This window comes from Vibrio agarilyticus (assembly GCF_012641465.1).
In the GTDB taxonomy this organism is placed as follows: domain Bacteria; phylum Pseudomonadota; class Gammaproteobacteria; order Enterobacterales; family Vibrionaceae; genus Vibrio; species Vibrio agarilyticus.
Genome location: NZ_JABAIK010000002.1, coordinates 115,344 through 173,014, shown reverse-complemented (window position 1 = coordinate 173,014; position 57,671 = coordinate 115,344). Strand labels below are relative to the sequence as shown.

Genomic DNA, 57,671 nt, shown 5'->3' with positions numbered 1-57,671 from the left:
GACCAATCATCGAAGATCTTGATGCTGGTCGTCTTGTCACTTTATTATCAGGTAAAGCTCAAGGTACATATTCAGGCAGAGTGGCGATTCCATTTCAATACGAATACTATCGAAATAGTGTCAGAATACGGCAGCAATTGATAACGTATCTTGACATCAATCTTGAATATGCACCCGCTGTTATCTTTGATGTGGTTATCACATCTGGTCATGATGGAAAATTAACGCCACATTATCATGGTCACCCTGATTTGGTTGTAAGTGGTGTAGGCCATTATGGTGTGAGGGTTACTGGTGACTTTGCTACAGGATTGAAAGCGGTATTAGACACAACGGCCACACCTTACACGTTAAAAAATCCTGTGGATGAAACCTCGGAAATCCCATACTCAGTATCTTGTACGGTGGGTTGTTTGGCAGGAAACGTTAATTTTATTGACAAAGGTGATGGGCTAGCAGACTCGGTACAGCTAGATAACTCGAATACGAGTGAGGCAAACATCGTGCTTGAAGTCGGTTTCAGAGAAAAATTGTATTCAGAGTTGGTTCCCGGAACCTATAGTGGTCATTTTAGAATTTTATTTGAAGCTGAAATATAGCAGTTGATTAAAGCATGCAAAATGAAGAGTTTGAAAATATCCTATCCGCATTGATAAGACTTAATCTTACTCAAAGGAACATTCTTTTGAAATCTCTGACGGATATAAAAAATGCGTCTAAGACACTTTTAACCGATGAAGAACATTTGTTTATTAGTGAATTGATAAAACGTAAATAACGGGTGTTTATATAATCATGCAGCTTCGGTAAGCTTTAATCTCGAAGCTGCGTGTAGCTTAATATTGGTATATAAATTAAATCTTACACTCAACTAGATATGTTTAAGTGTGACTAAATTTATTTTGTTAAAGGTGTTTATTTTCAATACCGGTGACCAAGACATCTGTTTTTCTTTAGTGAAATTTTGAATGTCAAGATTATGAAGATAAGCATGTGTTTGGTGCTTTGGTACTGTGCCTTTCCAGTGGACTTTAGCTGATTGGTCATTACAGATTGCCGTAGTTGGTAAGAGTAATAGGACGGCTAGTAAATACTCTTTACGAATAGAAATAGTCATGACTTCCCCTTAGTTATCGCTACGTTATGAAATGACTGTAACACTGGACAGACCAGGGAGTGCGCAAAAAAAGGCGGAAATTGTGCATGGCATGGTTAAAGTGTGACCATCGCACTACTTTGAGTACATAACTTGATCGACTCAATTTCTGATTTTATAAAATAATCATGCACAGTGGTAATATAACATTCATTTTTAAAATGATTGAGCATTAAATATTAGAACAACTAGTTATTTCAAGCCAACGTGAATGGTGTTTTCACTGCATTGAACAGCGTTAAATTTATCTCATTAATTATGATGAATTTACTATAACAAAAATTTGTTACGTAACGACAATACGAATAACGACTATTTTTATCGTGCTAAATTATACAAATAAAAAGGTTAATAATGAAAATTAAAAAGACAGCGATCGCTCTATCATTTGCTTTATTATCAATTAATGCAATGGCAGATAGCTATATTGGAGCAAAATTAGGATATAGCCACTTAAACGACGCATGCGCACTTGATTACTCGTGTGACACAGAGAGTGCAGCTGGTGGATTATATATGGGATATCAATTCACAGATAACCTAGCACTAGAATACAATGTTGACTATCTTGGTGATTTTGAAACGCGCTTCAAAAACAACTCGGCAGTTGAGAGTCAACTTATTGCTCTTTCGTTAGCACCAAAAATTAATCTCGATTTAACACCGAATTGGTCTGTTTTTGTTAAAGCCGGCGCTGCTTATATGGCCGCTGGTGATGAACGCGATTTCGTACCTACAGGCTCTCTGGGACTAGAAAGAGAGTTTAGCGATAACTTAACGATTCGAGCTGAGTATCAGCGTTTTGAAAATATGAACGACAATCGTATCGATGATATGGATGTTAATTTCTTTGGAATTGGCCTGACTTATCATTTTGGGCGTAATGAATCAGTCGTTGTTGAAGAACCTATCTATATTGAGCCTGCGCCAAAACCAGCTCCTCAACCACGTATTGTCACTCACGTGCATCCGGCACAAGTAGAGCGGGTCACGTTCGGTTTTGGTGAAACCGCGGCTACAGCAAATATTGATAAGACCGTATCTGTATTAAAAGCGCACCCCAATGCTACAGTGGAAGTGAATGGTCATACAGATTCAATGGGAAGTGCCAATTTCAACCAAGAGTTGTCGGAAAAGCGCGCAACATCTATTGCAGAGGTGCTTTTAAGTCGCGGTGTAGAGAGCGAACGCATTACCACTCAAGGTATGGGAGAAACAACTCCGATTGATTCAAATGATACCGCTTCGGGTCGTGAAAAAAATCGCCGCGTTGAACTGGTGATCCCTGCGTTTGAGTATCAATCTAAAGTTTCTAACTAATTAACTAGTTAATTAATCTCATAAAAATATTATTTTTGGCGGGGATTAATCAAGCAGTTATTGTTGATAATTGGCTTTTTTAATTCCGCATTTTTATTACTCTTTACATTTGATGTTGTGGAGTTTCTTAGGTGTATAAATGTTAAAAATTAAATATCAAGTGGTGTTAAATGTCTGAAGCAATTTTATTAGATAGCGTTATAGTAAATGAGTTGTCTAACGTTATGATAAGCAAGGAAAATGATAACATTGTTGATTTTCTAATATCGAGCAGTATCAATAATGGTAGTTTTATCAATTATTATCAGCCAATTACCTCTTTTGTGGCAAATGAAATAATTGGTTATGAAGTTTTGTCTAGGCTTAGAATGCCTAGCGATGAAATTGTTTATCCGCAAGATTTTTTACCAGTTGTTATTAAAAATAATCTTACGATTAAATTATTTGAGCGTTGTTTGGAAAGAGCAATAATCGATGTTTCTTCTATAAGTGATGATTCGATTATTTTTATTAATGTATTCAAGTCTGATTTTGACTTTGATCTTTTAGGTATTATTCAATCTTTTTGCGAACGCTACAAATTTACACCTAATAGATTAATTCTGGAGATTAATGAATCGGGTTGCTTCTCTAGTGATGTCTCTATTGATAATATTTTGAAAATAAAAAATATCGGCGTAAAAATAGCACTCGATGATTTTGGTAGTGGTTGCAGTGATTTTGATTTGATTTTTAAACTAGGGATAGACAAGATTAAAATTGATCGCGAATATGTTAAAGATATCATTTCTAATTATGAGCACTATAATTTCATAAAAACCTGCATCAATTTTGCACATTCTTTAGGTGTCAGCTGCGTCGTAGAAGGCGTTGAAGATGAGCGAACCTATACTAAATTAGAAAGGCTAGGCGTTGATTTCTGTCAAGGGTACCATATATCAGAACCATTACCGCTAGAGAAGATAAAGTCATTTATCAAAAAAAATGTCAGTAAATCATTGCTTAAATCTGATTATACATATAATTGTAAAGCTATCGTATATGATAATGACATAGATCGGTCAAATGCATTAATATTGCGACTTTTGGCTCGGAACTTGTTCTTTTCTGTTGAAGAATGTAGTAAGTTAAAGTTCGAACCAAGGCAATTGGATGAGTTACATATAATAGAGATAAATTTTTACTATAGTAATAGAGTTTTCCTTGAATCTAAATTTAAGAGCAATTCAAAAAAATTAATTTTAGTAGCTTATGATTTAATGCCATTTGAAATAGACTTATTAAATACGGATGGCCATTATGTTATCCGTTCCTCTATGGGGCTAAATGATACAGTTCATGAGATTTCTAATGTTTATAAAATAATGGATACAATAAGACGACGTACTATAAATTTATTTACCCCTAGAGAGCGTGCAGTGATTTCTGCTTTTTCTATGTTTAATAAAAATGTTGATGTTGCTGATCATCTTGGGGTTAGTCAAGGAACGATAGCCGCATATAAATCGAAAATTCTAAAAAAAGCGAATGTTGATAAAATTTATGACGTGATATTAAAAGAAAAAGTAATTCGTGTAGAACAAGAATGATAAGATATTTTAAAATAACATTTGGCATTATATCTGTATTATATGTTAGCCTTATTATTTTTATTGGGATTGAATGCTATAGCAGTCCCATGCCTAACTATGATTTTACATTGATATTAATCGCTTCAAATTTTATTTATTTATTTGTGAGCTCGATTTTTATATTTAGTGTAATTATTGAGGATGATATTAATTATGGTGATAATGAAAAAATTATCGATAACGATGATTCTCGTTTTTCATTAGAATACAATTCAGATGTTATCACTAAAATTAAATCTATGAATACTATTAATGATGAAGTTAAGAATGGTATTATTGATGTTAGTTTTTATTTAAATGAATTGAAGTTTCATGCTAATGAGCAGTCTCAGTTAAACTCTATCATCCATTTTAACGAAGGGATTAAACAAGACATCATCAACATTGGTAACGAGTTGGATTATATAAAATTCAGGTTGTTAAATGAAGAAGATATGAGTAAAGATTTTGATATGATGACATCTCATATATCAAAGACGTGTAGCAGTATTATGTTTATTTCTACACTCATTGAGCGTGTATTAGATGATATTGACGACCATCAAGATAAGGTATTTTTCTTGAATCAGAATCGACCCTAGTGTAAAGATAAAGTTTGTTTTACTACCACTAAATTTTGCTGTGCTTATACTCTTACTATTTGAAGTTGCGCCGTTGCTGGTTAGCTCTGACAAACCTCATCACATAGCTTCGTTAAAAGGCTTTGCTCTTTGGTCTGCTACTCGCATTTTCGTGTATTTTAGGTATATCTGTTAAAAGAAAAAGAAATTTTAACGCAATAGGGCTAAGGAAAGGCTCTTGATTCAACGAAGGGTTTATCACGCCACAAAACGTGTGACGTGATAGCCACTTCGACAAACAGTGAGGCCGACTCCCCCCCGAAACTCGGCCTCGTTCCAGACGCGCAAGCGAGGCGTTCTGTCAACGCCACTGTAACGAATTGTCACTGCTTTTGTAAAGATGATTTCTCTGTTCTCACTAAAAATTTACCACCATTGAGCCTGCATCACTTGTCATACCAGATTTTTACACTTTAACCGCAGGATTTTCATGTAAATGTCACGTGGTTTGGTTTTGGGGTTTGAGTTGGGACGCATTTTGCCGCGTTGGGTTTGGTAAAGTGAGCCTCCTTGACTATACCCAGTTAAACAGAGCGTAGTAACCGTACTTTATGGGGGTAAAGTGCAAGAAACCTTATGTTATCAAATTGAAATTTCGGCAACGCCACAGTGTATTTGGCGTATGTTGACGGAAGTGGATTGTTATGAAAAATGGGCGCAGGTCATATCACCACATTCGACATTTAAAGGTCAATGGCGGGTTGGTGGTGAGTTGGTTTTTTCGGATGCTGAACTTGGCGGCTCAAAAGTCATTATTGATGAGTATATTCCTAATCAGAGCGTTGAATTTCACCATGTTGAAATGATCATGCCACTCTCCATGTCGAACGGTGATGCCATCGTCAATCGCACTATCGTTGAGCAATGGATCGGGTCGCGAGAGCGCTATCAGTTGGTGGTGCTAGAAAACAGTGTCCTTTTGACCATTACAGTTACGACACACAATGCGTTTTCTGCTTTGTTTGACTCGGGTTGGCAGCAAGCTTTGCCCCTGATTAAACAGCTTTGTGAGAGTCAGGAATGAAAGATGCGCGGCAAAAGGTAATCTGTTAGTCTGATGACTTGATTTATTTCGCGCGCAAGGAGTGCAAATGCGGTATGTCACCCTTTTTCTCAGTTTGAGTATGGTGCTAGGTTCAGTGGCGATGGCTGGCGACTTTGACTTAAAACAGAATATGAAATCACTCAAGTGGGAGTTTCGTCAGGCCGCTCAGGCGCAAACAGCCGAGGAAATGACACAAGCGATCACCGCGTTTCGTGCATTGGTGGAAGAAGCCAAGCGTGGTGAGTATCCTGCTGAAAAAAACGCGATGTATCAAGAGGGATTTGAGCGCTTGTCGCACACGCTAACCATAATTGATGCCGAGCTTGCGGCGGGAAATTTCAAGCAAGCTCAAGCGCGTCTGCGTGATATTGATGACTTGAGAGAGACCTATCACGAAAAGCGTAACCCCAGCATTTGGAGCACGTTATTCAATTAAGGTTTTCAATTGATTTTAGAGTCTTTTGGGAGGCTTCACAGGTTGTGCTGCTCCAATTTCGGTATCACTTGTTCTTCAATAAAATCAATAAACGCGCGTAATCGTGCAGGCATATAAGTCATGCGTGGATATTGCATAGCAATAACGCCATGATAGTTACTTTTCAGCGTCCAATCGGGCAATACCTCTATCACATCACCATCGTTTAGCGCTTGCTGAATGACAAAATCGTGAAAAATACCAATTCCCAATCCAGCTTTGACGCCATTGAGTCTAAGCTGGGATTGGTTCACCGAATAACGCCCTTTCACTGCGACAGTGCAGAAGGCATCTTCACGAAAAAAAGACCAGAGATTATCTTTGTCGTTTTCGGCCAAATACAAACAATCATGTTCGCTGAGCTGTTGTGGGTGCTGTGGCATGCTTCGCGCAGCCACATAACTCGGTGATGCACACAGAACTAAGTTGGTTGGGCGGATCTCTTTCAGCACTAAATTTTCATCGGGCTTATCGGTGAGCATAAAAGCAACATCAATGCCTTGATGGAACAGATCAATCGCGCCGTCTGCGGCGCGCAATTTTAATTCAATGTTGGGGTATTGGGCTAAAAATGGCAGCACAAAAGGTTGCAGCACACTGTTTAAAAACGCTTCTGGCGCGGCAACGGTGAGTGAGCCTTGAGGCTCTGCGTGATCTTGCGCTGAAATTTCAATAGCCTGCTGCGCTGCCGTCACCATCGCAAGGCTTTGGTCATAAATGCGTGAGCCAACTTGAGTGATCACCAGTTGGCGGGTGGTTCGCTCAAACAGTTTCACTTCGAGCGCCTTTTCCAAGCGCGTGATGAGCTTACTCAGAGCCGATGGGGTCACACCAAGACGTTTGGCGGCTGCGGTAAAGCTGCCCTCATTGACGATTAAGATGAAAGTGGCTAAGTCCGGCAAGAGCGCCAGCAACTTGGGGTTGACCATGAGAGAGATTCCGTCACAACACGATTTTAAAGTCTGAACTTGCGTCCAGTGAGAAACGTATTGTCGCTCAGTTGTTTTCAAGGCACAAATCCCGCATTTCACGAGGCGGAGAAAAGCACGCAATATTTGTGAGAAAATTGTGAGAGTTTGCGGAGCGCTTTGTCATTTTTGCTTGGCATGCTTATTAGCAAGTCAAACCAATATGCCCAATCATATCCGTTCTACTTGAAGGTGCAGCGCGTTTCTTTAAGAAATTAAGGCACTGGCACTCACAAACCTCATCACATAGCGCCGCTGTGCTTAGAGGCTGTGTTCGCTTGTCGCCTAACTGCATCGCTAAGTTGTTTGGGGATATATTAGCAAACAAGAGGAAGCAACCTAATGAATACACGACTCACTCTCGGACTGCTTGCCAGTTCTTTGACCCTTGGTGCAACCGCGCAGGCCGCAGAGCTTGATATCACGTTCAATAATGTTACTAAGGGCATCTACTTTACCCCCTTACTGTTTGCCGCTCACGATGGAGATGCGTACCTGTTCCGCACAGGCAAAGAGGCTTCCGCCGCATTAGAACTGATGGCGGAAGGGGGCGATATCTCTGAACTTTCGACCATTGTTGGCAATATCGGTGGGGCGGTATACGAAAATCCCGCCAATGGGCCATTAAACCCGTCCACTTCTATCGCATTCAGCTTTGACACTGGTGATAATCAATACCTTACCGTGACAGCAATGTTATTGCCGACCAACGATGGTTTTGTTGGCTTGGATAGCTGGAAAATTCCAACGACCGCAGGCACGTATAAAGTGAATTTGTACGGTTACGATGCAGGTACCGAAGCCAATGATGAATTACAAGCCAGTATTCCCAACCCACCTTTCTTGACCTTTGATACCGGCGGTACTGGCGTTGAAACCTCGATTACCAACCCAATGGTGCATATTCACCCGGGTAATCTCGGTGACGCTGATCCTACTGGCGGGTTGAGTGATTTACGCAACACGCAGCATCGCTGGCTGAACCCAGTGGCAACTATGACTGTGACGGTGAAATAGGAGGCGAATATGAATTATCGAGTCATTGCGGCTCTGAGTGTCGCAGGAATACTGACCGCGTGTCATGATGGAGATGATCATGACAACACAGCGCGCTATATGGTGAGTATCGAAAATGTAACGTCAAGTCAGCCACTATCACCGATGACGATCTTAACCCACAATGATCAATTTCAGTTGTTTACGGTGGGCCAGCCAGCGTCCGTGCCGCTTGAGCAATTAGCGGAAGCGGGGGATAACGCGGATCTGCTCGCGCTAAGTCGTACCGATCCAAACGTCTATCAAACCGCATCCGGTAGCGGTGTGATTGCCCCAGGCACCACACAAACGGTGACCTTGACAGTGGAGTATTACGCCAATCAGACTGCCGCAGTTGCCGCTATGTTAGTCAATACCAATGATGCCTTCGTTGGTGAAAATGCGCTGCCACTTTCCTCACTTGCCGTCGGTGAGAGTTTTGAAATGAACATGGTGGTATGGGATGCAGGTACCGAAGCAAATGATGAATCTGCCGATACGATTCCTGGGCCTGCGGCTGCAAACTTAGGCGATGCAGAAGGGTTTAATCCTGAGCGAGATGATACTGATGTCGTGAGTACGCATCCTGGTGTGGTGAGCGCGGCAGATGGGTTACCAAGCTCTGTGCTTGGGCCACAACATCGGTTTGTGAATCCGGCGGCGGTCGTCACAATTACGAGACTGGATTAAGTTTGTTGATCCTCTCATATCATTAAAGCGATTTGCATCTTTAGTGAAACCAATGAGATACCCAAGTAACTTCCACATGCCGAGGTTACTTGGGGACACAAGGGTGAAAGTTTTTTGTCTTGGGTTAGGTCTTGTGGGCATCAGGAGCGAGCAAAAGGCGACATTAATGGACACTCTGCCCACAGGTAAAACGATTTTATTGGTTGAAGATGATAATGACTTGGCTGCGCTGATTGAATTGCACCTTAAGATTTTAAACCATCATGTTGTGCGTGGCCAAAGCTGCGCTGACGCGACGACGTTAGCGGCTCAGCATAAGATTGACCTCTGGGTGCTTGATCGCGGTCTACCCGATGGTGACGGTCTGTCGCTGTGCCAAATGCTGCGAAAAAACGATGATTGGACACCCGTGCTCATGCTAACCGCACGAGATAGTGAACTAGAGCGAGTGGACGGTCTCGAAGCTGGGGTTGATGATTACATCACTAAGCCTTTTAGCGTGCTTGAGTTTCAAGCGCGAGTGCGTAACGTGCTTCGTCGTCACCAGCATCGCGAAGGCCCCTCAAACAACGAGCTCAATGGCGCACTTGAGACGCCGTTGCAATTTGGTGCTTTAACCATATCACCTCAGCAGCACGATGTGGCCATTGATCGCGAGTCGATCTCACTGACCGCGACGGAATTTTCACTGTTGCACTTTCTCGCTCAGCGACCTGGGCGAGTCTACAGCAAAACCGAGCTGCTTGAGCATGTGTGGCAAACCCCTTACGAAGGGTATCAACACACCGTGTGCAGTACGATAAATCGATTACGCAGCAAATTGCGTCAACGTGGTCAAAACTGTATTCAAACTGTTTGGGGAGTGGGGTATAAATTTGACCCGCTGACCACACGCCATTGAGTGGCTCGATTGAGCAGTAACGGAGCTAGGAAGGGATGCATGAGTTTTAAGTTGCGTTTAACACTGTTCACCGCTTTGTGGTTCCTTGCTACCACCGCGGTTGTCGTGTTTTGTTATCATCAACAAAGTCAGATCATAGAGCAGCGCACGACACAAAGTCTTCATCGCGATCTTGCTCAGCATATGCGTGATGATAACCCACTGATGTTAGGGACAGACTACAACCCAGTCGCATTGAAATCGATTTTTCATACGCTGATGTTGATGGGGCCCGATTTCGAAATTTATTTTCTCGACCGCAGTGGAAAAATCACCACCCATGCCGCGCCGCCTGATGCTGTTATGGCGACCCACGTCGATCTGACACCGATAGAACGTTATCTGCAAGGCGAGCCATTTCCTATTTTAGGGCAAGATCCACGGGGCGACGGCGGTAAAGTCTTTTCTGTGGCAGCAATTGAAGAGAATGGCGAGCCAATGGGCTATCTCTATGTCGTAATTGGCAGCCGTAAGCATCAAGCGATTGCACAAACTGAGGTCGAAAGTCCTTATCTCATCAGCGCGCTGGTGGTACTGCTTTCCGTGCTCGGTTTTGCCTTAGGGGTCTATTGGTTGGTCCGTCATTCTCTTTTAATCCCCATTGAGCGGGTCACTTCCGATCTGCAGCAGCAAGCTGAAAATGATTTTCGCTTGGTTCCCGAGCAAACGTTGCGCGCACCAGAACTGGCACCCATCGCGGCGCAGTACCAGTTAATGGCCACCCACATTCAACAACAATTTTTGCATTTACAATATCAATCAGAGCAGCAGCGAGCCAATTTGCTCGCCCTCAGTCATGATCTAAAAACCCCACTCTCTAGCGTGTTGGGGTATCTGGAAACCTGGTTAATTCAACATCCGCAAGGCGATCCCTTAATTGATGTGGCTTATCGTAATTGTCAAAAAATCTCGACGCACCTTCATGAGCTACTCAATAGCGCTAAACAGCAAACCGGAATGCCATCATTTGTGTGGCAGAAAGTGGACTTCGCCGCGCTTATTGAAGAGGTGGTCGAAGGGCAAAGACATACGTTAGCCAAACGCCATCTGCAGTGTTCTCTTGAGTGGCGTGATGCTCAAAATTCGGCACTACCGATGTTGCAAGCACTGGTTTGGGGCGATCCTCAGCTTCTTGAACGTTTGATAGCAAACTTACTTGAAAATGCGATGCGCCACGCCCCTGAAGGCAGCACGATTGACATTTCTTTGGCGCAGCAGCCAACGCAGCGCTGGCGTTTTATCATCGAAAATGGCGTTACCGATGCCGCGCCTCACGGCGACCTTGGGATTGGTTTGCGCGTGGTGCAGTCGATTCTATTACTGCATCACAGTCAACTTGAAACGCAGAATCAGAGCGGGCGTTATCGTCAGCAATTTCTATTGCCAGGTTATACCCTTTCCACTTGAAGCTGCAGGATTGTTTGGGTATATCACAATTAAAAACGATTTGTGCCTTCGGTTCACAAATGATTTTCCATACCAAGGACTAATGGTTTTGGGTGCCTTAGATTAGACTAAAAAGAGATCCTCAGTTGACGTTGAATTCCATGCAGACGCGCTTTGAAGCTCTGCGATGATTTCAAGTGACAAGAGGTAAGCCAGCAAGGCGTGGCAGATTAATTTAAGGAAGTCGTATGTCGTCAGCGTTTTATACCCAAATTCAGCAGCAAATTGATGAAGTGAAAGCCGAAGGCTTATACAAATCAGAGCGCATTATCACCTCTCAACAGCAAGCCGCCGTCTCGATTTCGACCGGTCAAGAGGTGCTTAATTTTTGTGCCAACAACTACCTTGGTTTGGCAAACCATCCCGCGTTGATCGAAGCGGCGCAAGTGGGCCTTGAAGAGCACGGCTTTGGTATGGCGTCAGTACGTTTTATTTGCGGCACTCAAGATATTCATAAGCAGCTCGAACAAAAACTTTCAACGTTTTTGGGCATGGAAGACACCATTCTTTATACGTCATGTTTTGATGCGAATACGGGGCTCTTTGAGACGATTCTTGGCGCGGAAGACGCGATCATTTCCGATGCGCTAAACCATGCATCAATCATTGATGGTGTGCGTCTTTGTAAAGCAATGCGTTATCGCTATGCCAACAATAACATGCAAGAGTTAGAACAGCAGTTGATCGCGGCAACTGAAGCTGGCGCAAGACATAAACTGATTGTCACCGATGGCGTTTTCTCTATGGATGGCGTCGTGGCCAATTTACCGGCCATTTGTGACTTAGCCGATAAATACGATGCGCTTGTGATGGTCGATGATTCTCACGCAGTGGGTTTTATGGGGCCAACAGGTGCGGGCACGCACGAATATCACAATGTTGTCGACCGTATTGACATCATTACAGGTACGTTAGGCAAAGCGATGGGTGGCGCTTCGGGCGGTTACACATCGGGCAAAAAAGAAGTTATCGAATGGCTGCGTCAGCGTTCGCGCCCCTACCTATTCTCAAACTCGGTTGCTCCCGCAATCGTGACGGCATCATTGCGTGTATTGGACTTGCTTGCCGAGAGTGGCTCGCTGCGTGACCAATTGTGGCAAAATGCGGCGCATTTCCGTGCGCGTATGGAAGGCGCGGGTTTCACTATGGGTGGCGCAGATCACGCGATCATTCCAATCATGCTGGGTGATGCAAAAGTGGCGGCTGAATTTGCTGAACGCTCGCTCGACAAAGGCATTTACGTCGTCGGTTTCTCTTTCCCTGTAGTACCAAAAGGCCAAGCACGTATTCGTACGCAAATGTCGGCGGCGCACAGCCGTGAACAGCTTGATAAAGCCATTGATGCCTTTATCGAGGTCGGCCAAGAAATGGGCATTATTTAAGGCGGTTTTTCCGCGACTTATACCCGCGTTCGAGTTGAGCGCGGCTGCGTTAATAGGGTTTGCGCTGTAGAGGGATGTTATGGCGGTTTTTTCATTGATCAAATAGAGATAAAAGGATGACAGCGAGTGTCGTTGTCATTAGTGGTAAATCTTATGAAAATCAAAGCACTTTCTAAGCTAAAACCGGAAGAAGGCATCTGGATGACTCAGGTTGATATGCCTGAGATGGGCCCAAACGACCTGCTGATTAAAATTAAGAAAACAGCGATTTGTGGCACCGATGTTCACATTTATAACTGGGATGAGTGGTCACAAAAAACCATTCCAGTTCCTATGGTTGTGGGTCACGAATACGTCGGTGAAGTGGTTGGTATTGGCCAAGAAGTTCGTGGGTATGAAATTGGTGACCGCGTGTCTGGTGAGGGACATATCACTTGCGGATATTGCCGAAACTGCCGTGGTGGACGCACACATTTATGCCGCAATACCATAGGTGTTGGTGTGAATCGTACCGGTTCCTTTTCGGAATATTTGGTCATCCCTGCATTTAACGCCTTTAAGATCCCTGCGGACATTTCCGATGATCTTGCAGCGATTTTCGACCCGTTTGGTAACGCTGTGCATACTGCACTGTCGTTTGATTTAGTGGGAGAAGATGTGCTGATCACAGGCGCAGGCCCGATAGGCATTATGGCGGCAGCGGTAGCAAAGCATGTTGGCGCGCGTCATGTTGTGATCACGGATGTCAATGAATACCGTCTTGATTTGGCTCGTAAAATGGGTGTAACGCGAGCGGTGAACGTCGCTAATGAAACGCTTGAAACCGTGATGGAAGAGCTTGGCATGAAAGAAGGCTTTGATGTCGGTTTAGAAATGTCAGGAAACCCAGCGGCGTTTAACTCAATGCTTCAAACCATGAACCATGGCGGTCGTATTGCACTGCTTGGCATTCCGCCATCTGATATGGCGATTGACTGGAACCAAGTGATTTTTAAAGGCTTGGTGATCAAAGGGATTTATGGCCGAGAAATGTTCGAAACCTGGTATAAGATGGCCTCATTGATCCAGTCAGGCCTAGATATTTCACCGGTTATTACACACCACTACAAGATTGATGATTTCCAAGAAGGCTTTGATGTGATGCGTGGTGGCGCGTCTGGCAAAGTTATTCTTGATTGGGAGTAGACCAAAAGAGATGAGTGAACCGGAGCGGCTTGTAAGTTCGGTTCACTCTGTTTCGGGTCAATTCTCTATTGCTTGAGCATAGAACTCTTGGCGTAACGCATTACGTTAGCTGGTGGGCGACGATGCCTTAATTCGTTCACCATAAATTGCATATAAGGTGCGACGTGTTTGAAATAGTGTTTATATCCATCGCATAGAAAATTATGAGGCACGCTTTCAGGTGTGTTGACAATGCGATGTTTTGTGCAACCACCGTTACATGCGAAAAGAAATTCACATTTTTTGCATGCATCAGATAAATTTGATTTTAATTTTCCAAATTCAGTTTGTTGCTTGGTTATAGCCAATTTTGATAGTGATTGGTCATTAATATTGCCTAATTTAAATTCTGGATACACAAAGTGATCGCACGAATAGATGTCACCATTTTTTTCTATCACCATCGCTTGGCCGCACTCTTTCGCAAAAAGACATACGCTTGCAGGATAACCTGCAAAACTCGCGAGTGTGGTATCAAACAGTTGCACGAAAGTTTTTCCAACGTCATTACGTACCCACTCATCAAAAATAGCGGTCATAAACTTGCCATATTGCTCGCCTGTGACTGTCCAGGGAAAAATATTGTCACCTGCGGGCGTAAATTGGGAAATCAGGTTCGGATTTGAAAACACATTCACTCGTGATTCGACAATCGGAATGAACTGGAGATAGGTTGAACCGAGATCTTTCAGCGTATTATAAACCTCAAGTGGGTGCTCAGCATTTAGGCTATTGACGACCGTTAATGTGTTGAATTCAACCCCATATTTTTTGAAACTTTCGATAGCGTTTACGATGCGATGGAAAGTCCCTTTGCCACTTTTTGTGACGCGATATCTGTCATGCAGCTCTTTTGTACCATCAACGGAAAGTCCAATTAAAAAGTTGTGTTTGGCTAAGAACTCAGACCATTTATCATTGATAAGCACGCCATTTGTCTGGAAGGCGTTAGTGATTAGGCGTCCATCGCTATATTGCTTCTGGTATGCAACCACTTTTTCAAAGAAAGCAATACCCGCTAATGTTGGTTCACCTCCTTGCCATGCAAAATCAACTGTCTCTGTCGGTTGAGATTGAATGTATTGTTTGATAAATCGTCTCAACACGTCATCGGTCATTGCCAAATTGCTTCGTTGCGTTGGGGGGCCGTAAATCCCTTCCTTTTCAAGATAGAAACAATAATCACAATGTAAGTTACAAACATAACTTGTTGGTTTCGCCATAATGTGAAAAGGAAGTGGTGCAAATTTGTCCATAAATATCTCGCTAAAATAGCAATTCGACGGTCTCGTATTTTTATGTGTTAAACAGTGATACCCACCCCACTTGACGTTGTTGCCTGCCCCTCGCAAACCTCATCTATGCTCAAGGGCTTCTCGTTTGTCGTCAAATTGCATCGTCAGGTTGTTTGGGGCTAATCTGGTGGTAGCTTTCGGGTGAGTTGTATTTTATGCAATAGCTACAATCACTTGTTTGGATATAGATCAATACTTCATACAATATAGAAAGCAGTTATATCAAAAAACGGTGATTAAATAGGATTAATAGTTTTTGGAATACTGCACATCAAGCATCATGCCATGGGTTAAAAATGTGAGTATATACTCTAAATTATATTGTTCGAGTGGATAATTTAATTAATATTGAATTTAATCAAAAATACTATCTCTTCAAGTGTAGGGTTTATAAGGCATCTGGCCGTGGTATGACTTTTACTCGGTTTGAAATGGCATATCCAAGTATCATTTATTATAGTAACGACTCTCCTCGTGATTTACTTAGATTATTGCCCGCTCTCAAGCGATACTTAGCTTTTGCCTGAGAGATTTCTACAGGGGAGTCGAGTTATATTAATCAGTTGAACGTTCTAAGTGAAAATTTAACCACATTATTTTTATGTTGATTTAAGGCATTGAATAATAGTCATTTAATTTAACTTCATGGTTTTATGTCACTTAAATGACAATCGATTGAAAGGCACGCTTTGCATTCATGTCATTTTTACACCCATATCACATTTAATGATTTTTGACTTATGCATTTTTAGAAATTGACTATGCTCTATTATACGCATTAATTGCATGGTTGTTATTTTTTCTAATATTGATAATTTAAAAAAAGAACGATTAAATTTGAAGGGCGCATAAATAACGTTTTGAATAAATCTCTATTGAGTTGTCACACTATCGTAAATTTGTCAGATGTTTGTTACCTCAATCACGGAGTTAATTCAAAGTGCAGAACTTGCGTAAGGAAGCATCAAGTTAAAGTTTAGAGATAGGGAAGATGAAGGTTTTTTTTGAAGTACATCTACGGTTAGTGATCACGATTTGGGTGATACTTATCGCTGTGCTCGGTCTTCTATATCTAATGAATTACATCAAATTTGATAGCCTCTCCTCCAATGTGGTGTCGTCAAAGCTTGATGTGATTAGCGAATCGCTTAGCACATCGATGAAACGGGTTGAACGATTAGGTATTCCATATCAATCTGCTGAAAATTTAGAGGCTCAGTTCGATCGAGCCAAAAGTCGTCAGGCCCACGTCATTACCATTTCTTATATTGATATCGCCGGAAATACGATTATTCAGGTGTCAGATATCAGCAACCCCGTTATTCCAACCGAGGTTGTGCGCCGAGCGTTTTCCACTCAAGAGCCTAAATGGCTTTTGAATAGCGACAACCGATTGTTTCGCGGGCTAAAGATAGTCAGTGATTTTGGTCAAGTTACCGGTAGCCTTGTGATTGAATACGATAAGAGCGCATTACATGGTGTTTACGCTCAAGTGCGCTTGCATCTGTTAGAAGTCACAATACTTCTCTTTCTATTGGCCGCGCTTGTCGTTTTTCTTGTGGTAAGAATGGGTTTTAGTGATGTTGCCAATGTGCTCCGGTTGATTCAAGGCCATGCACTTCGCTCTGGGGCGTCTGCGTCAACATTCTCCGTGAAACGTGCATCAGGCACCATCAGCCAAAATTTTGCAGAGCAATTGGTACAAAGTGAGCAAATGAAAGCGCGAGTTGTCGCAGAGCTTGATTCGTTACACCAGCTTGCTTCTTCTGATTCTAATGTCAAACCCGCAAACAGGGGTGGGAACCCTCGGGAGGCTCAATGAATCAATTTCATACATTAGCAAGTCTAATCAATAAGCGGCTACTCTACATCACGGTGATCAGTGCCTTTTTAGCATCACTGCTTAGTGCAGCATACACTTTAGTTGAATTTAATCATGCGATTAAACCTGAGTTGTTGAAGAAAGCAAATGCAATTGGCCAGTTGATCCATGACGATGTCGAACTGGCAATAGACGCAGGTGTACCGTTTCGACAGGTCCGCGGTATGGATACCTATTTGAATGACATTTTAAATCAATATCCAGAACTGACTTTTATTGCGTTAACAAATCAGGGTGACATTATTCACCACGCAGGTCTTATCGCCGATTTTGACCCAACAAGTCCCCCGCTTTCTCGCCAGAGTGCAACAGACTATTTAGCGTCTTCGTTGTTGGAACGTTTGTCTGTCATGCTGGTTGAGCTGCCTCAAATGGTCTCTTTGTTGTTTTCTCAAGAGTCGCCGCCAAGCGATCTATTTCAATTGCCAATTCACCTTACTGATGATGAGCGCGCTTTTGTCGTTGTGGCTTTAAATGCCTCTTACGTTCAATCACAGTTGACCGATATCTTTTTCGATATCGCGATCGTATTGATTGCCGTGCTTCTGGTGTGTTTTGAGGTGGTGATGGTTGTTGTGATGTTCTATGTTTCCGGGCCGCTTGAGGAGTCAGAGTCGATTTTAAAACGACAAGTCAAAGGGGACTTTTCGGTCAATGAAAATGTGACGCGGCAGGGAGTGATAGGTCGTTTTTCACAACGACTCAATCAAGACTCAAAAGATTTGCAATCGCGATTTAAATCGCTTTTCGCTCAGCTTATCTCGTCACCTTCACGCTCGAAAGACGCCAGTGAAGTCGATCTTAAAGCGCAAGTTGAGTCACTTTCGAATCGCTTTCAATTGCAGCGCCGGTTTGGCTCAGATCAGGGCAGCATTGTAGATGCAAGAATTCCGCTCTTTGTTTTTTCCTTTGCTGAAGAGCTTTCCAAATCATTTATGCCCTTATTTGTTAATGAGCTTTACCACCCCAGTTTTGGTATTGATAGAGATGTCATGCTTGGATTACCGATTTCGGTATTTATGCTAGTGATTGCGATATCGACGCCATTTGCCGCTCGCTGGGTGGACCGTTGGGGTCAAAAAAAGCTGTTTCTCATTGGACTCGCCCCAGCAATCGTTGGCTATTTAGGCTGCGCTTTTGCATCGACCAGTCTCGAGGTCGTAATAGCAAGAGGTGTGACGGCATTGGGCTACGCGGTCATTACCATTAGCTGTCAAAGTTATATCGCGGCAGTTGTTACCTCTCAAAATCGTGCTAAAGGAATGGCGGTTTTTGTTGGCGTACTAATGACAGCGACCATGTGTGGCACCGCATTAGGCGCGATCATCGCCGACCGAATTGGCTATCAACCGGTGTTTTTACTCTCGGCGCTTTTGGCCGTCTTTGCAGGGGTTTTAGCTTGGCGCATGTTTTTGTCTCAGCCCAAAAAGACAGTCGCCTCGGTTCATGGCGAGCACAAATCGAACGTATTTTTGTTGCTCAAAAATGTTCGTTTCATGGCAATTGTTTTGCTTTGCGCGATTCCCGCCAAGATTGTACTGACCGGTTTTCTGTATTTCTTAGTTCCGCTTTATTTGGTTTCATTGGATGCGAGTCAATCGGAAGTTGGGCGCATCATGATGGTCTATTCTTTGGTGATTATTCCGCTTAGTCCGCTGGCATCAGGTATTGCAGATCGCACACAAAAAACCAATCAATTGATCGTGCTGGGTACCTTGCTTTCTGGTGCGATTTTAATTTCGCTCTATGGTGAAGCGTCACTCTATAAGGTGCTATTAGCCGTCGCATTAATGGGAGTTGCACACGCGATATTAAAAGCGCCGCTGATTGCTTGCGCTCTGGAGGCCGCAGAGCATTCTCCTGAGGTCGGTCGCACAGAAGTGCTCGGTTTTTTGCGTACGGCAGAGCGAATTGGTAGCGTGGTTGGTCCATTGTTAGTTGCCGCTTTGATTGCCAAATATTCTTTCGGCCTTGCAATGAGCGTGGTCGGTGTCGGTATATTCATTTGTGGTTTGTTGATTTGTGTCATATTAAACCAAGTCAAAACACTGACACCAGAAGAGGGCACATTATGAAAGCTCTCAGTCTGGTTTGGCTTTTTCTCGCATCAAGTGCATTGGGTTTTTCATTCGAAAATCCGCATCAAATTAAGGAGACCTCAGCATCGACTCTGGATGCGAACAAGCTAATTTATATGGTGGTTTGGCGGGGCTGCGAGCAAGCATGCCAAGGTTTTCTCGCTCACATTGAAGCGAAACAGTGGCCGGTCGATGTAATTGTTCGAGATGCTGAACGTGATAAATCTAAGTTGGACATGTTTCTTAACGAGGCACGACAACTGCAACCCGATTTGGTTGTGACTTGGGGAACCAGCGTCAGTAAAGCTCTGATTGGCGGTATACCGCAGATGGGCAGTACCTCCAAACTAGGTGATATTCCAGCGCTCTTTATGATTGTGGCTGACCCAGTGGGCGCTGGGATCACATCCAGTGGCGAATATTCGGGCCGAACCATGGTGACTGGCATTCGCAACCGTATTGATGAGGCGGTGCAAATTCGAGTGATGCGCGAATATTTCCCTGTGCAAAAGATTGGTGTGCTTTATGCAAAAAGTGAGTTGAACTCCATCCTTAATACACAAAAACTCCAATCACTCGAGCGAGAGCTACAGTTTGAGACAGTGATAGAAACCTATCAGTTAGACGAAAACGGCACGCCATTGCCGAATCAATTTCACGATAAAATGGCGCGTTTAGCTCAGCAGGGGGTGGATGTCATCTATGTTGGGTCTAGCTCTTATAATTTGTTGCATCGAGAAGACTTTACTCGCGCAGCACTGGCTAACCAGCTTCCTGTTGCCTCGGCATACGACTCTATGGTGACCGATTCTAACGCGCTTATCTCTGTCTCAAATAAGTATTTTCGAGTTGGGCAGTTAGCCGCGAATCAGGCCGGGCGGATTGTTTTGGACGGTCTTGTCCCCGGTGATATGCCGATTGCGGAACTTGCCAGTTATTCCATTACCATCAATATGGCGGTGGCGCGTGAGATGGCGTTATACCCACCCATTCAACTGCTGCGATTTGCCGAGTTAATTAATCGCAATAAGTCGATATCTTCATCGACCATCGGCGAGTTGAATGACGTTAACAGGAAGGTGCAATGAGAGAATTAATCGACCCTCAAGGCAGCTTGTTAGTGATACGAGATGCGAACAATAAGGAGTATGTTGCATCGAATTTTTCTGGTTCAGAAGGCGTTAGTGGTGATTATCAATGGCAAGTGCATGCTTTGGTGACGAGCGTCGACCCTTCATTATGGGTTGGAGAGCGGATTGAATGTCAGTTATTTGATGAAACGGGCAGTGGAAGAAACGCACTTCGTTCGTTTCGAGGCTATGTTATCAAAGCACAATCGCAATCGGCACGAATAGACTCGCCCTATGCCAGTGTCTGTTTGACAGTAAAGCCTTGGCTTTATTTATTGCAGCACTCTCGTCGCTGCCGAGTGTTTCAGGCCGCGTCAGTCCAAACTATAGTCACGAGCATTTTTGATGAATTAGGCTTTAAGGGATGCTATAGCGTCAATGCTATGCCCTCGAGTAAGCGTGAGTATTGTGTGCAGTTTAATGAGACTGACTTTGAATTCATTACGCGCTTACTTGCTGAAGAAGGCGTGCATTATTACTTTGGGCGGAATGACGACGCCAATACACTTTATCTTCATCAAGCAAATAAGCCATTTCCTAACCAGAATTTAGTGACGTTGGACTATGCTGCCGCCCCAACAGGGCAAAGTGACGTGTTGTTCACATGGCAGCGCGAGCAATGTTTTATCAGCAGCGCGTCAGAAATTACCGGATATGACTATAACCAGTCAAAGTTGGTCACCAGTAAAAGTAAAAAAACCGGCATTAGCCATGCTAATCACACCAAGTTGGTTGATTATCGTTATCCAACCGCGAGCAGATTAGGTAATTACTCGGATTTGGCGAACGAAATGATAGAAACCGTGCGCGGGCAAGCAGATTCTGAGCACGAGCGAATTCAAGCGACCACAGAATCCGAATTATTGTGTGCCGGGCATAAGTTGAAATTAGCCGCACACCCAGACAGCAAACAACTCGGGCAATACCTTGTCTGTGAATTGAGTTACCAATTCGATGACACTTCTGGCCGGTTGCACACCGATATTATCGCCGTAGCAGAGGATGCGGTTTTTTATCCAGTCACGAAAGCCAAACCGGTACTTCATGGCGTGCAGTCTGCCACAGTATCAGGCAGTGCGGAGGGAGAGCCTGCGAATGATGCACTTGGTCGAGTGCGCATAAAATTTCATTGGGATAATGAAACCGGAGATAAAACCAGTTGTTGGGTGCGCGTCGCGCAAACATTAGCAGGTAAGAGTTATGGCGCCCAATTTCTGCCGAGAGCCGGTCAAGAAGTGCTGGTGAGCTTCATTAACGGCGACCCGGATCAGCCGATTGTGGTCTCCAGTGTTTACAACAGTGGACATAAGCCGCCTTATCCTACCGCCAACACAACGCAATCGGGTGTCAGGAGTCAACTTGCGGGCCAAAAAAACGAATGGCGTTTCGACGATAAAAAAGAGAATGAGCTGTTTGCATTGCATGCTGCAAAAGATATGACGTGCGATGTTATCAATGATCATCAGCATACTGTTGGTGGCGAACTGATCGAAAAGATCACCAAAAATCGCAGTCAAACTATCGAGCAAAAAAGCATAGTGACCGCTAAAGCGGGATTTGATTTTTCAACCGATAAGACGTTTTCCCTCGCTGCGAAAGAAGCCATCACCCAGCAGGCAAAAACCATCACTCTGACCGCTGAAGACACGTTAACGTTAAAAGTGGGTAACAGTAAAATTGTGATGAGCAGCGACAAGATTGAGCTTGTAAGTGGCACAGTTCAGTTAAGTGGTAGTTCAAAAATTGCCTTAGATGGCGGATCGTTGAGCCAATCGGGATCCTCGGTCAGTATCTCTTCGCAAGGTGGGTTTACCGGTAAAGCAGGCACGGCAATGACGTTAAGTGCCTCAACCAGCTTTACCGCCAAAGGCAGTACCGGAGCGAAATTACAAGGCTTAAATGCAGAAGTGAAAGGTGATGTCACCGCCAAAGTATCGGGGGCAGCTCAAGCGGAAGTAAGCTCATCCGGACAAACCGCCATTAAAGGCACAATTTTAATGGTGAATTGATGAAAAAGATCCCATACGCACAATCTCACAGCATTTTGACTCACTTTGAGCTTTCACCAGAGGCGGCTGATGTCATCGATGGCAACTGGGCGCCGATTGAGGTGATAACCCAGCTGCAAAAACAACGTCTTTATCTAGATTTAACCGCGTTTTTTGCTCATGCCCTGCCCATGCGCGAAGCACTTTGGTGGGCCGTTCAATCGCTGCGCTTGCGTCTTGATGATCTCAGCCAACTCGAGCGCCAAATCATAGCGTTGTGTTCCGACTGGGTGCAGCAACCTAACGAACCGCTGCGACGTAAGATTGAACAAATGATAGTGCCACTGGCGAATGAAAGCGCGGCAAAATGGCTTGGTTATTCGGTGTTTTGGAGTGGCTTTGGCAGTATTGCCCCGATTGATAATCCGGTGGTGATGCCCGCAGATTTTCTCCACGCCAAAGCCGTCGCTGGAGCGGTAAATACCGCCGCGGCTTTGCCAGAGTGGCAAGGTTACGAGCGTTATTACCAAACGGTAGTTCAAACCGCACTCTCTATAGCGCATGGCGAACCTGCGAAAGTCACCGTCAAGGAGGCAGCATGCCAAGCGCGGCTCGAATAACCGATATGCATACTTGTCCTATGCAAACACCAGGCGTTCCGCCAATTCCACATGTAGGCGGTCCTATCATTGGGCCAGGTGCGGTTACCGTGCTTATCTGTGGTCTGCCTGCAGCAAAAATGGGCGATATGGTGACCTGTGTTGGGCCGCCAGACACGATAGCAAAAGGAAGTGCGACTGTGTTGATTAACAGCACGCCGGCTGCGCGAATGGGAGATACCACAGCGCATGGTGGCAGTATTGTATTGGGAGCACCAACGGTACAAATTGGTGGATAACACAAAGAATTGGATGAGAGGGAGCGATGCCAACTTACACCTTAGACAGAGTGATTTCGCAAACGACGTTTTGGAGTCATGACCATAAACGCAATCAGATAGAAGAGCTGATTGAGCAAGCCGACTTGGCCAAAGACGAATTGAACAGGTTTATGCAAACCCTTTCAAACAAAGTGAATAATGAAAGTGGTAAGCGTATTTCTTATATTCGAGGGCCACTAAAGACCCGTGAGCGCATTGCAGCAAAGTGTGGCATTACTCAGTGGGACAACCCTTCGACAGACAAAACGTCAGGGGTCAAAAAACCGCTTGAGGTCAAAGACATTGCACGGTCAACCATAGTGTTTCGAACGGTTGCACAAATGTTAGCGTTTCGCGATTACATTTATACCACCCCTGAATATCAAGCACTTAAAGACAAACAAACGCCTGCGGTGAAAGACTTATGGGCAGTCGGAATCCAGGATCAATACAAGGACGTGAAATTTTTTCTCCAGGTGGAAATTAACTTTTCAACCAAAGTCAATAACGTCCAAATGCCGAAACAAAAAATTCCTCATATTGTCGAACTGCAGCTCAATGTGTGCCAAATGGCGTGGGGGAAAACCTATGGGCATGCTTTTTACAATTTGTCACGTTTGGCTCGCATTGATGGCGAAGAGAAATTTGTTTGGGACGACCCACAGTGTGTGATAACGGTACCCGGTAATATCAAAGGCAAAGTAGGTGATAAACTTAGAACCGCGATTACGCACTGCCGTAGCATCGCTTGTGGTGACCAACATATTTTATTGGCCACCAATATTCTCTCTAAATTGATTTCAAATAACTTGAAATTACCCAGTGCTCGCGAGCGCGAAACTTTACCTGCAGCCAAACATTACAGTTACAAAAATGGCGTGCGACCGCTGGTGATTCAGTGTGGTCCTTATGCACCTGAAAAACAGGCCAATCAAGACTCGGGTCCCGCACAGGCTTGGGCGATATCGCATCTGGCCAGTTTTATCTGGGCCAACTTTACCAAATCGCAAGCTAAACCGGGTGTGACTGGAACGGCAGCAAACTGGCACGCACAAGGGTAATCCATATGGATAAGTTTGATACTCTGCTGGAGCCCATTTCAGGTGATAACCCGACAGGCATGTATCTTAAAGAAAATCGTACCTTGTTTCGGCGCTATCGTAATGAATTTAATGTCGCTCAGTCTTCTTTTCGGCAGTTGGTTGATGTGCCTGATGCACTTGACGATGCTGAGTGCGTCGATACCAATGCGGCACATTGGGCAACGCTGTCAACCTCATGTTTTTCTTGCTTACAAACAGAATCAAAAGATGTCGAAATCTTGTGTTGGCTGACCGTTGCACAGCTGTTTACTCCTGAGCCTCTGGTTCATTTAGCGATGGCGCTTAAATCTATGCATGCGGTTTGTGCGCGTTATTGGGATGATTTACATCCGACGCTACCGGAAAAAAAACGCAAAGGCACCACTGAGCAGGAGCAGGCGCTTGAGATTGTTGAGCATCGCATTAAGCCCTTATTACAGCTGGTGGGCGATAGCGCTGAAAGTGGCCTACTTTATCGACCACTGCAAATGTTACCGCTGATTGGCGACATCGATTTTGGCCGTTTTTATCGTGCCGAGAAAGACGGCACATTAAACACATTAAAAGAAGAGGCGACTCAAGCGCTGACGCAAGATAAAGCCGATGTTGAAGCCCGAATCGTCGCGTTAGGCGACTCTTTAACGGCATTAACTCAACTCGAGGCTTTGGTTGCACAAAAGTGTGCAGATGTGAACACCGCACCCATCTCATTTCGCTTCGTCAAACACACGATTGAACGTCTCATTTCAGCGCTTCGATACTTGATTGGCGATCAATTTTCACACTGGCCGCTTGACCCACCCGTTATGGCCGAGGCGCAAAATGTTGAGACCGAGATTGTTACTGAGCTTGCCACGCCCTCTACAGAAATGAACCTTGCTGCGACACAAGCTATGGCATCACAAGATGCTCAGGTTGTGCATTCAAAGGGGCTTTCAATCGCAACGCTTGAGCAAGCGAATCAATCGGCTTTTCATCACCACGCTGCGATTGAAACTCGAGCGCAAGCGCTCGCGCAGCTACAAACAATTGCAAATTATTTTTTAACGTATGAGCCCCACAGCCCAATTTATTTGCTTTTGAAACGCGCGATTCGTTGGGGTGGGATGGCACTGCCTGAGTTACTCGAGGAGCTGGTTGGAGACAATCGAGAGGTTCAGCAGCGTATCGAACAATTGGCCGGATTGGAAAGTGCTCAAGATGAGGGTGTGAATGGCGCTGCGCCACCACCAATATCTTTAAAACCAAGTCCAATGGTCAATAAGAACGATGACCATCAAAGCGCAGTAATCGCTTTACAAGAGAGTAATACCAAAGAAATCACCACCACTCAAAGCGCCGATTCCGGGCTTGCGAACATGGAGTGGTAACCGTAACCATTGTGTTGCAACACTGATTAAGAGAGCCAGTGACGCACACAAACATTCACAATGACAAAAGGGAATCATCATGGCTTCTATTTTTATGCGAATTGACGGATTAACGAGCATTAAAGGTGCAGCAACCATAGGCGAAATTGGCGGTAAAAAAGGATTTTTTGCTATCGACAACATGAGCTGGGGTGCAAACCGAGGTGTTAGTGTTGATGTTGGTAACGCAAATAACGCAGACAAGGGCATGGTATCGCTCGATGCGATTACGATTAATCGTACTTCTGACGGTGCATCACCACATCTAACCACCTTCTTATTTGCACCAGGCGCTGAGGGGAAAACAGTAGAGATTTTGCTAACTAAACCATCGCGTGATGGCGCAGGTGCGGATCCTTACCTTGTGTTGACACTCGAGAAAGCACGAATCGCGGCTTACAACATCTCAGGCAGTGATGGTCAATTACCAGCAGAAGACTTTTCGCTCACTTACACCACGTTAACCAAAGTGTATTACCAAGAGGGTGACGGCGGCAAAATTGAAAAGGGTGATACGGTTAAATTTGATTGTACGACTGGCAAGCTTGAATCTAAGGCGGCCTAATCTGAATTACAGGGAGAAGTAACGTGGCTTTGAATTCACAACATAAAAGAGTCAGTAAAAACCGTGTCAGCATCACTTACGACGTGGAAACCAATGGCGCAGTTGAAACCAAAGAGCTGCCATTTGTCGTTGGTGTGATTGGTGATTTTTCGGCACATAAGGAAGAGCGTGAAGAGTTAGAAGAACGCACCTTTTATCAAATTGATAAAGATAACTTCGATACCGTGCTTAATCGCGTCGGACCGGAGTTGAAATTAAAAGTAGACAATACACTGCAAGATGACGACAGCCAATTTGAAGCCGCGCTCTCATTTTCTTCAATGAAGGATTTTGAGCCAGATGCGCTGATTGAACAAATTGAACCGCTTAAGCAACTTGCGCAAACTCGTCAACAGCTCAAGACCTTGCTGTCTAAGGCTGACCGCTCAAGAGATCTTGAAAAACTGCTCAAGGAAGTATTGCAAAGTGCGGATCAAATTAATGCGCTATCGAGTGAGCTAGGAATCGAAAGTCAGGGAGGTGAGGCATGAGTTCTGAACTAGAAACCCGAGCCGACGTACAGGCAGAAGATGCGACAATCAGTGTACTTGATAGAGCGATTGCAGCGACATCACAAACGCCAGCGGATACCACAAAAGAGCTGTTTTCAGTTCTGGCCGAGCAAGCGCTAAGTGGTACGGTAACGTGGGATAAGAATGTTTCAAAAACGATTGAAAATGCAATAGCGCAAATTGATGTTCAAATGTCGAAGCAGCTAGCGCAAGTGATGCAACATGATGAGTTTCAGCGTCTAGAAGGCTCATGGCGTGGACTGAATAAACTGGTACGCGAGAGTGAAACTGGGCAATCACTTAAAATTAAGCTGGTGGATTTTACCAAAGATGAACTGATTGAGCAGTTTGAAGACGCGCCTGCGGTCGACCGTAGTCCGCTGTTTGATGCCTTGTATCAAAAGGAGTTTGGCACAGCGGGTGGTGAGGCTTATGGCGCGCTGATCGGTGACTACAGTTTTTCCCATCGAGATGAGGACGTCGCGTTATTGCGCTACATGGGTGAGACAGCAGCAGCAAGCCACGCGCCATTTATCGCAGCAGCCAATCCGCAGATGTTTGAGTTTGATTCGTTTGAAACTTTTGACGAAGGCAAGCCAGTTGCTGCTGGGTTTGACTCACCTGCGTACGCGTCTTGGAATGCATTTCGAGAAAGTGATGACGCGCGTTACGTGGTACTAACGATGCCAAAAACTCTCGCACGTTTGCCATATGGTGATAAAGGACTGTCCACCAATGCGTTTAACTATGAAGAGTTGGGTACCGATGCGGAAGGCAACCCGAAACCGACTAAAAACTCCGATTTGGTCTGGTCAAATGCGGCGTTTGAGTTTGGTCTAAAAATGACTCAAGCCCACACCGCTTTTGGTTGGTGTACTGCCGTTCGTGGTCTCGACAACGGCGGCAAAGTAGAGAACTTGCCAAATCTTACTTTTAAGTCGGATGCTGGCGACATTCAGCAGCAATGTCCGATAGAAGTTAATTTGACAGACGAGCGTGAAAAGGAGTTGAGCGATTTAGGCTTCTTACCTCTGATTCATTACAAAAACACCAATTACGGTGTTTTCATTGGCAGCCAAACGGCGCAAAAACCCAAGACTTACACCGATCCTGATGCCACCAGTAATGCGGCCATATCCGCGCGCATTCCATACATTATGGCCAGCAGCCGTATCGCTCATTATCTCAAGGTCATGGGGCGCGATATGTTGGGTTCAAATCTTGAAGCGAATGATGTGCAAAAACAGTTACAAACGTGGATTGACCAATACACCAACTCAGGCGCAGTAGGCAATGCAGAGCGTTCCAAAACACCTTTATGTGAGTCGCAAATTCAGGTGGTGGAACAACCGGGCAAACCTGGCGCTTATTCTGCCGTGGCTCATTTGCGTCCTTGGTTGCAATTGGAAGAGCTCACGACCTCGGTGCGTATGGTGACGAAAATTCCTGGTTAATGGCGTGCTACAACAACGCTGTCGCTTTGCGTCGAATGGGCAATAAGTCCACAGCGTTGTCTTTTAAAGGATGATGAATGTTAGATAGCACATGGCAAAAAGAGTTGTGTCAGTTGGACAGTCAAAATGGCGCGTTTTTATCTCGCGCATTACCGCTGTTATATCGACTTGACCCGAACTTGCTAAACGACCGCGACTTACTTGTGGCAGGTATCGTTCGCTTGATCGCCGAAATTGACCGGCGCATCTCTTTGCAGTTATCTGAAGTCATTCATCATCCTGATTTTTGTCAATTGGAAGCCGCATGGCGCAGTGTCGAAACATTAGTTCAATTGCCCGTGAATTATCAAAAAACACGAGTCAAGCTATTGGATTTAACTTGGTTTGAGCTTTCTCATGAGCTTAATAATGCGCCCTCTTTGAAGCGAAGCATGCTTTATAACCTGATTGCGAACCGTGAACTAAACACGTCTGGCGGGCAACCGTTTGGTATGCTTGTGGTGGATCATGGTTTATCAATGTCGCTGGATAATGACTATGACGATCTTTATACCGTTGAGCTATTGGCCAGTTTGGGCGAACTCTGTCTATGTCCTTTTGTTTTGTCGCTCGAGCCTGAATTTTTTGGCGAATCCGGTGCTGACTGGTTGTCTGATCTTGGGCGTATGGACAAGATTCTCCAAGGTCCTGATTTTGCAGAGTGGCAGCGATTACGACGTTTAAATCAGGCAAGGTTTGTTGGGGTCACGCTGCCTCAGGTTCGTTTGCGAGACGCTTATGCTATCGATGCGAGTCGAAAAATACGGTTTACAGAATCCCATCAAGAACAACCCGGACTGTGGGGGCAGGCAAGTGTGTTATTTGCCTCGATTGCAATGCGTGAATTTAATCGAATCAATTGGTTTGGTTTTATGAAATCACGGTGGCAGGACAAGGCGATGGGCGCTTTAGTTAACGTACCGCAAACTGGGATTGGCACATCAGCCAGTTATACACCGCAGCCAGATATCGCCATTTATTCGGAAATGGGACATTTCTATGCGGAGCAGGGTTTTATTCCATTGTGCCGAAGTGTGACCACAGATAAATATTTTTTTCGTGGTAATCGTTCGATTTGGGCACTGGCCCAAAATGATGCTGAGCTTGTGTCTGGGCAATTGCAAACGACATTGATGATTTGCCGTATTGCTCATTTTTTGAAAATGCAGATCCGCGGCATGATTGGTAATTTTCAAAGTGCCGAAGAGTGTGAACGTTATCTCAATGACTGGTTGCAGAAATACACCAGTAACTTATTTAACGCTGATGAAGCGACCATGGCCAAATACCCATTGAGTAAAAGTCGGGTTGAAGTAAAACCAGTCAATGGGCAAAAAGATCGTTATATCTGCAATGTGCTCGTCCAACCACAATATCAGTATGACAATGTGTGTGGTGAAGTTTTGCTGTCCACGGATCTAGGTCGCGAAGAGACGTTGTTCTCTGAGAGGTCGATGTAATGGCATTTTGGAACACGTTTATTCGGTCACGACAATCACCTAATGACGCCGATGCCTTGTTGGGCGCGGTTCATTATCAACTGACCCAATTACTCAACGCGGAAGCGCCGATGCGAGAGGTATCAAGTGCCTTTCCTCAGGCACAAGGATCGTTACTCTGTTTTGGACTTGAAAGTAATCAAAGTGTCAGCAGTCAGATTGATCAAGACCAATTTTCGCGAGCGTTAGAGCGCCTCATTACCGCATTTGAACCACGATTGTCGGATGTCAGTGTGGTCGTGCAAGAAAGTGATGGGGAAACGAACGCAATTTTGTTTTCTATCATGGCTAAGGTTGATACGCCAAACGGGCCTCATCTGTTTTTGTTTGATTCCAATTTAAATTTGTCAACGCAACAAACGACAATGGAGGGGCAGGAAATTGTCTGAGCCATTATTAAGCTATTTTGAGCGAGAGTTAACCAGCATTCGTACTGCATTAGGCGATTATGGTCATAAGTATCCAGAGTCTGCCAGTGCAATGCGGTTGAATCAAGATGAGCAAGAAGATCCCAATATTCGTCGCTTTATTGAAGCTGCCGCACTTTTGAGCGCCAAAACGGAACAGAGATTAGATGAGCAGTATCCAGACCTGGTTCAAGATTTGATGAATATGGTTTATCCGGGATATTTGCAAACGATCCCGAGCTACACACCGCTGACGCTTACCATGGATACACAAGAAAGTGTCACACCAGTTAAGTTGTCGCGTGGCGATGAATTTACGATTGAGCATGCGCAGTTAGAATCGACCTTCACCCTTGCTGATGATTTGATTATTCACCCATATCACATCGCTGCTCTGTCAGCCACAACAGCTCCTTTTGATTTTCCGATACCCAAACAGTTGCGCCGCGCGGAATCTGCGATTCAACTGACTTTGCGTTGTAATGATCCTGACGTGCGTTTTTCTCAGCTTTCGCTTGAGCACTTTGACTTCTATGTTCAAGGATTTGAAAATCGTTCACGAGGCTTGATTGAACTGCTGTTATTACAAACTGAAGCGATCTCACTGTCCACCTTCGACCAGCAATGTGATGTGCCTTGTTCCCATTTACGCAGTCGAGTGACTGATCCTGATTTTCATTGGCTTACCGTTTATAACGGTCATTTGAGTGAGTTTGATCTGCTGCGTGATTATTTTGCGTATCCAGATAAATCGGCGTATATGCGTATCGACGCGTTAGGAGACCAACTCTCTTTGTTTGATTGCAACGAAGTGATACTCACTTTTTTTGTTGAACAGCTACCCGCCGAATATTTGAGTCTTTTTACGCCTAACGTATTGTTGCTCAATACGGTGCCAGCATTGAATATCTTTGCTCAGCGTGGTGAACCGATACGTTATGATTTCACAAAACTTGCCTTGCCTATTGTGGCAGATGCACAGCAGCCAGATCATTATCAGGTTGTTGCGATTGAATCCGTGAGTGAAGTGCAGCCCACAGGGGAAGTACCTCTGGCGCCTATTTATGAGGGCGGCTACTGGCGAGATGAGGAAGCCCCGCAATGGCAAAGCCGTCAAATTTGGGATCATAAAGGCCGGCGTTGTCACAATATCTCTTTGAGTTATCCGCAGCTTACTAGTACGCAAAGTGCCGTTGTGTTATCGACGCAACTTTGGGTATGTAATGGTAGGGCGCCTTGTTTAATCACATCCAATACCGAAGCTCAAGCGCAGGTTGCCGTTGATTTGCCCGGCGTATTTTGCGCATTAAAAACACCGAGCGCGCCTCAATATCCCGCCTTGGATAACTCGCTGATTTGGCGATTTCTCGCTTTATTGAACGCTAATTTCGCCTCTTTAGTTCAAAGCGATACACCAACGGAAACCCTGCAAGATGTATTGCGTTTATGTTGTCCTACGGCCCATTGTCTTGCCGCAAATGCGATAAAAAAAGTGCGTTATCAACATCGCGTTGCACCGATGAGATTATTGGGCAGTAATGTGTTTGCTTCGGGCACTGAAATAGAAGTCACCGTCGACGATACAGTCTTGGGCAGTGATATTGCCGTGTTTGCTCAACTGCTTAATGCGTTATTTGTTCAGCATTGCAGCTATGACCGTTTTGTCGAGCTAAAAGTGATTCGCTTTGGTCGAGAAGGCGCGTCAATCCAGTTTGCCAAACAGCACGGGAGTCAATTGGGTTTATGACGACGGTAGATCAGCAGACATTCGCTCCCGTGGCATCCCACTCAGCGATGCGATGTGATAGTCATCTTGGCGAAACCCTAGTTCAAGCGCCAAATCAATTTGAATTTATCCAAATTATTCGTGTGCTTAACGCATTAGAGGCTCAAGGTCAGCGTGCGTTGCTCATGGCGCCAGAAGCGATGCCGAAGGGGGCACCAAACCAGGTGACTTCACTGCATGTTGATAGCCAAGCGTTACGGCTAACGCTTGGAATGGAAGCCTTATCGGGAGCGAAAGGGCTGATCCCTGATTATATCTATGCAGAGTTACTGTCTTGTCTGCATCAAGATGATGATGCGTTGCAGCAATTTATTGATGTATTTAACCAGCGCTATTTCGAGCTTAAAGTGCATGCGGAAATGCATGCCAATCTCCTACTAAGGCAAGAGTATGAAGCACGTCAAAAACAGGTGATCGGCAAGTTATCGCAACACTCGGCCTTGGCTTGTCTGTTTTCATTGCCAAATCATCCACAGGGCACATCGAGCCACAGTATGATTCGTCATGGTTTAGCGCTAGCCAATAAAACTCGCAGTGTGTCTGGCTTGCGTAAACTGCTTTGTGATTATTTTGCTTTGGACATTGATATTAATGTTATTGCGGTATCGCAACATCGTATCGTCAGCACGGAAAGAACAAAAATTGGCCAGAAGCTTGGTCAGAACCAAAACCTTGGTGGCGGTTTTTGGCTCGGATCAACGGGCACCCAAACGCACCAAGCGTTAGAGATAAAAGTCATTCCTAAAACACAGTCAGAATATATTGGACTGTTATCTAACCGGCAATTTGCTCAATCCATTCAGTCGCTTGCTCAAACCTATTTGCGTGAAAGCGTGACATTGCGTGTTTATATGTATGTGAGGCGGGAGTACATCAATGAGCCTCAGCTCGTGCAAACTGAACAAGGGTTTAGGCTTGGCGAAGCCAATTGTCTTGCTAGTAAGAGGCGAAAATCGGAATTTCGCAAAATACTCATTCAACAGGAGAAAGTGTGATGTCGCACATACAACTCGGAAATTTGGTTTCGAAACTTGACGTGTCGCTAAAGAGCGAGCTTGAAGAAGCAGTCGCTAGTGCGATGGCGCAAGGCGCGCCAACCGTTGAGATTGAACATTGGTTTATTCAACTGTTAACGGCCAATGACCTAGCACTAAGTCGTTTTTTGACTCAGCAGGGCTGTGACATCACCGGATTGATCGGTGAGTTAACTGAAAATACGCGCCGTTTACGCTCTGGGGGGGCCGAACAACCCACGTTAAGTCGTGCTATGAGTGACTTACTTGAGCAAGCTTGGATGCTGGCCTCGATTAATTATGGTCATGCAATCGTGACCAGTTTACATCTGTTACAAGCGGTGATGAAAACCGACAGTTTTGGGCTTAAAAAAACGGCGTGGAAAGGGCTTGAGTGCGTTTCAAGTGAAGCGTTAAGCGCTCAGATAAAAGCCATTAACATACCCAAAACCGCTCATAGTGATAGCGCAATCGACAGCGCATTTACAGGTGACGGAGCTTTAGCAAAATATACCGTTAATTTAACCGAGCAAGCTCGTAGTGGGGAGTTGGATCCTGTGCTTGGGCGAAGCAGTGAAGTACGCATGGCCATTGATATTTTATGCCGCAAGCGCCAGAACAATCCGATTTTAGTTGGGGAACCCGGGGTGGGTAAAACGGCTGTGGTTGAGGGATTAGCGCTTAGCATCGCGGCAGGAGAGGTGCCCCCCGCGTTGCAGGGCGTTGCCATTCACTCACTCGATCTAGGGCTTTTGCAAGCCGGTGCGAGCATTAAAGGTGAATTTGAAAATCGGCTTAAAGATATCATTAATGAAGTAAAAAACTCACCGACGCCCATTATCGTCTTTATTGATGAAGCGCACACACTCATTGGGGCTGGGGGGACTGCGGGTCAAAATGATGCCGCCAATCTATTAAAGCCTGCTCTAGCACGTGGTGAGTTTCGCTCTATTGCGGCCACGACATGGGCTGAATACAAAAAATATTTTGAGAAAGATCCAGCGCTGACTCGTCGTTTTCAAGTGATTCACGTTGAGGAGCCTAATGCCGCAGATGCATTACAAATTCTTCGTGGCGTTGGGGCTGCTCTTAAAGCGCATCATGGGGTATTTATTTTAGAGGAAGCGCTTGAAGCGGCAGTGAGCCTGTCGATTCGTTATTTGCCAGCGCGTCAATTGCCCGACAAAGCGATTAGTCTTCTTGATACGGCATGCGCTCGAATTGCACTGACACAAGGTGCAAAGCCCGAAGCGATTGAATTATTGGAACAGCAGATCCGTTATTTACACAATGAACTTGACGCCGTTGAAGCGGAGTCGGCAGTGTTTATTGAGAGTCATCACGATAAAGACAGTTTGCAAAGTGCGATTGCTGAAAAACAGAGCCAATGGGAAGCACTGAACACGCAATGGGGTCAAGAATTGGAGTTGGTCACGACAATAATTCGGTTGTGTGAACAGATTGAAATCGCTCGTATTGAAAATCACATCGATCAACAAAGCCTACAACAAGCGATGGAGCAACTGCGTGCGATTCAAGGCGATGCGCCATTGGTTTTTCCGGTGGTTGATGAAAATGTCATTGCGACAGTGATTGAGAATTGGACCGGCATTCCCGCAGGGAAAATGGTTCAAGAGGAGATTGCTCAATTGTTGTCATTGGAACAAGCATTACACCAGCGAGTTATCGGCCAAAATGTCGCGATTAATGAGCTAGTTAAGAGCATTCAGATATCCCGTGCAGGCTTGACCGATAGCCGTAAGCCAGTTGGCGTATTTTTAATGTGCGGGCCAAGTGGTGTCGGCAAAACTGAAACGGCGATGGCTTTGGCAGATGAGGTGTTTGGCGGAGGGGATAATCTTACGATTATCAATATGACGGAATTTAAAGAAGAGCACAAAATTTCGATGCTCTTAGGATCACCCGCCGGTTACGTCGGTTTTGGTGAGGGTGGTGTATTAACCGAAGCCATTCGTCGTAATCCGTATTCGGTATTGTTGCTGGATGAGATGGAAAAAGCTCATGTTGGTGTGCATGATCTGTTTTATCAAATTTTTGATAAAGGCCATATAAAAGACAGCGAAGGTCGAACGGTTGATTTTAAAAATACCATTATCATTATGACATCAAACGCTGCAGATCAAGCGATTGTCGATTTGTGCGCGGCACAAGACTCACGCCTTGAAAATAGCGAATTGTTAGAGCAAATTCGCCCAGCACTGCAAGCTCATTTTAAACCGGCCTTTCTTGGTCGAACGACGGTCATTCCGTATTACCCACTAAATCGAGAAGAATTGAGTCAGATTGCACAAATTAGCCTGAACCGCATTGGTAAAAAGTTGATGGAAAAATACCGTGCAGACTTTGTGTGGGATAGTAGCTTGGTTGATTTTGTGATCAGCCGAAATACCGACCCAACCACAGGTGGACGTGCAATTGAACAAATTATTAATCGAACACTGATGCCGACTCTGGCCATTCAATGTATTGAGCGGCTGAGCCAAGGGTTGCCGATTGGTACGGTATCGGTATCAGTTGAGCCAACGTCAGGGGAGCTAGTGGTTGAGATAGGTGAATAACCGTAGGAAGTGGCGTGGGAGGTTTAACGTGAGAAAAACAAACAGAATGCGAATTTCGCTTGCGCTCTGGGGAGGGATTTTTGCGTTGCTCAATGGGGTACATGCCGCTGAGCGAGTCACACTTGCAACCCAAATTTGGACGCCGTATCAAACGGTTGATGGCGACGGCGTGATTGGTGGCGTTGCGGTCAATCGTGTTAAATGTGCGTTACAAGGGATGTCGCAGCCGTATGAGATTCACGTTATGCGGTGGGATAAGGCGCAATTGCTTGTCGAAACGGGTGAAATGGACGGTTTTTTTGCCGGTTCCGCTAACCAACGCAGAAAGCAATATGCGACGGCATCAATGCCGATTGTTTCAGACAATTTAGCGTGGTTTGTTGCGCCAAATCTCTATACCGATGTGCAAAATGAAAGCGCGAAGTACAGTCTTAGATACGGTGCTAAGTTTAATACAAACAAATGGTTATATCTCAAGCGTGAGGGGTATAACGTTATTCGTAAGCCGCGTGATGCCAACTCATTATTGCAAATGCTTTGGCAGGGTGACTTGGATGTCGCTTACGAATATGAGTTAGTGTTTGAAGAGGCAATGAAAAATGCCGCTATTCCACTTGCGTATTTTCAACGCATTAGAGTGAAACCCCAAAATTTGATGGTGCATTTTTCTCATCATTTTTTGCGCCAACATCCAGGGTTTCTAGATCGCTTTAATGACGCATTATCGTATTGCATGAAGTGATACTGTAGTAGAGGTGAGGGAACACCATGAGTATGAGCTTTCAATTACTTGAACTGCCTGAAAATGAGCAGGTTATCAGTCGCCAAATTACGTTGCCAAGTAGTGGCGGTACGATTGGTCGTTCTTATGAATGCACGATTCAGTTGCCAGACTTTAGCCGAACACTATCTCGAGTTCATGTTGAAATCTGTCCCAATGCCACAGGGGGCTTTGATCTTATTGATCGGAGCGTAAATGGCTGTGAAATCAATGGGGTGACATTAGCTGTGGGGCAGTCAGTGAGTCTCCACGATGGTGATAATGTTCGTATGGGTGGTTATTTGATGCTGGCCAGTAACATGTCAGCCTTCGCTGAGCCCGGCACATCCACATTGCAAGAGCAAAGCCGCCCTCATAAAGAGCAAGTAAGAGTGCAAGATGAGAAGCTTGGTCAAGAACCGCGAGATCCTCTTTTTGATTTAGGTGACGTTTTAAATGACCCAACGGAGGCAATATTAACGTTGGAAACCCTGCCTGATGACGACACCAATTGCATTCCTAGCTTTTCTGCGGAAAACGTGGCAATTGAAGACGGTTACGATTATGACCCTTTTGAAGACGACGAGTCACTTAGTCTAGTTGAAACGTCGCTGACCAATGATGACATTGTCATGGGGCCTCAAGCGCTATCAAAAGAGGCCCCTTATCAGGGGGGGGCTGTGACGTCGGCAACACCTGCGCACCATCACTCTGAAAATGGGGTCACTGTTAGTGATAACAGTGCTCAGCAAGTTTTAGATACGCATATAGAGCGATTGACTCAATTGGTTGAGCATCAACAAACGGCACTGATCGCATCGATTGATCGTGAACGATTGTTTTCTTGTCTGGAAACCACACTGGACCGATTTTTAGCAGAGTTCAGTCCGCATTCACTGGAAGAGGAATTTAATGATTATGTCTCTTCGTGGGGGAACAAAGAGAAAAAATATTGGGCGTTGTATAAAAAGCAATTTTTGCGAAAGCAGAAACGCAGTGAGTTTAAGCGCCAGTTTACCGCGCTATTACTCGAAGAATTGAGGGATAAATAATGGGGTGGCTCATTTGGTTGTCCAAAACGCTTGGCGTCGTGCTAATGGGATGGATGATAGCCGGGCTTAGCGGTTGCAGTTCAAACCGAGAGGTGGTCTTTTCGCCCTCAACCCCTGTGTCTGTTCATATACAAGCATCAAAGGACATCAATACCTTTGCTGATCAGAAGCCAAGGCCATTGATTGTGCGCTTGTATCAGTTACGTGAAAGCGGCGCGTTTGAAAATGGTGATTTTGTCACGCTTTATCAGGGGGATACACAAGTTCTTGCGGATTCATTGATTGACTCAAAAGTGATCCCCGCGGTCGTGCCGGGAGAGCTGCGCAATTTCACTCTTGAGGTTCATCAAGAAACTAAATTTATTGCGGTATTAGCTGAATTTGCGGCCTATCAAAGCGCTGGTACGAAAGCGGTAGTGCCTTTGGTGGAGAACCCGGATGAAAATCCCGTATTAATTCAAATTTCTCACGCAAAAATTGAGATTTCTCAGCCAGTTGATAGTTCATGGTTGTGGTAAGGAGACCCAAATGAAACATCAGAGAAACGTTGTTTGGCGAGAGGGCATGTTTGTTGCCCCTCAGCATTTTCAGCAAAATGAGCGTTATCTTACGCAATATGTACAGAAGTATGTCAACCTTGCGTTTAATGGTCGTTGTTACGGGATCAGTGCATTAGAGTTTGAATCCAGTTATCTAAAGCTTGGTAAATTGAGTGTGACTCGATGCAGCGGTGTCTTTGAAGATGGGACTTTGTTTGATTGCGCTCAAGAGTTGGTCATCGACATTCCGGAACAGTGTTCAAATACCCTCTTGTATCTGGCGCTCCCCCTTGCCATTGAAGGGGAAAATGAATTTGGTGAACGCAGCGCCTTAAAACGATACGCAATAACGGAACACCATCTATTTGACTCAAGTGATGCGCAGCAAAGTGGCATTAAAGCGGTTTTAGCTGAGCCTAATATTCGGTTAGTGCTTGAAGGTGAAGAGACACATGGATTGGTCTTATTACCCGTTGCACGCATTCTCGAACGAGCGGAAGACGGAGAGGTGCTTCTGGATAAAAGCTTTATCCCTGCGTGTTTGCACTATGGTGCTTCATCCTTGCTGCAAGAGCGATTAAAGGAGTTGCTGATTGCGGTACAGGTTCGAGCAAATGAAGTGATGGCTCGAATTGGTTTGGGTGAGCGTACCAAAAGTGAAACGAGTTTGATGCGAGAATTCTTATGGTTACAAACGTTGAATCGTTGGCTGCCGCAACTGGCGATGCTCAACTCTGAGCCGAGTACGCACATTGATGTTTTTTATCAAAAATTGCTGGAGTTCAATGCTGAGTTAGCAAGCTTTACCCCGAGTATTGCGGCGGCGCACTATCTCCCCCTGAATAAAGCACAGCTTAACGATGCGTTTGGTCCGCTATTTAACCAATTGCGCGATAAATTGTCTATGGTTCAAAGTGATAATGTACTTGAGTTTGAATGGGATGCGACTCTTTTCAATAAGCGCCGTTTGCTGCGTGTTGCCATTCCTAATTTAGCGCAGCTGGACGGAAAACGTTGGGTCTTGGCAGTAAAATCGCCTATTGGCGCCGCAAATGTGAGCGCTCAATTTGCGAGTGTGTGTACTTTGAGTGGCATAAGCTTAATTGCTGAGTTGGTTCGCAATAGTCAATCGGGTATTACGGTAACCCCACTACCGGTGGCGCCGCCTGAGCTTAAAGCGCACGTTGATCTTGCCTATTTTGAAGTGGATACAGCGCATGATTATTGGCAGCTGCTGAAAGCCAATCGTGAGCCAATCGCACTTCACATTGATGCTCGTATCGCTGATGTCCAGATAACCCTTTATGCCTTGGGGTAATAGATGATGGATCCCTTACTTGATGATGTGACGATTGCGATTCACCGAGAAACCCATCAGGCCTCGTCTTCTGCGAACGAGACGGTGTGCTTGTCTCAATGGAATGCACTGAAAAATCAAGCACGCTACCAGTTGTTTCAGCAACACAATCGCCTATTTGACAATCAAATTTTACAAGTCAGTGCGGAGTTATTGTCTTTAGTTGTAACGATTAAGCGTTTAGCGTGCCCCCAAGATATACACGTTTTTCGCTCGGCAATAAAAGGCATGCTGACTGACTTAAAGTACAAAGTAGCCAAACTGGATTACCCGCCTTCGGTTGCCGATAAAACATGTTTTTTATTTGCAGTGATGCTAGATGAACAAATTTTACACTCAAGTTGGGGAGAAAACGCAGGTTGGGAAAATCACACCTTAGTCAGTGAATTGTTTGGCATCAAAAATGGGGGTGAACAGTTTTACGTGGTGGTAGAGCGCGCCCTATTACAGCCTGTCTTGTTAGCCGATTTGCTTGAACTGATATATATGATGCTTAAGCTTGGTTTTCGCGGTCAATATCGTGTTGATGGCAAAGCGCTTTTCGATGTATTGATGGCGCGTATCGAAGATGTCGTATTAAGTGGTAGTGAGCAATCTCAAGCCTACGCTTTGCCGACCATTACGGTAACCGAGAGCGGTCATCATGCTCGGCCTCAAGCGCCTGTCCGTTTATGGCGCGGTCTGTTTGCGGCTGTTGTTATCTCTGTGATGGGGTGGGCTGGGGTGGCGTATTGGTACGGAATGACTTTGCCAACCAAAGCGCGGCCTTTTACTCAATTGCCTGATTTTACAGAGCAGTATTATCGCCAAGCGAATGTGTCTGACAAAGAATATATCTACATTTCGACGGCTGAAGAAATGGTGAAGACAACCCCAAATGAGCGTCCTCCTTCCTTTGAACCTAGTGCGGTGTTCCAAGAGCCCCTTGCTTCAGAGCATTCTTCTACCGTGTTGAATGCGCAAACAAATTTTTCAGACGTTGTCACCAATGCACCCAAGCAATTTTTACCGTGGCGAGTTCAGTTAGCCACCTTGTCATCGAAAGCATCCGCGCAAAATTTTCTTTCTGTTCATGGCGCAATGCTTGATAACGCGACAGTGTCCCGTCAAGGGGACTTTTATATTGTGACAAGCGATTTGGCGACGGTTGAAGAGGCGAGAGGTGTCATAAATATGGCAAAAAACGCGGGTATTAATGACGCTTTTATTATCAAAGCGAAGCGGTAGGTCGGTGATGAAAAAAACAAAAGCGGCGTTATTGGCCGTCACAATTGCATTATTTTTGACGACCATTTTGGTAGCGATTTGTGTGGCTCTTGAATGGTATCAACTGTCACCCACGTGGGTGGTATTTGAAACGCTATTCTTATGTTTATTTTTTATAACAATAGGGTGTGGTTGTTATTTTAAGCTGATTCGAGTTAAGAAAAATACAGTTAGGGAAAAAGAAGAAGCGCAACAATTTCGGCAAGTATTAAGCCAATACCTCAGTGATACCATTAATAAACATCCCAGATGTGTGAAAAATATTTACGCGGTGCCTTGGTATGTGCAATTAACCGAAAAGACGCCCCAAAATGGCATATGGTTGCAGCAAATGGGGTTTGAGTGGGTTGAGCCCACGATGTATCTCAATACTGAGCCTGACAACTCAGGCAAACATGACATAAATTCAAGCCGTGAAACGCCAGTGTGCGGCATTCAGTGCTGGGTGTCTGAAACTGCTATTATCGTCACCTTAGATCTTTCTCTAGGTAAAGAGTCGCTACTGCAGACGGTGAATTTGCTGCTCAAGCAAATGAGCCAAAAACGGGCGAGACAGATGTTTAATGGTGCCATTTGCAGCGTGAGTCTTTCAAGTTTAATTGAGAGTAGTGAATTATCAGTCAGCGAATTGAGCCAAAAATATCGGGCGGTGCTGGAACTGTGTAACCAGAAAACGGGGCTCACGCTACCTACCTATTGTGTTTTTAACGATCTTGCAGCAATACGAGATTTGTATGAATCTTTTGCTGGTCTGGATGAAACGCAGCGGGAGCAACCATTGGGTGATTTGCGAGCAGTAACCGATAGCCCAGAGTATGATAACGAATGGTTTGTGAGCTCTTTTGATGGGTTAGTTAAGTCACTGGCCAATCTGCTCTCTTATTCGCTTAAACAGCAGCTCAATGCTCATTACCGAGAGGCCAGTGTGGCCGGTGTTTTCCAACTTTCGGCGTTACGTTATGAGTTAGAAGACTTCATGACGCAGACTTTCTCGCCACATCAATTTGCCCTAACTGCGTTGAATTTTCGTGGTTATTTCTTAATTCATGGTGGCGGTGAGTCGTCAGCGCTCGATCTGATCTCGGCAATGCATGCCAGTGAACTGGGCTTTGATTCATTAAGTGTGCGCGGCGATCCGCAAAAGCGTCTCAGTTTATTTGCTAAACGGCTTGTTTCGCAAGTCATCATTAAAGAGTCTGCGTTAGTTGGTGTGAATAAGAAACGAGAGTTTTCATATCGCGCTTTAAGAACGGGTGTTGCAACGGGCGCGATTTTGATGCTTTGTGGTTTTGTTGCCTTGATTCGTGCCGAATACCAATTCCAAAGAGGGCTTGATGCGCAAGCCTTAACGCTGTTATCACAATATAAAGCTAACTTAGCGGAAAATCCAATTCAACCAGATGACTTAGCATCGCCAGTATACAGTTTATTTGAATTGCGTGAAATTACACTGTTATATCGCAATGCTAATCCACCATGGTATATTCAAAATGTGTTGCCAAGCTCAAGTATTTATCAAGCGGTCAACTCAGCTTATTACCGTGAATTAGAATCTGAGCTTTTGGTTTTAATGCGCGATTACATCATGAAAGATATGTTTGTTTATAACTCTCTTGATGACAAAGTGAAGACCTTAGAGTTACTGAACTATCAACAACTGCTCTATGATCAAACACGCCACTCTACTCAGTCCTTAGTCGATTATTTTGTCGGTGCTTTGAAAGAAGAAGGCAGTGGTGAGGCTAATTTAGTCTCGCGTTTCCAGCTGTTGGCAAATGATGTTCTAGCAACAGACGCGGTACCTCCACCATTTGACGAAGCACTATTGGGTTTAGTTCGAAATACCCTCTCATCAAACGATCTTGGTGAGTTGCTGTATCAACATATTTTGCAGCATGATGATTTTTCACGCCGTATCGATTTACGCTCCCAACTGAGTCCAATGTACCGCAAAGTGTTTCAATTTAAGCAAGGCAGTGACTATCTGATTCCTTTTGCTTATACGCGAGAAGGTTTCGAAGCGCTGAGCAATGAAACTGGCTTTCAATTGGCGTCAAATGCTATCACAGCGTATGAAGGCGTGATGGGGCGAATTCGTGGTGACGCTGAAATGAGCCGAATAAATCGACAACTCCGCGAGCGCTATATCGCTGATTATATTCAATACTGGGGAGCGTTTATTGATGCTGTGTCTCTCACACCTGTGACAAGTTGGGGAGAAAGTGAACAGCAAATCCAATTAGTAACCAATGCGCATTTTTCACCACTTAAGCAGCTATATCGACTGATTGAGAATAATACCAATTTATTGAACGTGTTGAACCAAGAAAAGGGTCTTTTGCCCGCGCCAAGTAAGGGGTTGCCAAATGAGGCGACAGAGAATAGTCGTGCGTTAGAGTCTGAATCGACACAGCCTTTGGCGAATCGAGCGAGTATGGCGAGGGTGGCTGAAACCATCAGTGCGCCGTTTCGCCATATTCACAGTTTGGTAAATGCGAATCAAACGACACAAAGTGCGTTTGATATTGCCATTGCTCACTTCATTGCTTTGGATGATTGGCTTGCCAAATCAAAAGAACGTCAATTTAAAGGTCATTATTTTATTGAGCAGTTGCAAGCGCAAGACACGAGTAATCCCGTTGCTCAACTGGCGGCGCTTTCCCGTGATTATAGCGTACCACTACTGCCACAATTGATGCAGCAAAACGCAATTTTGGTCAACCAGTTAGCGCTCGAAGCTGTACGGGACATCATTAATCAAGACTGGCTGCCATTGCACCAGTTTTATCAACTTCAGTTCTCGCAACATTATCCCTTTTCTGAGCGTGCACAAACCGATGCGGCACTCGATGATGTGGCTTACTTTTTTAAGCCAAATGGAGCCTTTGACACCTTTGCCTCTAAATACGCAGCGCGCTTTGATGTGTCGGGAGATGAGCTAGTGATTCGCGGTTTTATTCCTCATCAATATCTGCCAATGTCGACTGAATATGTTCCGTTTAAACAGGCGGTTACGACATTGCAGCGACAGTTGTTTACTGGAGAGGAACTTGGTTTTCAATTTTCATTACGAGCTCATCAGATGTCTCCTATGCTGACTCGATTTGCGCTTATGACGCAACTGCCATTATTTGAATACCAAAATGGGCCGAAGCTGTGGCAGACACAGTCATGGCCCATGCCAGCCAATCAAATACAGAGTATCGTCATTTTATTAGAGGACTCTCTCGGAGAAGTGGGTCGAGCAGAGCAGACTGGGCCTTGGAGCTGGTTTAAGGTTGCATCAAAAATGGAAAAAGCGCGATCAATAGGTCAGCTTGAAACGGCGTGGCGCTATCAAGATGACGATAACGAAGTCAATTTAGTGGTTAAGTTTGAAGGGCGAGATCAACCGTTTGATACGCGTTTGTTTACGCGCTTAGCGATACCTGAAAGGTTGTAGTGTGGTGGTGAAATTTCATCATTCGCTCTCAGGGAAAGTGTATTTATGGTACTAAAGTGCGTCATCCCCACGTGGATTATTGACACGCTGAACATGAGTCAGTGCGATAAAAATGTTTGTGGCTTTGAAGTTAATCCGCTGGCAACGAACGTACTGCAATGGGGGGGGAAACGGGTTAAATTTGCGCAAACGGCACTTGAAAGCGCTGTTTTACAGCGTGAAGCGTTATGGTTAACGCGTTTGGCAAAACTGGAGTGCTGTGATGATAACATTCAGTTTCTCAAGCAGGGTATACACTCAGCGCTGATCACCAAGTACATCGAGGGAGAATCATTATCATCATTTATTGCGGCTCACTCGTTCTCTTCCTCGCACCGAGATCAAGTGTTGGGCGCTTTATGCGTGCAAGTGAAACGGCTGCATCAATTAGGCATTGTGCATGGAGATATAAAGCCCAGTAATATTTTACTAACCGCAGACGATTCGGTTTGTCTGATTGATTTTGCTAATGCACGCCGTATTGGCATGCCATGGTCAGAGCGCGGTGTTGAATTGCAAAGTATCTGCTATAGCTCACCGCAACGCAGCGCATGCGCAAGTCCGCATGACGATCTCTACGCACTGGTGATGACGATAAACGCTGTGTTAGCGCAAGATTCGTACTCGTTAGGCAACGTACCGCAATATAAGTTGAATCATCAATCGGCCAAAGAGTGGTTGCAGTACGTGTCAATCAATGACTCTGTGAAAGCGTGGCTCAGTGATTTTATCACTGAGGTTTGATCATGCTTCTACGAGAGGCTGGGTATTAAACGTACTCATCTATGTGGTACATTTTGGCGGCCACACGATCGCCTTGAAAGGTTTTGACCACCACGCCATCGCTATTGCGTACCTGAATTTGATTATGCGAATTCAGCGATGCCGACAGCTTATTATTGCTGTATTTTAGCGAGTTATCGATAAATGCCGCGGCTTGCTTTAGATCTTGTTGGATATGAGGGCGGTATAAGGCGTTGTGAATTTTCATGGTCAAACACCGTACAGTTGAAGTCTTGACCAAAATAGCACCACTTCGTTACAAAAACTACCCCCTTTCTACTTGAAGTTGCAGCGTTTTTCTTTAAGGGGCTGGCTCTCAAAAACCTCATCACATCGTTTATCTATGTTCACGAAGTGCTCAGAGGCTTTGTTAGTTTGCCGCCTACCTGCATCTCCAAGTCGTTTGGGTATATAACGAAGTGGTAAAAGTTAAATCTCAATCACTCATTATTTTGTGTTGTCGAGCCAGTGTTGTATTTTTTGGCGATAAACCCGCTTGGTTGGCTCATCGATAAAGCTCGCGTTGATTGCGTTGAGTGATAGTTTTGCCAATTGTGGATTAGTCAGCTTAAACGCTTCATCAACGGCTGCAAAATTCGCATTCATATACCCACCAAAATAAGCCGGGTCGTCCGAATTTATGGTGACGGCAACCCCTTTATCGAGCAGTGTCACTAAGTTGTGCTGCGTCATCTCATCAAACACTTTTAGTTTGAGATTGGAGAGTGGGCAAACGGTCAGTGGCATTTGGGTTTGAATGAGCATGTCGACCAACTCAGGATCTTCGGTGCAACGCACACCATGATCAATACGGCTGACGTGAAGTAATTCAATGCTATCGCTAATATTTTGCGCTGGACCTTCTTCTCCTGCGTGGGCGACGGTGTATAACCCTGACGCTTTGGCTTGGTCAAAAACCTGCTGAAATTTTTGCGGTGGATGGCCAACTTCCGATGAGTCGAGGCCGACACCAATGATTTTGTCTTGATGTTGTAATACCGACGTTAACGTTTCAAAGGCGCTCTCTTGGGAAAGATGACGTAAAAAACACGCAATAATACCAAAGCTAATGCCCAATTGGCGTTCACCATCGATTAGCGCACGATGGATGCCGTTGATCACGGTATCGAAATCAATCCCTCTATCTGTATGGGTTTGCGGGTCAAAAAAGATCTCTGTGTGGATGACGTTATCTTCGGCGCAGCGAAGTAGATAAGCCCAGGTTAAATCGTAAAAATCTTGCTCTGTGATAAGCGCATTTGCGCCTTGATAGTAGAGATCTAAAAACGATTGTAGATCATCGAATTGGTATGCCTTACGTAACGCTTCTGGGGAATGGTAAGGTAGCGCAATGTGATTGCGAGTGGCCAGTTCAAACATCAACTCAGGCTCAAGAGTGCCTTCGATGTGGAGGTGCAGTTCGACTTTTGGAAGGGTGGTGATATTTGGATTCATCTGTCCGCCTTAATGTGTTGATCACAACATAACTATAGGAAACGATGACTCTTTAATGAGTGGTATATCGGCGATTGGCCTAGTCTTAGGTATTGCTCATCGATTTACCGTTACAAAGAGTCGGATCGTGTGAAATCACAACTCTTCGTAATCAGCACTGTTCGGGTACTGGTAGAAACCCCCAAACCATATTATTGGGGTTATACGAAGTGCATTTTGTTTATGAAACGCACCAGTAGTTTAGCGCTTTTGGGTGGTGTAGGTCGAGTTGAATTTGTTGTAGATGTATGGCTTGTTGATATACTCAAGTGACTTTAAGATGCAGGATTCAGAGCCGGCTCACTGGGCTGAGAGCAAGGCAAACAACGCAGCGAAATAGGAGCCTCTTTCACGTTGTTTGCGTGTAAGTCGTTTGGGCCTATGTTGGTCAAAGTATAGGAGTGGCAGTATGTTGGTTCATGACAAAGAAAATAAAGAGTATCAAGTGCCGTTAGAGGGCGAGTTTGTTGCTTTAGTAAAATACAGTTTGGATGGTGATGTGATGACCATTCATTCCACTCGAGTGCCTGAAGAGTTGCGCGGTAAAGGGTATGGTAATGTCATGATGGAAGCCGTGCTTCCGGACATTGAAGCGCACGGCTATCGTATTATTCCCGCGTGCAGTTATGTGGCTCATTACCTTAATCGCCATGCGCAATGGAAACATCTGCTTTCTGCTTGATTCTAGTTGGTGGTGCTAGCGTATTCTGGGACTAAGTCGTGCCATAAAGAAGGTATCTACATATCGACCCGCGCGAAAGCAACTGGCCTTTGCACAGCCTTCAATTTCAAAGTGAAACTTTTTATACAAAGCGATGGCCGCTTGGTTATCGCTATTCACTTCGAGCTGCAGTCTGTCTAGGTTTAACCAGTTATCCGCTAAATCAACGATGCTTGCTAATAATTGACTACCAATTCCTTGACCATGAAAGTCATCATGTACCGCTATTCCAATGGAGGCGCAGTGTCGAGTTCTAGGGTTTGCTGAGAGATGCAAACCAATTTGTCCGACGATGCGATGGTCAAGCTCAGCAACATAGCTGTAACTATGCTGATCTGTTTCACTGAGTCTCTGTTGCCATGTGGTTTCACTGGGAAAGGGCAATTGTAGCGTAAATCGCTGTACCAGTGGTTGATCAAAAAGCGCAGTAACGCCTTTGGCGTCGCTGGGTTGAGCGGCTCGTATCGTGACATCCATGATCTTTCTCGATGTTATCTTGTTTGTATGTCGCACCGATTGAGCGGCATAATTGCTTATGTGTGATGCATCATCCTATCACGTTGTTTTTGGGCTCTCTATTCATTTATACCCGTCTAACTTAAGTTGCAGCGGTGTTGGCTGGCTCTCACAAATCTCATCACACAGTTTGCCTATGCTCAGAGGCTTTGTTCGTTTGCCGCCTACCTGCAACTCCAAGTTATTTCGGTATAACATGTTGTTTTCTCTGAACTGACTTGTTTGAGCTTGTCGTTATCCTTTATCATACCACTCGGTATTTAAGTGAGCTCAATACCCTAATCGTACTAAGTCATTAATCTTTTTTTACGTGTTATCCCGTCCCTATTGACGTGATTGAGTCTCTTTTATGGCTTTATAAGGAATATTGTTACTCATGCAAACAAGCAATTGGCGCACGCCACAAAACTTTTTGATGCTGATTTCAGTCATTGTGCCTTTAAGTTTTTCTGCATGGTCTGCTTTGCTGAATAATTTCGTCGTGGAAAAAGCGGCGTTTGACGGTGCTGATATTGGTCTGTTGCAAAGTGTCCGTGAGATCCCTGGGTTTCTTGCTTTTTCGGTGGTGTTTGTTCTGCTGTTTATCCGTGAGCAGCGGTTTATGATTGTATCGCTGATTATGCTAACGGTTGGTACTGCAATCACCGGATTGTTTCCTTCAATGACTGGGTTATTGCTGACGACGCTATTAATGTCCACGGGATTTCACTATTTTGAAACCTTGAAACAGTCGCTCTCTTTGCAGTGGTTGAGCAAACAAGAAGCGCCAGAAATGTTGGGACGTTTGCTTTCTGTTGGCGCAGCAGCCTCTTTGGTGACTTATGGCGGTATTTGGCTTATGACCAGAATACTCCATTGGGATTATGTCACTATCTACTTGGTTTGTGGTGGTATCGCTTTACTCTTGACGTTGTTTATTGCGTTGGCGTTTCCCTCGTTTTCGTCAACCGTAGTGCAAAACAAGAAATTGGTACTTCGCAAGCGCTATTGGCTTTACTACGCGTTGACCTTTATGAGTGGCGCGCGACGTCAAATTTTCACGGTGTTCGCGGGCTTTTTGATGGTCGAGAAGTTTGGCTTTTCGGTGTCGGATATCACCTTGTTGTTCCTAATCAACTACTTGTTTAACTTTTTGTTTGCCAAAAAAATTGGCCGATTTATTGGCCGTTTTGGTGAGCGTAACGCATTAATAATTGAGTACGTGGGTTTGATTGGTGTGTTTGTTGGCTATGGTTTGGTTCAAAGTGCAGAGTGGGCCGCCGCTTTGTATGTGATTGACCATCTGTTTTTTGCGCTCGCGTTGGCGATTAATACCTACTTCCAAAAAATTGCCGATCCTGCCGATATGGCCTCAACCGCTGGGGTTGCTTTCACTATCAATCATATTGCTGCCGTGGTGATCCCCGTTACCTTTGGTGCTATCTGGCTTTGGTCGCCAGCGCTCGTGTTTTACATCGGCGCGGTAATGGCTGCTATCAGCTTATTATTATCACTCAACATTCCAAACAAGCCATGTGAAGGGCTAGAGGTTCGTGTGTTGCGCTGGCAATAACAGGAGACTTCAAGGTGCGTTTTATCCTCGCTCCGCAACGTCAAGTTTTTGGGGTAGATAACGCATCTTGAGAGGATCATCTTATTCTTCGCAACAGGTTTGGTTGCGCCCAAGGGCTTTTGCGCGATATAGAGCTTTGTCAGCACGATGAAACGTTCGCTGAGTATTTTCACCTGCATGATGCAGTGTCACGCCAATTGAGACAGTAAGGCTACGCTCACCTAGGATGGGTTGCCAATTAAACTGGTAGATTCGTTTTCGATAATCTTCAGCAAGCTGCTGCGCTTCTTGCAGTGTGACGTTTTCGACAATCACTAAAAACTCTTCACCACCAAAGCGCACGCAAGAGGCATCACGCCGACGAAATTGTTCGATAAGCTCGTGAGATACGTTCACGATGGCTTTATCGCCTACTAAGTGACTCAGTTCATCATTAATCGATTTAAAGTGGTCAATATCAATCACTAAAAGCGCAAAAGGGGTATTAGAAAGTAATAACTCTTTAAGTTTTGCATCCAGCCAGCGACGGTTTTTCAATGAGGTCAAAGGATCAGTGAGCACATCTTGTTGAAGTTGAGCCACAGTGCTTTTGTGCTGTTTGGTGGTTTCTTTGAGTTCCTTATTTTCAATTTCAGACATGATGAGTTTTAACTGCAATTCAAAGCGCGTTAATCGACGTAACTGCGCCGCGCCTAATTCGGTTATCGGCACTTGTTTCATCAGTTCGCTTTCGATGGCGTACGCTTTTTTCTCAAACTCAAGTGCGGTCTTAAAGTGCGCTTGTGATGCTAGAACATGACTGAGCGCATCATAAAATTGTTTTGACAGCACCGGAGAGCCGTGCGACTCAACTTTTTTCAATTTACTCATGAGTAGCAATACAGCTAATGGCTGTTTGCCAATCGCAGACAAGGTGTAAGCGACTTCAATGCGATTCATGAGTGCAAGCCATGAGGCGTGGTTTGTACTGGCACTGTATTGGGCTTTTGCTAACGCCTTGAGCGCGGCGTCATGCTCATCTCTTAAACGGTGTAACTTTGCTTGATAAAGCAGGATTTGGCCGGTGAGGCTTTTATCACTGACAAGAATGCTTAACTCTTCACATTCAGTAAGCAGATCTTGTGCTGGGTTCAGCCGTTGTAATTTGATGAAGCAGGCGAGCATATAGAGCTTATAACGCAGACGCAGTGTACGGCTAGTGATGGCAAGATCAATGCTATCAATTTTTTGGTAATAACGAAGTGCACGCGCATGGTCACCATAGGTATCACATAAGTTACCTAGCCCAATGACCGCGGTGACGTATTGGTCGATATAACTATGTTCAACGGCGATGGTGGTGGCAGAGACATATTCGTTAAGCGCGCTGTGGTAGTCACCGAGCTCACCAAGACGCTCACATAGGCTGTTTTTAACCGCAAGGATTTCTGCGGCATGTTGTGGTAACTCGAGAATATCCAATGCCTGTTTTAGCTCATCAATACTGAGTTGAACTTGGTTCAGCTCAAAACGATATTCAGCACTAATGATAAGGCAATAGGCACGCTGCATTGGCGTGGAAGCAAGATGCTCACCCACATGACGCCAAAGCGTTATTGCATCTTCACCACTGACGCGAGTGTGGTCAAGCCCGGCTGCGTGCAGTTTATTAAGCAAATTTTCCATGAGTGACTACCTGACTCTTATACTGGGATTGCCTATCCGAAGTGGGGCTAAAAGCGCATGGGCTTTGAGGTGTTATCTGCTCAAGTTGCTCTATCGTGAATGGAAAGGTCAAAATGTCGTGTAACGCGATAACGGGTGATTGTGGCGTGGCCCCACGTCTGTGCCAAGGATGAATGTGTAGCATCGTTTTTAGAATATCGTGCAATTGCTCGGCACTGTCTTGCTCTTCTTTTATCAGCATCGCAACGGTACGATGGCTAAGACGAGAGATAAGATCCGTCGGTGACGAAACGCTGTGCGCAAGCTCTAGACAGACATCCAGCTTTTCTGAGCTGCGGCTTTGCATGGTAATGACTGCATGGGGCGCATTTTGCATTTGGCTCTTGGCTAGCACAAGTTGCTCCCACCAATAGTTTTCTGAAACGACATTGGAAAACTGTTTTTCTGGATTGTATTCGTATTGAGAGCGAATGCGGTTGATTAACTTGCGCGCGCGTTGCTCGAGTTGACGTTTAGAGTTTCGTGCTTTGTCGAGTCCGGCTGCGTTCGTTTGGTCGCGTAAAATATTGCGTGAATAGAGGCGGTATTTACTAAAAGCGTGATAAGCCGTTGAGTAGTCGTCTAAGGTTTCGGCCACGACACTTTGTTGGTAGCAGATTTGACTCAATAATTCGCCATGGTCAAACGCTTGTGCAGCGCGTTCTGCGTTTTCCAGTAGCAGCATGGCGGTTTGAGCTTCGCCTTGTAGAAAGTAGAGTCTGGCGCGACTGATGTAAGAGTGTGTGCGCATCCAAGCTAAATCATGAGTAATAGCCAATTGATGGGCTTTTTTTGTTGCTTCTTCTGCCGCATCCAGTCGCTCGAGCCCTAAAAGGGCAAGGCCACGAAAGTCCCAAATTTCAGCTTCCCAGGTCGGATCTGGATGTTCGCGCAGCAAATCACTCACACCATCTAGCACGGTTAACATCTCAGCGTAATTACCCAATAAATAGTAATCCCACGCTAACAAAATCCGCGCCTTACCTTCTAACCATTCAATTCGAAGCGTGTTTGCGACACTGACGGCGAGTTCATGCGTTGAGGCGGCAAGCGCATACTCTTGGGTCATACGCCAAACATTGCCCAATCCGAGCAATGATTCAATTTGAATTTCAGTTTCTTCAACGAGTGCAGCTTGCTCTAACGCATTGATCCAAAATTGCTGCGCAGAAAAGTATTTACCCTGACCCCAATAATGCAGCGCATGAATGTGCAAAATTTCAGGCAAAAAATCGTCGCAGTCTAACTTGCTTTGTAACTGCTGTGCTTCTTTGATGATTTTGAGGCCGCGGCGGTAATCCATTAAACACCAGCAGGCATGTGACATGAGAAGTTTGGCGTGCAGTTCGCCGAGAGGAAAGAAAAGGCGCTCTGCTCGCGATACGCATTGTTCTGCGATTTTGAGGACGCTCTTTGCCTCTAATGGCAACCGTCTTTTTAGCTGTTGGAGCTCTGCTGCAAGCTGCTGTTGATTTTGATTAAAATTCGACATCCTTGATGAACAATACCTATCACAGTGTGGGTATAAAATGACTCGTCGATGTCGCCAAACACTCAAACACCGAAAGCCTATATTACCCTGAGCTTAATTAAAAAAGCATCAACGAGTGATTAAACTAAGAGCGCCATTACGTTTGTGACGTTAATTATGAGCACTGTTTCACAAAATGTTACTTTGTCTTAACGTGCCATCTCTCTGATAGTCATATGTTTTTTATCTTTCTTGCTCATTTTTCGTAAAAAAAGCAACATGGCAAACTGCAAGTTTGCCTAGCAATAGCGCAAGTTCGTGTTATTTATTGGGCTGTTCTCATAGCGGGTTGCATCACATTCGTGGAAAACAAACTATGCCATGCCGACTGAGTTTGAGTGTTTGGTATATAGTCAAATAAGCCACTGAAAAGAGGAGTTGGTATGTCAAAGGATAAGATTCAGGTTGGGATCAGTGCTTGTGTTCTTGGAGAGCAAGTGCGGTTTGACTCTGGACACAAAATGAGCCGTTTTGTGTGTGATGAACTGAGTGACCATTTTCGCTTTCGTGCCATTTGTCCCGAAGTCGGCATGGGAATGCCAGTGCCTCGGCCAACCATACGACTGATGTCTGACGGTGAGTCTGTTCGTTTGGTCGAAACCAAAAAGCCGGACAATGATCATACCGACGCGATGATGACCTATTCCCATAAAGTGGTGGACGGTTTAGTGGACCAACCCTTATGTGGTTACATTGTTTGCGCTAAGTCCCCAACCTGTGGAATGGAAAAGGTCAAAGTGTATAAGCAAAACAACGCAGATAAAGAGGGCGTTGGCATTTACACGCGTATTTTGATGGACCGCATGCCTTGGCTACCTGTTGAAGAAGATGGCCGCTTAAATGATCCGGTGCTGCGTGAAAATTTTATTGCGCGCATCTATTGTTTGCATGACTTTTATCAATCGATGCAAGGCGATGCAACTCGAGATAAGCTGGTGCGCTTTCACTCACGATACAAATTAACCCTCATGGCACATGCGCCTGATGCGTATCGTGAATTGGGGCGTTTAGTGGCTAATATTGCCGATTATGACATTCAAGAGTTTGCTGACCGTTACCGTACCGCTCTGTTGATTGCTCTGACACGGCGCGCCAGTCGCAAAAATAACACCAATGTTCTAATGCATATTCAAGGTTATTTCAAACGTTCACTCAATGCGATGCAAAAACAAGAGTTGGCAAATTTAATCCTTCAGTATCGCCAAGGTATTTTGCCACTTATCGCACCGTTAACTTTGATTCAGCACTATCTTAGTACTTACCCTGACCCTTATCTTGCGGATCAGCGTTACCTAGCGCCGTACCCTGCCGAATTGAAACTGCGCTATGCACTGTAGTAGGCATACTTGATGATGAATTTAGTTTGGTTTCGGAGAGACTTGCGCATCACCGATAACTCTGCGTTGAACGCGGCAATGCGTACAGGAGCGCCCACAGTCGCCCTATTTATTGCCACACCTAAACAGTGGCAACAGCACGATCTGGCGCCAATTCAGTCGGATTTCATCGTGCGACGTTTAGTTGAACTCAATAAAGACTTGGCCGATCTTAATGTTCCGCTATTGTACCTTCAGTGTGATGATTACGTGAAAGCAGCCGAAGCGGTTGCTGAGTTGGCGCAGCATATCGGTGCGTCGGCGCTTTATGCCAATCAAGATTATGAAGTGAATGAAAAGCGTCGTGATAGAGAGGTAGAAACTCGTTTAGATCGCCTTGGTATTGAAAGTCACTGGCTTGATGATAAATGTATTTTGCCTCCCGGCTCGGTGCGCAATCAGCAAGGTGAATATTTTAAGGTGTTCACTCCGTTTAAGCGCAGCTGGCTTAAACAAATGATGCCACCCGTGATAATAGCTCCCGAACCTCAATCGTTGGTGCCATCAAAGGCGTCTTGGCCCTATTTTGACCCACAACATTTTGTGTGGGATCACCCGCGCCAGTGCAGCAAGGATTGGTTTGCCGATGATCGCCAGATCAACGCTCAGTTACAGCGATTTTGTCAGCATCGCGTTGAGAATTATGATAGTGAACGTGATTTCCCCGCACGGGATGGTACTAGCGGCTTGTCGGCGTATTTAGCGATTGGCGCGCTATCGTCACGGCAGTGTCTCGCGGCGTTATTTGAGTATCGCCAAAAGAACTGGAATGAGGGGACGCAAGTTTGGCTCAGTGAAATTGTTTGGCGCGAGTTTTATCAGCACCTGATGTACTTTGAGCCGAAATTAGCTAAGGGCGAGGGGTTTGTTCCTTGGGAGTCGAACATTGAATGGTATTACGATGATGCTTCATTACGCCTTTGGCAGCAGGGGGCTACTGGGTATCCCATTGTTGATGCCGCCATGCGCCAGCTAAACCAGACAGGATGGATGCATAATCGACTTCGCATGATCGTTGCGAGTTTTCTTACTAAAGATTTGCACCTTGATTGGCGATGTGGTGAGCGCTATTTCATGTCACGATTAATCGACGGTGATTTTGCTTCAAACAACGGCGGCTGGCAGTGGTGCGCGTCAACTGGGTGTGATGGTCAACCGTATTTTCGAATTTTCAATCCCATTAGCCAAGGGGAACGCTTTGATCCTGATGGCGCATTTGTGCGCCACTGGGTTCCGGAATTGACCAAAGTGCCAAATCGTTACATTCACAAACCTTGGTTATGGGCCGATTTTGAACAACTCGACTATCCTTCTCCTATGGTTGAGCATAAACGGGAGCGAGAAATTACATTGGCCGCGTTTAAACTTGCGAAAGGTTAAATTAGCAAAAAGTTTAAGCTATACCCAAACAACGTTAGAGCCCGTTGGGCGACCAGCAAACTCAGCCGCACCTAGCGAACATAGGCAGACGGTGTGATGAGGTTTGTGGGTGCCAGTCAACAACGCAGCAGTTTCAAGTAGCAAGGGTATAGAATTAAATATCACCGAGAGTCAGGTATTAAGTAGGTGACTATGCAATTACGTCAATTAACCCAAGGAGAACGTAACGCAAGGATGACGAAAACAGGCCGCATCAAAGTGACACAGCGATGCCGGCCCCTCTTTAAACTTTGCCGAGCTGCGGCTTTATTGCTCGCCCTGCTAGGCGGTACCGTTCCGGCTTGGTCCCAGCCTTATACATTACACGCCGATGGCGCAAGGCTGTTGGGCCGCACAACCTATCACATCGTCGAGCGAGGCGAAACGCTGCCGAATATTGCCAAAGACTACGATGTGGGATACCTCGCGTTGGTTGCAGCCAATCCTGGTATTGATCCCTTTGCTCCTAGTCGCGGGTATGCACTCACGATTCCCACTCAGCTCATTCTGCCTAATGTTCAACGTTCCGGTATTGTGATTAATTTGGCTGAATTGCGTTTGTATTATTTCGACCCTGATGAGCCTATCGTCCATATTTTTCCCGTCGGCATTGGTCGTGTTGGTAGAGAGACGCCCAAGATGGTGACACGGATCAGTCAAAAACGTGCAAACCCAACGTGGGTTCCTCCCAAATCCGTGCGTAAAGATTATCTTGAAAGAGGGATTACGCTGCCCAGTGTTGTTCCGCCCGGACCGGATAACCCACTCGGTCTCTTTGCATTGAGGTTGGCCTATGGCAGTGGCCAATATCTTATCCATGGCACGAATAAAGAGTATGGTATTGGTGCAAGAGTCAGTGCCGGTTGTATTCGTATGGCGCCTGCCGATATCGAGTGGTTATATCATCAGGTTGATACAAAAACGCAGGTACGCATTATCAATCAGCCGATAAAAATGGCGCGTGAACCGGATCAGCGTATTTATCTCGAAGTTCATGAACCGTTGACCAAAGCAGATGGCAAAAAGCAGACGTTGAAAATGCCGCGCCAGTTAAGAACGATGCTCAATCAATCTAATCGTGATGAAGCCATGGCGGAGGCGGTCATTGCATCGCAAAATGGTGTGCCAGTGAAAATTGATGGGCGTTAAAGAGGGTATTGGACAAAAAATTTGGCACGATTAAGTGCCAAATTTTATTATTCAGTATTAATAGGTTTATACCCGCCCCATTTGAAAGTTCAGTAGTAATGCCTAGCACTCACAACCCTCATTACATAGTCTATCTATGCTCAGAGGTTTTGTTCGCTAGTCGTCTACCCGCATCAGCGTCTTCAAATTGTTTGGGTATTGGGACAAAGCGCTTAATCATCAACAGCCAACGATAAAAGTGGAGAACACTATGATAAAAGAGCTTAGTTAAACCCATTCAAGTTAAATGAAATAAATTACTTATTCCAAGAACCAGACATACCATCAAGACGTTGATTCGCACGTTCTGCCTCTTCTTGCGCAGAGAGAGCGGCGGCCGCTGCCACATCTGACGTCATTTCTGACTGCGCAGTCATATTTTTCAGTTGGGCAACTTGTTTGGAAAGTGAATTTACCTCGTTTTGCAACTCTCCCACTGTGGTGTCATAGCCGTTGGAACAGCCTGCTAGAGCGAAAAGAGAAGTTGCTGCTGCAGCAATAAGAACTTTTTTCATTGGTTACTCCTTGTTGTGATAGTAACAGTCAAAAATCGATTTGAACTCTTTTTGACCTTCTCAGTGTAGTGAGGTTATGTAATATGGCCCAATTGAAATGGCCGCTTATTTCATGCTGTCCCTATTTTTAGCAACGGCGTCCACAGGGTGAGATTTTTCTTAACCTAGAGACACACAAAGGATTGCGCTAATTGCTTGGCTGCCATCAGTTGGCTATATCTTTGTACTGAGGTTTCGCGGTATCATTGTCGGTTTGAAATCCGCCTTAAATAGATACCCCAGTTACTTCAATCCAGTGAACTGACTTAGCGTTTTGTGCTTGTGGGTATGGTCGCTCTTAGAGCGCGTTTGAGGCGAACGCATACGCTTATCGGAGGCATATTTTTGCAATTTAAAGACTTAGGGCTCGACAATCGCCTGCTTAAAAACCTGAAGCATTACGATTTCCAAAAAACCACGGAAATCCAAGCATTGGCAATTCCAGTGGCCATGGCGGGCAAAGATCTGCTGGCGTCATCCAAAACCGGTTCAGGGAAAACGCTGGCATTTGTGCTGCCTTTATTGCATAAATCTCTAAAAAGTAAGGCTTTTTCTGCCAAAGATCCGCGTGCGGTTATTTTGGCTCCAACGCGAGAGCTGGCGAAGCAGGTTTACGGCGAATTGCGCTCTATGCTGGGCGGTTTAAGCTACGAAGCCGCGCTCATTTTAGGCGGTGAAAATTTTAACGATCAAGTGAAGGCGTTGCGTCGTTTTCCGAAATTTATTGTGGCAACGCCGGGACGATTGGCTGACCATCTCGAGCATCGGTC

The 57,671-nt window shown here is 45.0% G+C and carries 50 protein-coding genes and 1 riboswitch (2 of these 51 cut by a window edge); of the genes, 41 read left to right on the top strand and 9 right to left on the bottom strand.

All coding sequences use genetic code 11. From position 1 onward, the window contains the following. Positions 1-599, top strand: partial view of a hypothetical protein gene (locus HGP28_RS02740; protein WP_168834906.1) — the 3' portion only. It extends 445 nt beyond the left edge of the window; only the last 599 of its 1,044 coding nucleotides appear in the window; its start codon lies off the left edge, out of view; its stop codon occupies positions 597-599. A 272-nt stretch (positions 600-871) separates the two neighbouring features. On the opposite strand, the gene HGP28_RS02735 is transcribed toward HGP28_RS02740, so the two are convergent. Continuing rightward, positions 872-1,117: a hypothetical protein gene (locus tag HGP28_RS02735; RefSeq protein ID WP_168834905.1), complete on the bottom strand. Its 246-nt coding sequence runs from the start codon at positions 1,115-1,117 to the stop codon at positions 872-874. A 393-nt stretch (positions 1,118-1,510) separates the two neighbouring features. Here HGP28_RS02735 and HGP28_RS02730 point away from each other — a divergent pair, with 393 nt between their 5' ends. From HGP28_RS02730 to HGP28_RS02710, 5 genes are all read left to right on the top strand, one after another. Continuing rightward, a complete protein-coding gene (locus HGP28_RS02730) occupies positions 1,511-2,476 on the top strand; it encodes an OmpA family protein (protein ID WP_211091867.1) in 966 nt (321 codons plus the stop codon). Between the two features lie 170 nt (positions 2,477-2,646). Next, complete coding sequence (locus HGP28_RS02725) at positions 2,647-4,065, top strand: EAL domain-containing protein (protein ID WP_168834904.1); 1,419 nt, start codon at positions 2,647-2,649, stop codon at positions 4,063-4,065. A gap of 89 nt (positions 4,066-4,154) precedes the next feature. Then, entirely contained in the window at positions 4,155-4,688 is a 534-nt protein-coding gene (locus HGP28_RS02720) for a hypothetical protein (protein ID WP_168834903.1), read from the top strand. Positions 4,689-5,289: 601 nt separating this feature from the next. Continuing rightward, a complete protein-coding gene (locus HGP28_RS02715; protein WP_168834902.1) occupies positions 5,290-5,751 on the top strand; it encodes an SRPBCC family protein in 462 nt (153 codons plus the stop codon). A gap of 67 nt (positions 5,752-5,818) precedes the next feature. Beyond that, positions 5,819-6,208 (top strand): cytochrome b562, encoded by a 390-nt coding sequence (locus HGP28_RS02710; RefSeq protein WP_168834901.1) that lies wholly within the window; start codon positions 5,819-5,821, stop codon positions 6,206-6,208. Between the two features lie 35 nt (positions 6,209-6,243). Here the strand turns inward: HGP28_RS02710 and HGP28_RS02705 are convergent, their stop codons facing one another. Then, on the bottom strand, positions 6,244-7,176 hold the full coding sequence (locus tag HGP28_RS02705) for a LysR family transcriptional regulator (RefSeq protein WP_168834900.1): 933 nt from the start codon (positions 7,174-7,176) through the stop codon (positions 6,244-6,246). Between the two features lie 381 nt (positions 7,177-7,557). Between HGP28_RS02705 and HGP28_RS02700 the strand changes: the two genes are divergently transcribed. The 6 genes from HGP28_RS02700 to tdh all read left to right on the top strand — a co-directional run bounded on the left by HGP28_RS02700 (position 7,558) and on the right by tdh (position 13,893). Beyond that, positions 7,558-8,232 (top strand): spondin domain-containing protein, encoded by a 675-nt coding sequence (locus HGP28_RS02700; RefSeq protein WP_168834899.1) that lies wholly within the window; start codon positions 7,558-7,560, stop codon positions 8,230-8,232. Between the two features lie 9 nt (positions 8,233-8,241). Continuing rightward, positions 8,242-8,940, top strand: coding sequence for a spondin domain-containing protein (locus HGP28_RS02695; RefSeq protein ID WP_168834898.1), 699 nt, complete (start codon positions 8,242-8,244; stop codon positions 8,938-8,940). Between the two features lie 166 nt (positions 8,941-9,106). Continuing rightward, positions 9,107-9,841: a response regulator transcription factor gene (locus HGP28_RS02690; RefSeq protein ID WP_168834897.1), complete on the top strand. Its 735-nt coding sequence runs from the start codon at positions 9,107-9,109 to the stop codon at positions 9,839-9,841. A gap of 39 nt (positions 9,842-9,880) precedes the next feature. Then, complete coding sequence (locus HGP28_RS02685; protein ID WP_168834896.1) at positions 9,881-11,287, top strand: sensor histidine kinase; 1,407 nt, start codon at positions 9,881-9,883, stop codon at positions 11,285-11,287. A gap of 227 nt (positions 11,288-11,514) precedes the next feature. Further along, complete coding sequence (locus HGP28_RS02680; RefSeq protein ID WP_168834895.1) at positions 11,515-12,708, top strand: glycine C-acetyltransferase; 1,194 nt, start codon at positions 11,515-11,517, stop codon at positions 12,706-12,708. Between the two features lie 153 nt (positions 12,709-12,861). Beyond that, positions 12,862-13,893, top strand: a complete 1,032-nt coding sequence (tdh, locus tag HGP28_RS02675) for an L-threonine 3-dehydrogenase (RefSeq protein WP_168834894.1) — start codon at positions 12,862-12,864, stop codon at positions 13,891-13,893. Positions 13,894-13,958: 65 nt separating this feature from the next. On the opposite strand, the gene HGP28_RS02670 is transcribed toward tdh, so the two are convergent. Beyond that, complete coding sequence (locus tag HGP28_RS02670; protein WP_211091866.1) at positions 13,959-15,188, bottom strand: anaerobic sulfatase maturase; 1,230 nt, start codon at positions 15,186-15,188, stop codon at positions 13,959-13,961. Between the two features lie 1,030 nt (positions 15,189-16,218). Here HGP28_RS02670 and HGP28_RS02665 point away from each other — a divergent pair. The 23 genes from HGP28_RS02665 to HGP28_RS02555 all read left to right on the top strand — a co-directional run bounded on the left by HGP28_RS02665 (position 16,219) and on the right by HGP28_RS02555 (position 44,807). Further along, the gene (locus HGP28_RS02665) at positions 16,219-17,049 is read left to right on the top strand and encodes a hypothetical protein (RefSeq protein ID WP_168834893.1); all 831 of its coding nucleotides are present in this window, start codon (positions 16,219-16,221) and stop codon (positions 17,047-17,049) included. Continuing rightward, positions 17,046-19,184, top strand: coding sequence for an MFS transporter (locus HGP28_RS02660; RefSeq protein ID WP_168834892.1), 2,139 nt, complete (start codon positions 17,046-17,048; stop codon positions 19,182-19,184). The genes HGP28_RS02665 and HGP28_RS02660 overlap by 4 nt, the downstream gene beginning before the upstream one ends. Beyond that, positions 19,181-20,275, top strand: coding sequence for an ABC transporter substrate binding protein (locus HGP28_RS02655; RefSeq protein ID WP_168834891.1), 1,095 nt, complete (start codon positions 19,181-19,183; stop codon positions 20,273-20,275). Before HGP28_RS02660 ends, HGP28_RS02655 begins: the two co-directional genes overlap by 4 nt. Further along, positions 20,272-22,326: a type VI secretion system Vgr family protein gene (locus HGP28_RS02650; RefSeq protein ID WP_168834890.1), complete on the top strand. Its 2,055-nt coding sequence runs from the start codon at positions 20,272-20,274 to the stop codon at positions 22,324-22,326. Before HGP28_RS02655 ends, HGP28_RS02650 begins: the two co-directional genes overlap by 4 nt. Next, positions 22,326-22,925: a DUF6931 family protein gene (locus HGP28_RS02645; protein ID WP_211091865.1), complete on the top strand. Its 600-nt coding sequence runs from the start codon at positions 22,326-22,328 to the stop codon at positions 22,923-22,925. The genes HGP28_RS02650 and HGP28_RS02645 overlap by 1 nt, the downstream gene beginning before the upstream one ends. Continuing rightward, on the top strand, positions 22,904-23,203 hold the full coding sequence (locus tag HGP28_RS02640; protein ID WP_168834888.1) for a PAAR domain-containing protein: 300 nt from the start codon (positions 22,904-22,906) through the stop codon (positions 23,201-23,203). Before HGP28_RS02645 ends, HGP28_RS02640 begins: the two co-directional genes overlap by 22 nt. 26 nt (positions 23,204-23,229) lie before the next feature. Then, complete coding sequence (locus tag HGP28_RS02635; RefSeq protein ID WP_168834887.1) at positions 23,230-24,285, top strand: hypothetical protein; 1,056 nt, start codon at positions 23,230-23,232, stop codon at positions 24,283-24,285. A gap of 5 nt (positions 24,286-24,290) precedes the next feature. Then, entirely contained in the window at positions 24,291-25,676 is a 1,386-nt protein-coding gene (locus HGP28_RS02630) for a type VI secretion system protein TssA (RefSeq protein WP_168834886.1), read from the top strand. A gap of 79 nt (positions 25,677-25,755) precedes the next feature. Continuing rightward, a complete protein-coding gene (locus HGP28_RS02625) occupies positions 25,756-26,280 on the top strand; it encodes a type VI secretion system tube protein Hcp (protein ID WP_168834885.1) in 525 nt (174 codons plus the stop codon). 23 nt (positions 26,281-26,303) lie between these two features. Beyond that, positions 26,304-26,810, top strand: a complete 507-nt coding sequence (tssB, locus tag HGP28_RS02620) for a type VI secretion system contractile sheath small subunit (RefSeq protein WP_168834884.1) — start codon at positions 26,304-26,306, stop codon at positions 26,808-26,810. After that, complete coding sequence (tssC, locus tag HGP28_RS02615; RefSeq protein ID WP_168834883.1) at positions 26,807-28,285, top strand: type VI secretion system contractile sheath large subunit; 1,479 nt, start codon at positions 26,807-26,809, stop codon at positions 28,283-28,285. The genes tssB and tssC overlap by 4 nt, the downstream gene beginning before the upstream one ends. A gap of 77 nt (positions 28,286-28,362) precedes the next feature. Next, positions 28,363-29,784 carry a type VI secretion system contractile sheath domain-containing protein gene (locus HGP28_RS02610; protein WP_168834882.1) on the top strand — a complete coding sequence of 474 codons (1,422 nt, stop codon included), beginning with the start codon at positions 28,363-28,365 and terminating at the stop codon, positions 29,782-29,784. Next, on the top strand, positions 29,784-30,212 hold the full coding sequence (tssE, locus tag HGP28_RS02605) for a type VI secretion system baseplate subunit TssE (RefSeq protein WP_168834881.1): 429 nt from the start codon (positions 29,784-29,786) through the stop codon (positions 30,210-30,212). Before HGP28_RS02610 ends, tssE begins: the two co-directional genes overlap by 1 nt. Further along, entirely contained in the window at positions 30,205-31,977 is a 1,773-nt protein-coding gene (gene tssF, locus HGP28_RS02600; RefSeq protein WP_168834880.1) for a type VI secretion system baseplate subunit TssF, read from the top strand. The genes tssE and tssF overlap by 8 nt, the downstream gene beginning before the upstream one ends. After that, the gene (locus tag HGP28_RS02595; protein ID WP_211091864.1) at positions 31,974-33,011 is read left to right on the top strand and encodes a type VI secretion system baseplate subunit TssG; all 1,038 of its coding nucleotides are present in this window, start codon (positions 31,974-31,976) and stop codon (positions 33,009-33,011) included. The genes tssF and HGP28_RS02595 overlap by 4 nt, the downstream gene beginning before the upstream one ends. Beyond that, complete coding sequence (tssH, locus tag HGP28_RS02590; RefSeq protein ID WP_168834879.1) at positions 33,011-35,608, top strand: type VI secretion system ATPase TssH; 2,598 nt, start codon at positions 33,011-33,013, stop codon at positions 35,606-35,608. Before HGP28_RS02595 ends, tssH begins: the two co-directional genes overlap by 1 nt. A gap of 28 nt (positions 35,609-35,636) precedes the next feature. After that, entirely contained in the window at positions 35,637-36,350 is a 714-nt protein-coding gene (locus tag HGP28_RS02585; RefSeq protein ID WP_343033782.1) for a transporter substrate-binding domain-containing protein, read from the top strand. A 32-nt stretch (positions 36,351-36,382) separates the two neighbouring features. Next, the gene (locus HGP28_RS02580) at positions 36,383-37,420 is read left to right on the top strand and encodes an FHA domain-containing protein (protein ID WP_211091863.1); all 1,038 of its coding nucleotides are present in this window, start codon (positions 36,383-36,385) and stop codon (positions 37,418-37,420) included. Further along, complete coding sequence (gene tssJ, locus HGP28_RS02575) at positions 37,420-37,938, top strand: type VI secretion system lipoprotein TssJ (RefSeq protein ID WP_246225516.1); 519 nt, start codon at positions 37,420-37,422, stop codon at positions 37,936-37,938. The genes HGP28_RS02580 and tssJ overlap by 1 nt, the downstream gene beginning before the upstream one ends. Before the next feature lie 10 nt (positions 37,939-37,948). Beyond that, positions 37,949-39,277 carry a type VI secretion system baseplate subunit TssK gene (gene tssK, locus HGP28_RS02570; RefSeq protein ID WP_168834877.1) on the top strand — a complete coding sequence of 443 codons (1,329 nt, stop codon included), beginning with the start codon at positions 37,949-37,951 and terminating at the stop codon, positions 39,275-39,277. A 3-nt stretch (positions 39,278-39,280) separates the two neighbouring features. Further along, positions 39,281-40,543: a type IVB secretion system protein IcmH/DotU gene (icmH, locus tag HGP28_RS02565; protein WP_211091862.1), complete on the top strand. Its 1,263-nt coding sequence runs from the start codon at positions 39,281-39,283 to the stop codon at positions 40,541-40,543. Between the two features lie 7 nt (positions 40,544-40,550). Continuing rightward, entirely contained in the window at positions 40,551-44,024 is a 3,474-nt protein-coding gene (locus HGP28_RS02560; protein WP_168834876.1) for a type VI secretion protein IcmF/TssM N-terminal domain-containing protein, read from the top strand. Positions 44,025-44,069: 45 nt separating this feature from the next. After that, entirely contained in the window at positions 44,070-44,807 is a 738-nt protein-coding gene (locus tag HGP28_RS02555) for a protein kinase domain-containing protein (RefSeq protein WP_168834875.1), read from the top strand. A 25-nt stretch (positions 44,808-44,832) separates the two neighbouring features. Here the strand turns inward: HGP28_RS02555 and HGP28_RS02550 are convergent, their stop codons facing one another. Both HGP28_RS02550 and HGP28_RS02545 read right to left on the bottom strand, forming a co-directional pair. Beyond that, positions 44,833-45,054 (bottom strand): hypothetical protein, encoded by a 222-nt coding sequence (locus HGP28_RS02550; protein ID WP_168834874.1) that lies wholly within the window; start codon positions 45,052-45,054, stop codon positions 44,833-44,835. Positions 45,055-45,293: 239 nt separating this feature from the next. Next, positions 45,294-46,301, bottom strand: a complete 1,008-nt coding sequence (locus HGP28_RS02545; RefSeq protein WP_168834873.1) for an adenosine deaminase — start codon at positions 46,299-46,301, stop codon at positions 45,294-45,296. 128 nt (positions 46,302-46,429) lie between these two features. Continuing rightward, positions 46,430-46,529: riboswitch (purine riboswitch) on the bottom strand. Between the two features lie 220 nt (positions 46,530-46,749). Here HGP28_RS02545 and HGP28_RS02540 point away from each other — a divergent pair. After that, positions 46,750-47,022: a GNAT family N-acetyltransferase gene (locus HGP28_RS02540; protein ID WP_168834872.1), complete on the top strand. Its 273-nt coding sequence runs from the start codon at positions 46,750-46,752 to the stop codon at positions 47,020-47,022. A gap of 15 nt (positions 47,023-47,037) precedes the next feature. On the opposite strand, the gene HGP28_RS02535 is transcribed toward HGP28_RS02540, so the two are convergent. Next, a complete protein-coding gene (locus tag HGP28_RS02535; RefSeq protein ID WP_168834871.1) occupies positions 47,038-47,538 on the bottom strand; it encodes a GNAT family N-acetyltransferase in 501 nt (166 codons plus the stop codon). Between the two features lie 415 nt (positions 47,539-47,953). On the opposite strand from HGP28_RS02535, the gene HGP28_RS02530 reads away from it, so the two are divergent. Next, complete coding sequence (locus tag HGP28_RS02530; protein ID WP_168834870.1) at positions 47,954-49,129, top strand: MFS transporter; 1,176 nt, start codon at positions 47,954-47,956, stop codon at positions 49,127-49,129. Between the two features lie 81 nt (positions 49,130-49,210). Here the strand turns inward: HGP28_RS02530 and HGP28_RS02525 are convergent, their stop codons facing one another. Both HGP28_RS02525 and HGP28_RS02520 read right to left on the bottom strand, forming a co-directional pair. Next, entirely contained in the window at positions 49,211-50,794 is a 1,584-nt protein-coding gene (locus HGP28_RS02525) for a GGDEF domain-containing protein (RefSeq protein WP_168834869.1), read from the bottom strand. Further along, on the bottom strand, positions 50,778-52,325 hold the full coding sequence (locus tag HGP28_RS02520) for a tetratricopeptide repeat protein (RefSeq protein WP_246225515.1): 1,548 nt from the start codon (positions 52,323-52,325) through the stop codon (positions 50,778-50,780). The genes HGP28_RS02525 and HGP28_RS02520 overlap by 17 nt, the downstream gene beginning before the upstream one ends. Positions 52,326-52,747: 422 nt before the next feature. Here HGP28_RS02520 and HGP28_RS02515 point away from each other — a divergent pair, with 422 nt between their 5' ends. The 3 genes from HGP28_RS02515 to HGP28_RS02505 all read left to right on the top strand — a co-directional run bounded on the left by HGP28_RS02515 (position 52,748) and on the right by HGP28_RS02505 (position 56,308). Continuing rightward, positions 52,748-53,701: a YbgA family protein gene (locus HGP28_RS02515; protein ID WP_168834868.1), complete on the top strand. Its 954-nt coding sequence runs from the start codon at positions 52,748-52,750 to the stop codon at positions 53,699-53,701. A gap of 15 nt (positions 53,702-53,716) precedes the next feature. After that, positions 53,717-55,120 carry a deoxyribodipyrimidine photo-lyase gene (gene phrB, locus HGP28_RS02510; RefSeq protein ID WP_168835087.1) on the top strand — a complete coding sequence of 468 codons (1,404 nt, stop codon included), beginning with the start codon at positions 53,717-53,719 and terminating at the stop codon, positions 55,118-55,120. A gap of 234 nt (positions 55,121-55,354) precedes the next feature. Next, positions 55,355-56,308, top strand: a complete 954-nt coding sequence (locus HGP28_RS02505) for a L,D-transpeptidase family protein (protein WP_168835086.1) — start codon at positions 55,355-55,357, stop codon at positions 56,306-56,308. Between the two features lie 296 nt (positions 56,309-56,604). Here the strand turns inward: HGP28_RS02505 and HGP28_RS02500 are convergent, their stop codons facing one another. After that, on the bottom strand, positions 56,605-56,862 hold the full coding sequence (locus HGP28_RS02500; protein WP_168834867.1) for an Lpp/OprI family alanine-zipper lipoprotein: 258 nt from the start codon (positions 56,860-56,862) through the stop codon (positions 56,605-56,607). A gap of 384 nt (positions 56,863-57,246) precedes the next feature. On the opposite strand from HGP28_RS02500, the gene HGP28_RS02495 reads away from it, so the two are divergent. After that, a protein-coding gene (locus tag HGP28_RS02495) for a DEAD/DEAH box helicase (protein ID WP_246225513.1) crosses the window boundary here: on the top strand, positions 57,247-57,671 show its beginning. 913 nt of this gene lie beyond the right edge of the window; the window shows 425 of its 1,338 coding nt (coding positions 1-425); its start codon is at positions 57,247-57,249; the stop codon falls past the right edge of the window.

Coding starts and splice junctions, on each gene's coding strand:
- HGP28_RS02720 (WP_168834903.1), top strand. CDS start 4,155: ATGCCTAACTATGATTTTACATTGATATTAATCGCTTCAAATTTTATT.
- tssE (WP_168834881.1), top strand. CDS start 29,784: ATGGCATTTTGGAACACGTTTATTCGGTCACGACAATCACCTAATGAC.
- HGP28_RS02635 (WP_168834887.1), top strand. CDS start 23,230: ATGCCAACTTACACCTTAGACAGAGTGATTTCGCAAACGACGTTTTGG.
- HGP28_RS02710 (WP_168834901.1), top strand. CDS start 5,819: ATGCGGTATGTCACCCTTTTTCTCAGTTTGAGTATGGTGCTAGGTTCA.
- HGP28_RS02520 (WP_246225515.1), bottom strand. CDS start 52,325: ATGTCGAATTTTAATCAAAATCAACAGCAGCTTGCAGCAGAGCTCCAA.
- HGP28_RS02630 (WP_168834886.1), top strand. CDS start 24,291: ATGGATAAGTTTGATACTCTGCTGGAGCCCATTTCAGGTGATAACCCG.
- HGP28_RS02545 (WP_168834873.1), bottom strand. CDS start 46,301: ATGAATCCAAATATCACCACCCTTCCAAAAGTCGAACTGCACCTCCAC.
- HGP28_RS02655 (WP_168834891.1), top strand. CDS start 19,181: ATGAAAGCTCTCAGTCTGGTTTGGCTTTTTCTCGCATCAAGTGCATTG.
- HGP28_RS02560 (WP_168834876.1), top strand. CDS start 40,551: ATGAAAAAAACAAAAGCGGCGTTATTGGCCGTCACAATTGCATTATTT.
- HGP28_RS02525 (WP_168834869.1), bottom strand. CDS start 50,794: ATGGAAAATTTGCTTAATAAACTGCACGCAGCCGGGCTTGACCACACT.
- HGP28_RS02550 (WP_168834874.1), bottom strand. CDS start 45,054: ATGAAAATTCACAACGCCTTATACCGCCCTCATATCCAACAAGATCTA.
- HGP28_RS02730 (WP_211091867.1), top strand. CDS start 1,511: ATGAAAATTAAAAAGACAGCGATCGCTCTATCATTTGCTTTATTATCA.
- HGP28_RS02650 (WP_168834890.1), top strand. CDS start 20,272: ATGAGAGAATTAATCGACCCTCAAGGCAGCTTGTTAGTGATACGAGAT.
- HGP28_RS02515 (WP_168834868.1), top strand. CDS start 52,748: ATGTCAAAGGATAAGATTCAGGTTGGGATCAGTGCTTGTGTTCTTGGA.
- HGP28_RS02700 (WP_168834899.1), top strand. CDS start 7,558: ATGAATACACGACTCACTCTCGGACTGCTTGCCAGTTCTTTGACCCTT.
- HGP28_RS02500 (WP_168834867.1), bottom strand. CDS start 56,862: ATGAAAAAAGTTCTTATTGCTGCAGCAGCAACTTCTCTTTTCGCTCTA.
- HGP28_RS02555 (WP_168834875.1), top strand. CDS start 44,070: ATGGTACTAAAGTGCGTCATCCCCACGTGGATTATTGACACGCTGAAC.
- HGP28_RS02695 (WP_168834898.1), top strand. CDS start 8,242: ATGAATTATCGAGTCATTGCGGCTCTGAGTGTCGCAGGAATACTGACC.
- HGP28_RS02705 (WP_168834900.1), bottom strand. CDS start 7,176: ATGGTCAACCCCAAGTTGCTGGCGCTCTTGCCGGACTTAGCCACTTTC.
- HGP28_RS02580 (WP_211091863.1), top strand. CDS start 36,383: ATGAGCTTTCAATTACTTGAACTGCCTGAAAATGAGCAGGTTATCAGT.
- HGP28_RS02505 (WP_168835086.1), top strand. CDS start 55,355: ATGACGAAAACAGGCCGCATCAAAGTGACACAGCGATGCCGGCCCCTC.
- HGP28_RS02665 (WP_168834893.1), top strand. CDS start 16,219: ATGAAGGTTTTTTTTGAAGTACATCTACGGTTAGTGATCACGATTTGG.
- HGP28_RS02645 (WP_211091865.1), top strand. CDS start 22,326: ATGAAAAAGATCCCATACGCACAATCTCACAGCATTTTGACTCACTTT.
- HGP28_RS02690 (WP_168834897.1), top strand. CDS start 9,107: ATGGACACTCTGCCCACAGGTAAAACGATTTTATTGGTTGAAGATGAT.
- tssC (WP_168834883.1), top strand. CDS start 26,807: ATGAGTTCTGAACTAGAAACCCGAGCCGACGTACAGGCAGAAGATGCG.
- HGP28_RS02680 (WP_168834895.1), top strand. CDS start 11,515: ATGTCGTCAGCGTTTTATACCCAAATTCAGCAGCAAATTGATGAAGTG.
- HGP28_RS02535 (WP_168834871.1), bottom strand. CDS start 47,538: ATGGATGTCACGATACGAGCCGCTCAACCCAGCGACGCCAAAGGCGTT.
- HGP28_RS02540 (WP_168834872.1), top strand. CDS start 46,750: ATGTTGGTTCATGACAAAGAAAATAAAGAGTATCAAGTGCCGTTAGAG.
- HGP28_RS02625 (WP_168834885.1), top strand. CDS start 25,756: ATGGCTTCTATTTTTATGCGAATTGACGGATTAACGAGCATTAAAGGT.
- HGP28_RS02640 (WP_168834888.1), top strand. CDS start 22,904: ATGCCAAGCGCGGCTCGAATAACCGATATGCATACTTGTCCTATGCAA.
- HGP28_RS02660 (WP_168834892.1), top strand. CDS start 17,046: ATGAATCAATTTCATACATTAGCAAGTCTAATCAATAAGCGGCTACTC.
- tdh (WP_168834894.1), top strand. CDS start 12,862: ATGAAAATCAAAGCACTTTCTAAGCTAAAACCGGAAGAAGGCATCTGG.
- phrB (WP_168835087.1), top strand. CDS start 53,717: ATGAATTTAGTTTGGTTTCGGAGAGACTTGCGCATCACCGATAACTCT.
- tssJ (WP_246225516.1), top strand. CDS start 37,420: ATGGGGTGGCTCATTTGGTTGTCCAAAACGCTTGGCGTCGTGCTAATG.
- HGP28_RS02685 (WP_168834896.1), top strand. CDS start 9,881: ATGAGTTTTAAGTTGCGTTTAACACTGTTCACCGCTTTGTGGTTCCTT.
- tssH (WP_168834879.1), top strand. CDS start 33,011: ATGTCGCACATACAACTCGGAAATTTGGTTTCGAAACTTGACGTGTCG.
- HGP28_RS02725 (WP_168834904.1), top strand. CDS start 2,647: ATGTCTGAAGCAATTTTATTAGATAGCGTTATAGTAAATGAGTTGTCT.
- HGP28_RS02595 (WP_211091864.1), top strand. CDS start 31,974: ATGACGACGGTAGATCAGCAGACATTCGCTCCCGTGGCATCCCACTCA.
- HGP28_RS02530 (WP_168834870.1), top strand. CDS start 47,954: ATGCAAACAAGCAATTGGCGCACGCCACAAAACTTTTTGATGCTGATT.
- HGP28_RS02670 (WP_211091866.1), bottom strand. CDS start 15,188: ATGGACAAATTTGCACCACTTCCTTTTCACATTATGGCGAAACCAACA.
- HGP28_RS02610 (WP_168834882.1), top strand. CDS start 28,363: ATGTTAGATAGCACATGGCAAAAAGAGTTGTGTCAGTTGGACAGTCAA.
- HGP28_RS02735 (WP_168834905.1), bottom strand. CDS start 1,117: ATGACTATTTCTATTCGTAAAGAGTATTTACTAGCCGTCCTATTACTC.
- tssK (WP_168834877.1), top strand. CDS start 37,949: ATGAAACATCAGAGAAACGTTGTTTGGCGAGAGGGCATGTTTGTTGCC.
- icmH (WP_211091862.1), top strand. CDS start 39,281: ATGATGGATCCCTTACTTGATGATGTGACGATTGCGATTCACCGAGAA.